Genomic DNA, 57671 nt, shown 5'->3' on the forward strand with positions numbered 1-57671 from the left:
GGCAAAAAGCCCCACCTCGCTTCTCAGGGTTCGTGTCAACATCTCAGCGCAGTGGTTGATTGGCAGATTTGTTCGTGTTTTACACTCCAAATCTGACCATTACGACTGATGCGAACAGAGTTCGCTTCATTTCCAACCTCCAACAGTCACTACTCTGACTGTTGGAGCTATGCGGGGGTGGGAGTAAAATAGTCCAGTGGACTATTTTAGCCCGAGCCAACTGCTTGGAAGTGAGGGGAACTCTTTTTATTTTGGTCGAGTTCTTTCCCGCTCCCTCTTCTATTTTATCTATAATTCCACACCAAAGACTTCTAATTGCTTTAATTCGGCAGCAGTCAACCTGCGGTATTCTCCAAGCGCTAATTTTGGATCTAAGCGAAGAGGCCCCATGGTCAATCGTTGCAAGTCTGTCACCGTCTTTCCACATGCCTGCACCATGCGTTTGACCTGATGAAATTTCCCTTCTCGGATAGTAATGTCAACCAGTGAGGTCTGTTTAACCTCATCCATCTCCAAGATAGTCAACTGGGCTGGCTGACAGGTAAAGTCTTTCAGCTCAATTCCTGCCACAAATCGTTCGACATCCTCTTGAGTCATGATCCCGTCAACCTGTGCATGGTAGCGTTTGTCCACATGTTTTTTCGGAGAAAGCATAGCATGAGCTAGCTGGCCATTGTTGGTCAAAAGGAGCAAGCCATGGGTATCGATGTCCAAGCGTCCAACAGGAAAAACTTCCTTCTGACGAGCTGTATCGTCTAGCAAGTCCAAAACAGTCCGATGGCGGTCATCCTCGGTGGCTGATATGACACCCTTGGGCTTGTTTAACAGATAGTAAACAAAGGTTTCATGACTAAGGACCTGACCTGCTACAGCAATCTGGTCTTGTTTTTCGTTAATTTGCTGTTTGGGTGAGGTTTCTACTTGGCCGTTGACTGTGACTTGCTTGTTTTTCAGGAGTTTCTTGACTTCTGTCCGACTGCCAATACCGCAATCCACTAAAAATTTATCTAATCGCATACGACTTTCTTTTCCATTTTGATATATTCTGCTTGCTTTTCTATTTCTGTAAAACCAAGAGCATGAAAGAGTTTTTGGGCAACTTGATGAGAGCTAGCAACTGTCAGTTTGATACTAGCTGGCTGAACATGCTCTACTACATAGTCTTCAATAGTCTGGTAGAAAGCTCTGCCATTTCCCTGACCTGTCAAAGAAGGTTTCATCCCCAAACGAATGTCAACTGTCTCGCCATCTTGGTCCATGCAGAAATAGCCCATGAGGGCAGCATTGCGGATGACTGCAAAAAAGCGGCCCCCACGCGCCTCTGGTGAAATCATCTCAGCATAAGTCTCGGGGTTTGCACTAATCGTATAGGCATCCAAAGGTAGTTGAAAGCGCCATTGGTTAGCAATTTCCAATGCCAGATCCTGGGGCAGGGGCATGATGTAAAAGTAATCCATTCTTCGGAAATTTTTTGCCAAATTTTTAATCCGACGGTTTTGGGTGGCGTAACTATCTGTCTGATAAACATAATCCGCATAGCCCAACTGATAGGAGGGAATCATGTCCTTAAAAATCAACTGAACATCCTCGGGAAAACGTAGTATCAATTCATTTAAGCGGTTATTTTCTAACATAAGAATATTATACCAAAAGAGGCTGGGCTCAAGTCCAGCAGCTACTACTCAGAGTTCGAGTCAACATCTCAGCGCAGTGGTTGATTGGCAGATTTGTTCGTGTATTACACTCCAAATCTGACCTAATCAACTGTGCGGGGGTGAGAAGACGAACTCTTTTTAGACCAGTCGAGTTCTTTCTCACTCCCACTTCTTCAGTTGTTTATAAATCAAGCCTGCGCTTATCAAGGCACAGCCGATGGCGTAAATCCCAAAGGCACCTGTTGGGGTTGGGTTTAGTTTTTCCAGATAAGTTGGCAAGATAGCAGATGTCGCACCGCCGATATTGCAGCCCATAAGGACGATTGTCATGACCGCATTGAGCAAGGCCTTGGGTGCCCGGTCTGTTACCTGACTAAAGACAATGGTTAGAATGATGCTGTAGAAAAATCCTGACACCATGCCACCGAGTCCCAGCACCCAGAGATTATCCGCAAAGGCAATGCCGACAACCGCGAGTCCAAAGACCACGTAGGAAACCGCTAAAAGCCAGCCCTTCAAACGACCAACCAGGCTACTAAAGACCGTCCCTGCCACAATCCCCATAACCTGCATAAGACTGAGAATGAGACTGGCTTGCTGAGCAGAACCGATGCCCTTGGCTAAAACAATCTGAGGAATACGAATGGTCAGAAAGGTATTGACGTTGATAACAAAGAAGGCTAGAAAAGCTAGGTAAATCCCCATCATCCACATGGTCTTGTCCAGTTTGACCTTGGGCGCGTTCTCCTCAACCTTTACCTCCATACGAGCCAGCAATTCTTCCTTGGGCACAAAGAGGACAAAAAGAGCCAAGATGACCAAGGCAAAAAGGTAGACCAAGAAGGCAGGTTGCCAACCAAACTGGGTCAACCAACCGACAAGGAGGGTAAGCCCTGCACTTCCCAAAACCTCAGCTGAACCACGCAAGCCCATCATCTGCACCCGCTCTTGACCAGTGAAAAAATTACCGATGATATTAATAGCACGCGCATTGATTAAGCCAATCCCCAAACCAAGCAAGATGCGAGCCAATAAAATCAGAGGATAAGCAGTTAGAAACACGGGCAAAGCTCCGCCGATAGCCATAAGCAAAAGCCCTGCAATGATAATGTTTCGTTCAGACAAGAAACGGACAACTAGACCATTTGCCAATAGAGCAACCATAATAGCAAAAGAGGTCACCGTAATTAAGTTTTCCACCTGGGCCGCTGCAATTCCCTGCTGGGCAAAATGCTCAATCATCTGTGGAATAGCTGGCGAGACAGCAAATGTCGAAACCAGCATGGTGGATAGGGCCAACAAACTGGCTTTTTCTAAAATTCTTTTCATTTTTCTCCCTTTCAACGTTCGTCTTTTACTAGTATAACAGATTTGAAAGCGAATGGATAGAAAAGTCCGACTTTTATTCTCTCCCATTTCATGCTATACTTATCTTAACTATATTCAAAGGAGAGAATCATGTCTGTTATTGAACGATTGACAAAAGCTGCCCATTTGATTGACATGGATGACATCATCCGTGAAGGGCATCCAACCCTACGCCAGGTCGCTGAAGAAGTTGCATTTCCTCTATCTAATCAGGAAATTATTTTAGGCGAAAAAATGATGCAATTCCTCAAACATTCGCAGGATCCTGTCATGGCTGAAAAAATGAAACTCCGTGGCGGAGTTGGTCTAGCAGCACCTCAGATTGACGTTTCCAAACGCATCATTGCTGTCTTAGTCCCAAATCCAGAAGATGAGGAAGGCAATCCACCTGCCCAAGCCTACTCCCTCCAAGAGGTCATGTACAACCCTAAAATCGTGGCACATTCTGTCCAAGAAGCGGCTATGGAAGGGGGCGAGGGTTGCTTATCCGTTGACCGCGAAGTCCAAGGTTACGTAGTCCGCCATGCGCGCGTGACTGTTGATTACATGGATAAAAACGGAGAAAAGCACCGTATCAAACTCAAAGGCTTTAATGCCATCGTGGTCCAACACGAAATCGACCACCTCAACGGTGTCATGTTCTACGACCGCATTGACCCAGAACACCCATTTGCCGTTAAAGAAGGCATGTTGGTAATTGAATAAACACAAGAAACTGACTGAAAAATTTTCAGCCAGTTTTTCTTTTTTTATGAAAATAGCAGAGCTAACTGCCTAAAAATTTCCTGCCCATCCAAGACTAGATCTTGAAAGAGGAGGTAGTCCAGCAGAGCCAGCAAACCAATTAACAGGATAAAAACGACCAAACGATTGGAAAATCGAACTTGCAAAAGATGGTTGAGACTGACTAGAATAATTTCCAAGACAAGCAAGCCAAACACCATCCACAAGAGATAAGGAGCATTGGGTAGGAACCAAGCCCAGAGTTCTTGTCCCCTCAGGAGTTCAAGAAAAATACCCCTCTCCGAATGCGAAAGCAAGATAAGGCCATCTTCCAGATAACCGATTCCTCCGACCAGACTATTGACTAGGAAAAGACTAGCTAGAAAGAGCAGCGTAAAACCTAGTGCTTGGCCCAGTCCCAGCAACCATTTGGTAAATAGAACCTGACGCAAATCCACAGGCTGGGTCTGATAGAGACGCCAGTTTTTTCCAGCAACTTCCACCGCCTTGCCCCGACTGCCAATCCAAACCGCCAGCAAGAGCACCACCAAATAGGTCGGACCATCAAAAAGAGAGCGCAGGCTGCCGATACCCGACAAATCTCTGGAGCGGTCCCAAGATGGATCGTCTACTGGAACCAAGGCATCATTTGTGTCAAAACGATTTTCCAAGCTGGTCAAAATGACATCCTTGCCTCGCTTAGTTGCTGGCACCCCAGCCTCCATCAGCTGCTTCCAGTAATACTGACTGACCTGATTGCGGGTCTGGTAACGGCGAAGATTATCCACCGTCTGGCTGGCCCCAATATCACCATTGGCAAACGCCTTCTCCTCTCTAGCCCATAGATAGACCTGCTCTGCCTCCAGCATAGCAAGGTGACTGGCTGGCAAAGCATTAGGATTGTCCTGATAAACCTGCCATTGCTTGACATAGAGGTCCTTATAGATATGGTATTCCTGCAGAAGCTCAACTCTTCGCTCCAACTCTTCCTGATAGCTCGCGTCCTCTTTGACCAACTGCCTCAGACGGTTGATTTCCGACTGCAAACTCTCCACATAGACCCCATCCTGCTCATAGGACTGGGCAACCAACTCCATCGAAACCCTCTCCTCCTGGGCAACCTCTTGCTTTTCTAGTCCCGTCAGTAGGGAAAATAGCAGAGCTAAGAGCAAGTTTCCTAAGACGAGCCCTTTCCAAGAATTGAGCCGACTAAGGATGAGTATTTCAAAAGACCAAGCCTTGTCCAAAGGACCGGTTTCCCATTCTTTCTGATGACCAACTGACAAGACCAGCCTTTTCTTTTCTGTCAGCACATAATAAGCAAAGAAAAGCCCAATGGTCAGCAGGAGGAAAACATCCACCTGTAAAAAGACCTGTGAAAATCCAGCTGTGTCTAAAAAACTCGGAAAGGCTAACAAAGGCAGAACTTGACCTGACCAACCAGCTACTGCACCAGCCTGATAGGAAAGAACCAAAGCCAACAGTAATCCAATCACCACAAAAGTCAGCCGACTGGCTAACAAGTGGTCCAAAAATCCAAAAAGTAGGCGAACAGCTAGAAGCAAGACCAGCCAAAAACCAAGCAAGATAAGCCCGTAAAGCCAAGAGCCTATCAACTGACTCTGACCCAAAATCTCAACAGGGGCTTGAAAACTAGATACAGCCAACTGACCTGTCAGCCCATCATAGACCATGATAAAAAGCAAGCCCAGCCCAACTGCAAAGAGTAGCGATAGCATGGAGGCAACCAAACGCCTCATCCCCTGCAAACTCAGACTATCCCATTGCCGCAACTGCCAAACTTGATGAGCGAGTGTCTTTTCCGACAGCTGATTAGCAAGTAGAAAACCAAGCACCAAAAATACAGGAAGAAAACCAAACAAACTTTCTAAGTAGGCTTGAACAATACGCCCTGTTGACCAAGCCTTGTTTTCAGGACCATCAGGCAATTGATACTCCAACAGCCAGTCATTCCATCTGGCCAAACGCTCCACTTCCGTTTGTGTCAAGGAATTCCGAGTTTGAAAAAGCTGTCGATTGCGACTGATAAAATAGTCCAAATCCTGATACATGAGTTTGCGGTAGTTGGGGATAGCTTCAAACTTTCCCTCATCTAAGGCCTGACCGACACTTTCTATATCGGATTTCAAGCCCAGCATCCGCGGTGCTTCTTCTGACCCCTCCTCAATTTTTATCTCTGCCAAGACACTAGCCAATTCACTCAGTTCTTTTTTATAGGTTTCCACATAGGTCGCTTGGTGGACTTGGCGCTGAGAAATAGGAAGGTAGGCCAGACCTAGAAAACCCAGCAAGAGCAGGCAGTAGAGAGGCGACCAGAGGATTTTCTTGATTTCAAAGTTCAGCCTCATGTCCCCTCACCACCTTCCTCCACGTAGAGATCACGGTAGAGGGACTCCATATAGTCGCTGGCTTTTGTAAGGCCAGCCACCTGCTGGATTGGAATACGATCCAGACAGTCTAGTAAATCTCGCTCAGGCAAGAAGATTTCCACCAGACCCTGCTCTGCCTTTTTCCACAAGAGTTGAGGATAATCCCGTAAAAATTCCTGAACCTGCTTGGAGTTTTCCACAGCAAGATGGTAATCATAATCAGCCGTCAACTCCACTTCTGTGGCAATCAACTTGCTGGCCTTGAGGAAATAAACCTGATTAGTCAGCTTCTCAATCTCCGACAGATGGTGTGAAGAAAGCAAAATGGCAACCCCTTCTGCTTGTAGGTTTAGAAGAAATTCCCGCTGTTGAATGATATTGGTCGGATCCAAGCCGATATGGGGTTCATCCAGCAACAAGAGCTTGGGCTTGGGAAGGACAGCCATGGCAAAGAGCAATTTCTGCTTCATGCCCATGGAATAGCCAGCCACCCGCTTTTTGACATAGTAGCCCATCCCCAATTCCTCCACCAGCCCATCCACTTCCTTTTTCCCCAGCTTGTGGGTGGCAGCCACATAGGTCAGATGGTCATAACCCGTCAACTGTGGATAAAGGGCTTGGGCATCCAACATGACAGACATATCTTGAAAAATCGCTCGGTCACTATTGGGACGACCATTGATGGTTACCGACCCACGGTCAGCGGTTTCTGTGTTGCTGATGATATTCAACAGGGTGGATTTTCCCACACCATTGGGACCGACTAGGGCAACCAAGTCCCCCGCTTGCAGCTCAAAGGACACATAAGACAAGACCTGGTGGGCACCGTATCGCTTGCAGACATCAACTACTTTTAGCATAGAAACTCCTTCCTTGGAGAAATGGCAGAGCGGAACAACAGCCTTTCATCAGCTTAGTTAGCTAGACTACTTCTTGAGAGCCTTGTATAGCAGATAAAGCCCCATAAGAAAACCTAGACTAGCAGCAGGTTTTAAAAATAGCACATGAATAAATGAATGTAGCCAGAGCCAAATCTCTCTATCTACAATCTGAATCGGGTCCATATGAAATAATAGGACACTACACGAAAGAACAATAACTGCACTTAAAAATAAGGTATTTTTATCAAGCTGTTTCATTAGGTTACTCCTTTTCATAACTGACTAATTCCAATTCAACTCTACACTCTAGTTAGTCACTCAATATAATAATAACATTTTTTGTTTATACAAACAAGTAAAAATAAGTATTGCTGTGGCAAAAAGAGAAGACTGTAACAATCTTCTCTATCTAAGTATTGGATTTTCAATTCTTACATAATACTAAATTCCATTTACAAGTCTTCCATGCGAACAACTACATCTGCTTTTTCCCAAACAGCAGGATTATGTGTAGCGATAATAATGATTTTATCCTCTGTTTTGAGTGAGGTCAAGAGTTCTATAACTTCTTGAGAATTGACAGGATCTAAGGAAGCCGTCGGTTCGTCTGCCAAGATTAAAGGAGGATTTTTTAGAAAAATTTTCGCCAAGGCAACTCGTTGAGCTTCGCCACCTGACAGTTCATATATTTTCTGATCTAGGCTTAGATGTGAGAGGTTTACCTTCTCTAAAACTTCCAATTTGCGAACTAGCTTATCCTTTTTGGATAGCTTTTGTCCAATAAATCCTAATTCTAAATTCTGGCCAATTGATTCATTTTCAATTAGACCAAAATGTTGAAATAAATAACCTAAGTAATCACGATAAAAAATATGCTCGTTGATCTTTTTGATATCTTTTCCACCATATTCAACCACTCCATCCTCGTAAGGGATTAGCTTGGCAATGATATTCAGTAGTGTTGACTTCCCACTCCCGCTTTTGCCAATAAGAGCGTAAATTTTTCCGTCCTCAAAGGTCAAGTTGATTTTCTCCAATATCATTCTATTGGAAAATTGCTTCTGTAAATTTCTAATTTCAATCATACTATCCTCCTTGTAAGACTGTATAGGCTATCTTACTTTCTTTTCTTTCTTGTAGAAACAAAATCAGGAATAAATTGCTGAGGAAAATTGCTCCGGTCCCTGCACTCAATCCCAGCTCATTCGTTACGAAAAGTAAACCCAGCATTCCTACCCCAAGCACTAAGAGTTGGGTAATTAGATAGATAAAATGAAGTTCTATGAATGTCATACCAGCTAGACGACGAATAAAAATTTCTCTACGAAATTGTTCAAAATAAACCAAATTCATTGTATTAAATAACAGTATGGAGGTTGCAATGCCAATTAAAGCTCCCAACAAAAGAAAGAGAAACTGATTCCGAATAGTATTCAAGTTTTCATAGTAAGTAGCCTTACTATTTAGCAAATAGGAAACCCACTGATAAACCCCCTGCTCTTTCAGTAGCTGGATACTCTGCGGATAATCTACCAAGAAAAGAGATTGAAGGGAAGTCCCCCACAGTATTTGCGATGCTGGTGTATCCCCGGTTGATTCTGGCGTTACGACTACAATAATCGGGTCTATCAGATGTTGTTCTAGTATATAGGGTACTGTATTGTAAAGAAATCTACTCTGATTACTCTCTACATAGCTTGTATAAGGTTTAAACTCAAACAATTGCGGACTATCTATACCAAGCCCCTCACGACCAAATGAATTCAAGTAGTCTACATAAAGTTGAACCAGTGTTTCTTCTTGTCCTTTCAATTTATCAGGAATAATCAACCCAAACTCCCCTTGTTGTAAGGAGGACATTTTACTCTTAAATTCTTCTGAAACCTGTATATTCTGAAGTTCTAAATAGTTGGGAGTAACAAAGATTGTATGACCAGAAGGAGCGTAATCAAATTTGTTGATTCCATCCGATTCATCCCCTTGTAAATATCTGTTCAAATTATTCTTAACAAATAAGGCACCATGGTCTTGTATAGCCGCCTTGGTAAACTGATACCAACGACTATTTTGCTCTTCTTTACTCATTTCTCCATTAAAAGCAGCGCCATAACTGTAAGAAGCTTGGTAGTAGTCCTTATTCCTATCCCATCCTTCAACACCTTTCTCTACCATTTGCAATTCATGAAACTGCACTATCGTTCGATTAACTGTCCAGCCAACCACCAATATCGAAGCTAATTGACCTAACAACATGAGAGCCAACAAGCGTTTTAACGGAAGTTTCCCTTTTAAAACTTCAATCATGGAAGTTGCTTTCAAACCCACCAGATATATGAACGTTAGAAAGACAGAGAAAATCAGTAAACTCAACAAGTAGAGAAAAAGTCCTGCCAACAAGAGACTGAAGGTTAAACTCTGAAATAAATTTAAGATGAGAAGTGTAAGGCTACCTAGTAAAAGGTTAACTACATAAACCCCTACAAAGAAGAGAATATCATCCACTATAGGTGAGAATAAAATTTCTAAATAAGACTTTCCAGCTACCCGCCTTATGCCTGCACTTCTCAAATCCTTGATACGGTAAATTAATGTTAAACAAATAAACGTCAAGAAACAGAGAGACATGTTTATACGAAACTGTTCACTAAATAGGAGAGAGTAAAGCAAATAGGGCAGAGAGTACGCCGACATAATTACAGTTCTATAACCCAACTTCTTCAACGTTTGTGAAAGTTCTTCCCCTGTTAGATTACCAGAAGTGATGATATAGCTATTGACCAAATCGCTAGCTTGGGCACTCTCAATAGAAGCCTGTTCCAAATCTGAGGGTAATTTTCCTTTCCCATAGCAGTCATAGACAAACTTAACTTTCCCACTTTTTTGAGGCTCGACAATCCTTCGGGCAATGACACTGTTTGTACGGATAGCTAAATTACTTAAGGAAGTTGTAAATTCCTCTCGATTCGCCACTTTAACCGCTTCTTCTGTCCCAATTAAATCTACCGCTTCATAACTGAGAAATTGAAGCTGTTGATTTTCATTTTGAATATTTACAATCATAAATCCCGTTAACAGTAGTGTTGACAAAAATACGAACCACTTTCTCATCTTACACCTCCTTAAATGTTTATCTATATTTATTCAGGTTTCTACCATAAATATAATTACAGTATTTTGCGTATTGATATTAGATAAAATGAGAGGATTTGAGCTCCTCTCATTGTTAAATTACCAACTTAATCATAGTCATAGTAGAAAGCTGCTTTCTCATCCTTTCCGATTTTAATAGTTGCATAGGATGTTTTAGTAGCTTCCGCTTCCCCTTTTGAAGAATCAGCATCTTTACGACTAATTACAGAGGAATAATGATATTTTTTTCCATGGTAGTAGTTTGAATATGCCTCTCCACTTCTATAACCATAAGCCCAAACGCCTCCATCAGGATATTGTGTCCAAGCCGCTACTGTTGGAATCACTGTAAACATTGTCAAAATAGCACCGAGTAAAGCGAATGATTTTTTCATAATAGTCCCTTCTTTGCTATTTCTACCAATTTAAGTACATAGTTACCCCACCAGATGAGTTGCCGGCTGGGTTTCGTAGATATCTTCTTCCGGCAGACCAAAAGTGCGAATGATCGAGATAAGTAAGACCAATATAACGATTGTCAAGTATGCAACCTTCTTTTCCATCCTTCCCTTCCTCCTCTCTGATGGGATTTTTCTTGTATACCTCAATTCCTACCAAGAATATCGTTTCCGTTCTTCCTTTTCTCCTTTCTACCTGATAGAAATCTCTGTATATTTTCTATTATTATGATATACTATTTTTATAAAGTTAATTCGTTTTGTTGCAAATAATCACATTTTCCAAGGAGTAGGTTATGCGGTGGGATTACGGAAGTGTTTATAAGAGCATTCGGGAAAGTAAGCATTTGAGTCAGGAGCAGATTTGTGGGGATTATCTCAATCGGACGACCTTGGTTCGTTTCGAGAAAAATCAAACCATTCCTAGCTATGAGCTCATGCGTTTCTTACTCAAACAGGTGGATATGACCTTCGAGGAGTTTGAATACCTCTGTAACTACTATCAACCCAGCCAACGCCAACAACTGCTCTATGATATAGATAATCTCAGAAATCCGACCACGAAGACCATGGAGGATTTGATAAAGCGTTGCCAGGACCATTTGAAAAAAGAACCAGATGATGGTCCTATCCGTCGAAAATGTCAACTTTTAGAAACTGTAGTAGCAATTCGAAACAGCACCTCTTTCAATCAACTTTCCGAAGAAGCTGAAACCCTTTCTAAGCTCCTCTGGTCAGAATTGGAACGATATGACAACTGGTACCACAATGATATTATCTTAGTAGGCACTCTTCTGTCTAAAATTTCTTCACTTGATAGCCTTGAAGAAACTGCCAATCTTCTTCTTAAACGATTGGAAAAATACAAGGATTACAAGAGAATTCAGCCCACCATACTGTCACATTATCGATCACTTTCTTATTTTTTCTTGGAACAAAGACAGTACAACAAGTCTACTTTTTTTGCCACCAAACTCATGGACCTAGCCAAGCAAGAAAAACGCTATGACCAACTATCCCGTGCCTATGTCTATCTAGGCATAGCCCAAAACAAGCAGGAACTGATTGACAAAGGACTACAAATCTTGGAACTGACAGACGAGAAAAGGATAGTCGACAACCTCCAATTTCTTATCAAACAGCACCAAACTGACTGAATCTACGGTCAGTTTTTTATGTACGAAAAAACGACCCTTTCGGATCGTTCCTATTTATAGTTTATAGTCTTCAGTTTGCTTTTAGTACTAGGCAACGAGCTGCAGACAGTACTGGAGTACGGCAAAGCGAGTTAACGACGTAATAAAAGATAAACTGAATGACTATATCTTAATAGTATTCCCCTTGTCTGTAATCCCAAGAGTTGAAGTGGTCTGACAAGTGCATCATGATTTTATCGATGTCCAGACCCTTACGGATGACAACTGGGCATGGGCTGATAGAACGGCTATCTGCACCTTGTTCTGGAATCAGTTTACCATCTTTGTCTACCATAGACACCATAACCCCTTGCTCATAGCGGGTTTCGATGGTCTTGTCTGGCTGGATAGATGCCACATAGTCGTCCGCCTCGATAATCAAGTCTACTTTAGACGCGATACGCTCACCGATACCTTCTACCTTACCACGATTTCCCTTACCTGACGGGTTAGCAGATGAAGCGTAGACCATACGGCCTTCTTTTTCCCACATTTCCTTAGCAATTTGCTCGCCAGCTACACCAAACTTGATAACAAAGCATGAAGTCCCACGAACGTCGGTCATCAACTCTTCACGACCATCGCCATAAGCCTGCAACTTGGCGTAAGCCTCTGGTTTCCAAGGCAGGATACAACCCAACAAAATGTCCTCATCCCAATGTTTTTGGTAGAAAGCATCAATCTCAGGAGTCAACTGAGCCAACTCACGCAGCTCCTCCATGCTACCACAAAGAACCACGCCCGGCTTATTACGCTTGCGCTCCTTAGCGTCAAACTTCCGCTCCAAACCAGCCTTGTCCGATGTCATGATGATGTAGCCAACCTTAGTCGGGCAAACAATCACGCCCCCCTCACCCTTGATAATGTCAAGACCTTCTTGTGAAAGTGCGCCATCCCAGTGAATTTGTTTCGTCATAATCATTTCCTCTTTTCTTTTGTTCCATAGCAGAGCTAACTGCTTGTTTTCTTCATATTTCGTAGGAGTCTTTCAGTTTACTTTTAGTACTAGCTCTAACTGTCTGGGAGACAGTTAGAGCTTGGAGATAAAACGAACATTGTTCGTGTCAACGAGCTGCAGACAGCTTCAACAGTCAGAGTAGTGACTGTTGAAGTTTTAAAATCATGCTTACGATAGTAAGTAACGCTTGCAAAGTACGGCAAAGCGAGTTCAAATAATGATGAAATTATTTGAAGTTGGAAATAGAGAAACGGAGTTTCCTCGTTCGTCGCAGTAATAAAAGATAAAATGGAAGACTCTAGTTTTGCCAGTAGCTTGGACGGTCCCCCTCATACTCAGCAATCAAATCCTGATACTGTAATGTAATACCAATATCATCCAAGCCATTGAGCAACTTGTGTTTCCAGTCCTGTTCGATGTCAAATGGGAATTCCCCAAAAGGCGTCCGTATCAACTGGTTTGCCAAGTCAACCGTGATTTCTTGGTCAGGAGCCAGCTGAGCCAGTTGGTCCCTGACTTCTTTAGGCTGGATAATGGGCAAAATCCCATTGTTCAAGTCATTGTTGTAATGGATATCCCCGAAGGAGCCTGCAATGATGACCTTGAATCCGTAATCTGCCAGAGCCCAAGCAGCGTGTTCCCTAGAAGAACCTGCTCCGAAGTTATCCCCAGATATGAGGATACTAGCCCCTTGATACTCAGGCTGATTGAGAATGAAATCAGGATTATCCGTGTAGTTATCGTCTAAGTATCGCCAAGCATAGAACAGATATTTGCCAAAGCCCTTTTTGTCAATCAGCTTGAGAAACTGCTTGGGTAGGAGCTGGTCGGTATCAATATTATCATTCATGAGCGGAACGGTTGTTCCTGTCCATGTGGTAAATTGGTGCATTAAACTCCCTCCTTGAGAATGTCTAGCTGTCTAGTGTCGACAAATCGTCCATAAAGCGCAGCTGCGGCAGCCATAGCAGGACTGCACAAGTGGGTCTTGGCTCCAAAGCCCTGTCGGTCTTCAAAGTTTCGATTACTTGTAGAGGCACAATGCACACCTGCAGGCACCTTGTCTGGATTCATACCCAGACACATGGAACAGCCTGGATCTCGCCACTCAAAGCCTGCCTCCATAAAAATCTTGTCTAGACCAAGCTTTTCTGCAGCCCGCTTGACAGGGCGACTGCCTGGTACGACAATAGCCGTGACCTGCTCTGCTATTTTCCGCCCCTTAACAATCCTAGCTGCCAGCTGCAAATCGCTGAGGCGCGCATTGGTACAAGAGCCTAGGAAGACATAGCCAACGGGAATGTCCGCAACCTTTTGCCCAGGAGCCAAGTCCATGTAAGCGTAGGCCCGCTCGTCGTTGTGATCACGGATGGCTGGGAAGGTTTCATCAAAGCTAACCCCCATAGCAGGCGTCGTTCCCCAAGTGACCATCGGTGCCAAGTCTGACACATCAAGGACTAGGTGCTTGTCATAAACCGTGTCCGCATCCGAGTAGAGCTCCTTCCAGTCTGCCACCGCCGCCTCAAAATCTGCTGGAGCACACTCCCGACCACGCAGGTAGTCAAAAGTGGTCTGGTCTGGAGCCATAATGCCCATCTTTGAGCCAAACTCAATGGACATATTGCAAATAGTCATCCGCTCCTCCATGCTGAGTCGGTCGATGACGGGACCAGCAAATTCCACCACATGACCCAAACCACAATCCACGCCGTAGCGGGCAATCAGAGCCAGGATAAAGTCCTTGGCATAGACACCTGCTTGGGCCTGACCGACAAACTCCACTAGGAGTCGCTTAGGTTTAACCTGCCAGATTGTTTGGGTAGCGAGAACGTGCTCCACTTCGGAAGTGCCAATCCCAAAGGCAATGGCTCCAAATGCTCCGTGAGTCGCCGTATGACTATCTCCGCAGACGATGAACTTTCCTGGCTGGGTCCGACCTGTTTCTGGTCCAACCATATGGACAATCCCCTGATATTCCGAACCATGGGCTGCATGGGGAATGCCGAAATCTTCTATATTCTTCGCCAAGGCGTCCATCTGAGCCTTGGAAATGACATCACGGATATTGTGAATATCGACTGTTGGTACGTTGTGGTCAAAAGTCGCAAAGGTCAAGTCTGGCCGCCGAACAGGTCGCCCTGTATCCCTCAATCCTTGAAAGGCCTGGGGACTGGTCACCTCATGGACATAATGTTGGTCAACATAGAGGAGCTGGGGCTGACCTTCCTGCCCTGTAATCACATGGCGATCCCAGAGCTTATCGAAAATGGATTTGCCACTCATGGTGACCTCCTTTCAAGCTGTTCAATAATAGCCGCTGTTATTTCTTTGGTAGAGGCGCTACCACCTAGGTCTTTAGTGAAAATTCCCTGTGCAAAGACCGCTTCAACTGCCTGGCGAATGGCTTGACCTGCTTGGACCAAATCAAAACTTTCTTCTAGCATCATGGCAACAGATAGAATCATACTGACAGGGTTGGCAATGCCCTGACCTGCAATATCCGGTGCCGAACCATGGATAGGTTCGTAGAGACTAGGACCTGCCACCGCGTGACTGGCAGAAGGCAGAACCCCTAGCGTTCCTGTTAATACGCTGGCCTCATCTGATAAAATATCTCCGAAGAGATTTTCCGTCACCAAGACGTCAAATCGACTAGGATTGGTAATCAAGAGCATGGCTGCACTGTCCACCAACTGGTGCTCCAAGGTCACATCTGGGTAGTCCTTAGCCACCTCATCCGCTACCTTACGCCATAATTTTGACGTCGCCAGTACATTTTGTTTATCAATGCTGGTGACTTTTTTTCGTCTTTTTTGGGCTAGGTCAAAGGCAGAGCGGACAACCCGTTCAATCTCTTCTGCCTGATAGGTATTGCTATCGCTGGCTTGGTCTGTTTCCAGAATATGCTCTCCAAAATAAATCCCACCTGTCAACTCCCGTACCATGACCAAATCCACACCATCCAGCCTGTCGGCCTTCAGAGGAGAATAGTCTTTCAGGCTATCAAAAATTTTCACCGGACGGATATTGGCAAAGAGACCCAATTCCTTCCGAAGTTGAAGCAGACCTTGTTCTGGTCGGACAGCCGCATCATCGTATTGAGGGCTACCGATAGCTGCTAACAAAATCGCATCCGCCTGACGGCAGGCTTGTAAGGTAGCATCTGGTAGAGGATGGCCAGCCGCATCAATCCCAGCACCACCAAAAGCTCTCTCCTCAATCTCATAATCAAATCCTACTTGCCCAGCCACAGCCTCGAGAACTGCTAGACCAGCCTCCATGATTTCAGGACCGATTCCATCACCAGCCAAGGCTACAATTTTTTTCGTCATACTTCCTCCTAGATGTGTGGCAAGTCTTTCTCTGATAGTTTCTTATCTATCTGTCCACTATTTTCTTTTTGCACCATGACATTAGCATGGATATAGGCAATGGCAGAAGCCTTCACCACATCAAAGTCAATACCAGAGGCATTAAAGATTGTTTCCGTTGCCTTGTTTTCTACGGCGACAAGCACACGCGCCTGGGCATCAATTCCATCGGTGATGGCATCAATATGATACCGTTCCAAGCTAATCTCTTGGTGGAAGAATTGGTCAATGGCATTAAAGACAGCCTCAACAGAACCCTTGCCTGACTCTGCAACAACCACTTCTTCCTCATCCTGATTGATGAAGATGACCTGAGCCTGAATACTTCCGTCAGACTGACTATCCAAACGCAAATCTTTAAATTGGAAACCATCACGGTTGCTGATTTCTGTCCCAGCTACCAAGGCTCGAATATCTGCGTCCGTAATTTTTTCCTTCTTGTCTGCCAGTTTTTTGAAACGAGCAAACAAGCTAGCAACGTCTCCTTCTTCAAAATACAGGTCTAGTTCTTTCAGCTTTTCTACAAAGGCGTGACGTCCAGAAAGTTTACCCAGTGGCAGAGAATTTTTCTTGACCCCTACCAACTCAGGTGTAATGATTTCATAGGTCAATGGATTTTTCAAAACACCATCCTGATGGATACCAGATTCATGTGAGAAGGCATTGCCACCGACCACCGCCTTATTGCGTGGAATGGCAATTCCAGAGAAGCGAGAGACTAATTCCGAAGTATTAAGGGTTTCCTTCAGAACAATCGGACTAGTCACATCATAGAAATCTTTCCGAATCTCAAGAGCAACAGCTACTTCTTCAAGGGCCGCATTCCCTGCTCGCTCACCGATACCGTTGATGGTCCCCTCGACACGACCTGCACCGTTTTTAATAGCTGAAAGGGTATTGGCAACTGCCATACCTAGGTCATTGTGGCAATGCGGACTGAAAATAATCTCACGGTCCGATTTGACGTTTGTTGTCAAGTAACGGAAAATTTCTCCGTAATGCTGAGGAGTTGTAAAGCCGACTGTATCTGGAATGTTGATGTAGGTCGCACCAGCATCTACCGCTGTCTGCACAACTTCTAGCAAGTAAGCCAACTCCGTCCGTGTCGCATCCTCTGGCGAGAACTCCACCACCTCAAAACGCTCACGGGCATAGCTGACATGTTCAGTGATTTGCGCCAAAATTTCTTCTTTGGTCTTTTGAAGTTTAAATTCACGGTGAATGGGGCTGGTCGCAATGAAAACATGAATCTGCGGATGCTTAGCATCTTTCAGAGCCTCATAACAAGCATCAATGTCTGACTTGACTGACCGAGCCAAACCTGTCACAGCCGTCTTGGTCATAGCCGCCGCAATCTGACGAACCGCTTCAAAAGAATCAGGACTAGCCGCTGGGAAACCCGCTTCAATAGCAGAAATCCCCCATTTCTCTAACTGCTTGGCGATGGTCACTTTTTCCTTGATAGAAAAATTCACACCCGGTGTCTGTTCACCATCCCGTAAAGTCGTATCTAAAAATTCAATCACACGCATAAGAATACCTTTCTAAACAATTCAAACTTCAATACTATCGTCTTTTAGTTTGCTTTTAGTACTAGGCAACGAACCGCAGGCATAACTGGAGTTAGGCAAGGCGAGTTAACGAAGTAATAAAAGTAAACGAAATGACGATAAAAAAGAAAACACCTCGAGGATTACCACCTGCGAGATGTTGTCAACAGCGCCCGCTTGGTAAGCCAAACAGGACTAATGCTACCTAGCGCACTAGCCCGACCGTCGCAACAACAAAGCAAAAAATTTTGTAGTGACAGGTTTCATTTGACTTTTTCCTTTCTGTGTTTTACTTGTTTTCCATGATAACGCACTTTTTTTCACTTGTCAACAAAAAAATGGAAATTTTCTGAAAAATCCGAACAATAGAGCAATTTATGCAAATTCCTCCACAAATAAAACCAAACCTCATCCGAAGTTTGGTTTTACAGTTCATTTTAATTCCGTCTAGAACTTGAAAAAATAGCCACTAGCAATACTGCTCCAAAGACTGACGGTACCAGAGCCATACCAGCAAATTGTGGTCCCCAGTCACCAAAGAGCAACTGTCCAATCCACGAACCAGCAAGCCCAAGGATAATATTTCCTAGACAGCCACGACGGTCATCTGATGAGGTCAAAGCCCCAGCAATCAGGCCAATAATGGCTCCCGCGATAATACTTGCTAACATAGTACTTCCTTTCTATTGACAAAAAGACTGGTCGCCCAGTCTTATAGCATCATTTTTAGATTGCCCACTCGCCGTCACGGAAGATTGGTACACGGGTACCGTCTTCTCGGATACCGTCAATGTTCATCTTGTTAGAACCAATCATGAAGTCCACATGGACATCAGAACGGTTAAGGCCTGCTTCTTTGAGCTCTTCTTGGCTCATTTCTGTACCACCTTCGATAGAGAAGGCATAGGCTTGACCAATCGCCAAGTGGTTCGAGGCATTTTCATCAAAAAGAGTATTGAAGAAGGTCACACCTGATTGAGAGATTGGGCTCTTGTCTGGCACAAGGGCAACCTCACCGAGACCGCGTGCACCAGCATTGTCAAAGACTAATTTCTTCATGACTTCGTCGCCTTTTTCTGCCGTCACGTCCACGATTTCACCATCTTTGAAGGTTACTTTGATGCCTTCGATGATGTTGCCGTTGTAGCTGAGTGGTTTTGTAGACGTTACATAACCGTCTGCCACACGGTAGTCAGGTGCTGTGAAGACCTCTTCTGTTGGCATGTTGGCAATAAAGTGTTCACCTTGGGCATTGACCGAACCAGCCGCTTCCCACAAGTGATTCTTCGGCATACCAAGAACGAGGTCAGTCCCTGGTGCTGTGTAGTGCAATTTGACAAACTGCTCGTCGTTGAGGACCTTAGCCTTAGCCACCAAACGTGCTTCGTGCTCTTCCCAAGCCTTGATTGGATCTTCCTCGTAGATACGGCAAGTCTTGAAGATCTGATCCCAAAGGAGGTCCACTGCCTCTTCATCAGACGCTGCATTTGGGAAGACTTTTTTAGCCCATTCCAAACCAGAGGCTGCACCGAGTGTCCAGCTGATTTTGTTAGCTTGGGATGCTTGCCGCATTGGGTTCAAAGCCTGGCTGAGAGCACGTGCGTTGCGAGACAATTTCTCTGGATCAACGCCATCATAAGCACCTGGATCTTCTGACAAGACAACCAAACGGCTGGCCTTGCGCTCCAAGAGGTAGTTCATTTCAGTGATACGTTGTGGATGAACTTGTTCCAAGAGTTCCACATCAACATTGACCAAACGCTCACGCGCAATCACATCGTCCAACCAATTGACCAATACTTCCTTAGCACCGTAAGCGTAAGCTTCTTTGACAATCAAACGAGCCAACTCAGCCTGTTCTACACCGATTGTCAACTGCACCGTGTGACCAGGTTGCACATTGATACCTGTTGAAACTAAGAGTTTAGCATATTTAGCGAGATTTTCTTTAAAATTTGGTAATACCATTTTTTTCTCCTTTGTACTTTGAAATACCCTATTATTGTATCATATTTTAAGCTAGACAGATAAAAAAACTTCCTGCTGATACAGGAAGTTGAAAAGGTTAGCTCTGGAAGATAGTTGAAGGTTGGAGATGAAACGAACGAAGTTCGTGTCAGCAAGCCGAAGGTAGAACTCCGCTCCTCTCTTGTTTTAAGGGAGCTTTACACTCATCACATCAAGCCAACAACGTCTGATCCCAATTTTCGCAGAGTAAAGTTTTCAGTTTGTATTTAGTACTAGGCAACGAGCCGCAGACATAACTGGAGTTAGGCAAGGCGAGTTAACGACGTAATAAAGCAAACTGTAAACTTTACTAGTTACCAAAAACTTTTACACGGTCCCCATCCGCCATATAGTCTTTATCCGCTGCTGGAGCTGCAATGCTTCCGAACGGTGCTTGGGCACGGAGTTTCCAGTTAGCTGGGATACCGTATTTTTCAGCCACTTGTGCATCTACCAATGGGTTGTAGTGTTGCACGTTCATGCCGATGTTTTTTTCAGCGAAGGCTAACCATACTGCATACAAGTTGATACCGTGAGCTTGCTCAGACCAGATTGGGAAGTTTTCAGCGTAAAGCGGGAAGCTCTCTTGCAAGCCTTTGACCACGTCTTGGTCTTCGAAGAACAAGATAGTACCTGCACCTGCTGCAAAGCTAGCCAAACGACCTTTTGTGCCTTCAAAAGCCTCTGCTGGCGTTACTTTTTCCAATTCGCTGTAGGCAATTTCGTTCCAGAAAGCTTCTGACTCCGCACCAAAAAGTACCACTGCACGGCTAGATTGTGAGTTGAAAGCTGATGGAGATTCTTTCATGGCTTTCTCAACAAGTGCTACTACTTCTTCATTTGATACTGGCAATTCTTTACCAAGTGCGTAGATTGAACGGCGAGTTTCTTGAAGTTTTGCAAAATTTGACATATAGTTTCCTCTTTTCTATTTGTTACTACTTAGTGGTTTTTATCACTATGTAGAGATTATACATCTTTCTAGGAAAACTGTCAAGAACTTTGACTTGTTTTTGAAATCATTTCTTCTCTATCAGTTCCAAGCATTAAGTTCGAATATTGCTAAAGTTTTACACCAAAATCCCACGCCAAACGCATGAAGAAAATTTCGTTTTCGGAAATCATATTTTCAATATTTACATCAGTTTTTTATTGAAAAAAGTGATATAATAGCTTTGAAAATGAGGGATTACCCCCGTTAAAGTGTAAGTTTTATGGAAATATTTTGAAAAAATGCATGTAACTAGAAAATAGTTGCATGCATTTTCTTCATGCGTACGGCGTGCCAAAATCCTAGTTTTACTTGTCAAATCTACTTAAAAATTGATATAATGTAATAGATTACCTTCTAGGAGATATTGTGTGAAAAAATCTGATTTACTCATTATAATCCCCGCTTATAATGAAGAAGAGTCCATTTTAACTGTTGTTGAAAATCTGGAAACAAACTTCCCTCAGTTTGACTATGTCATTGTCAACGATGGCTCTAAAGATAAAACCGGGGAGATTTGTCATCAAAAAGGGTACCCTATGCTTGATTTACCTGTCAATCTCGGATTAGCAGGTGCTTTTCAAACAGGTCTAAAATACGCCTATCAAGCAGGCTATCAAAAAGCAATCCAGTTTGATGCAGATGGGCAACATTTACCCGAGTATATACAGGAACTTGCAGACCAAATAGACCTCGGGTATGACCTGGTAATCGGTTCTCGTTTCGTCAACCAAAAGAAAAACTGGTCACTGAGAATGCTAGGGAATCGTCTAATTGCTGGGGCCATTCGTTTAACGACTGGTAAAGAAGTGACCGACCCTACCTCTGGCATGCGCATGTTTAATGCAACTCTCATCAAAGAATTTTCTCAAAACATCAATTATGGTCCTGAACCAGATACCGTCTCCTATCTGATTAGAAACGGCATCAAGGTAAAAGAAGTACAGGTAAACATGCAGGAGAGACAAGGCGGCCAAAGCTATCTGACCTTATCTCGGTCTATCCAATATATGTTACACATGTTTGCCTCTATTCTCATTATCCAAGGCATTAGAAAGCGAAACTAATCTATGACTCCAACCTTTCAAGTAAGTCTTATCCTCACGTCTCTCATCACTGCTGGTCTTATATTGCGACGAATTCAGAAATCACAAGTTCAGATTCAGGATTCCCTTTTCTGGCTCTTCTTTTCTGGATTACTCCTTTTCCTCAGTCTCTTCCCAAAAGTAGCGGAGACAGTGACAAATTTATTAGGAATTTCCCTTCCAGTTAACTTTGTCTTTCTATTTATCATCTTTTTGCTCATTATCCACCAATTCCAGCTAACTCTTCGCCTTTCTAAACTAGATAACAAGGTCAAGGAATTGGTTCAAATCCTTGCTATTGAACGATTAAAACACGATGAATAAGATACAAAAGAACATCTATTTTTGGAATCTACTAGGTAACTTAGTCGCAGCAGGCGTGTCTGTCTTTTATCTCTTAATTGTTTCACGATTTTCAACTGCTCAGACTGCTGACGATTTTAGCATGGCCTATGCCATTGGCAACCTTTGGGTTGTAATCGGGCTATTTCAGGTACGCAATTATCAAGGAACAGATGTCAAAGGAACTCATTCTTTTCCAGCTTACTTTTTAGCACGATGCTATTCGCTACTCTTTATGGTCGTTAGTATATTACCATTCCTACAGCTAACTTCTTATCAATCTAGCTATCTGCTAGTATTTCTACTATTGGCTTATCGGATTAGCGACGTTGTCTCTGACCTCTACCAAGGGCTCTTCCAACAGGAAGGGAGATTGGATATTGCCGGCCAAAATATGACCTTTCGTTATACTACAAGCATACTATTACTGGCTGGTTGCTTAGCTATCAGTCAAAATCTTGCTTTTTCCTTAGCAGGATTAGCCATCTGGAACGGACTGGTTGTCCTTCTACTTGATGTCAAGAAAGGTGCAAATTTCTCTACTCTTAGAGGAACCAACTTTCTCTCCCCTTTACTACACAAGGAAGCCTGGGGGATTTTAAAAGCCTGTCTTCCATTGTTTATCAACGGGTTCTTATTAACCTATATTTTTAACGAGCCAAAACAGGTTATTGAACAGGGCTTAGCCAATGGGAGCCTAACAGCCGGTATGCAACGTGATTTCAGCATTTTATTCATGCCTGTTTTTTTTATGAGTCTCTGCGTCTTGATTGTGCGCCCCTTAATTACCGAATTGGCAAAACTGTGGCACCAGAATAATACAATCGAGTTTGCCTCCATTTGCCGCAGACTCTTCCTCAGCCTTTTTTTAATCGGAAGTTTGGCTAGCTTAATGGCTTACTGGATTGGCGTGCCTGTCTTGAGCCTGCTTTACGGAGTAAAGCTCAGCTCATATGCTGCCACCTTGGCTATCTTAGTCTTCGCAGGTATTCTCTATTCACTATCTATTGTTTGCGAGAATATCCTGACAATCTTTCGAAAACAGCAGGTCATAGTACTGATTTATCTCTGCCTATTTGCTCTTAGTAAATGGCTTACTGGACCGTTGATTACTAGCTACCAGCTTTGGGGTGCTGCTATCAGTTTTCTCATCACAATGTTCGTCTATCTACTCTTGATGAGCCTCCTGACTTTTTATTACTACCACAAAGGAAAAAAACATGTCTAACTTACAAAACCAGCACAGTTTTATAATTTGTGCCTACGGAGATAGTCCCTATTTGGAGGACTGTATCCAATCGCTACTGGCACAAACTCTTCCGACAGATATTGCTCTTTATACATCTACACCTAGCCAACATATTCACAATATCTGCCAACAGTATGCTATTCCTATACATGTAGGAACAGGGGGAGGAATTGGTAAAGACTGGAATCAAGCTCTTTCTGTTGTTCAAACACCTTATGTCACCATCGCACATCAAGATGATTTGTACCAACCGACCTACACACAAGAGATTCTCACTAAATTACAAGCTCATCCTAATAGCCTAATCGCTTTCACAGATTATTTTGAAAAGAAAAACGGACTAGTTATCCACAGCAATACCAATTTACGTATCAAGAGATTCTTGCTCAAAGGACTAACACTTTTTCCAACTTCAAAAATCTGGCGTCATTTTTGGCTCGGTTTGGGCAATGCCATTTGTTGTCCAGCCGTAACTTACAATCGGACTAGATTAGCAGATTTTCGTTTCGATGAAACCATGCGGACCAATTTGGATTGGTATGCTTGGTATCAGATTAATCAGTACGATGGTGACTTTATTTTCGTTCCACAGGCTCTCATGTGTCACCGCATCCATGAAGAATCTGAGACGTCACATACCATCGCAGACAATACTCGAACCAAGGAAGATTTAATGCTCTTTGAACTTTTTTGGCCTAAACCGATCGCACGTATACTTAACCGCATTTATATCAAAGGACAAGATTCAAATTACTAGGAGGTTACTTTGTGCTTACGAAATTAAACCAAAACAAGTGGTATCTACTGGTCTGTCTTCTAGCTTGTTACATGGTCTATGCTCTCTACCTACGCAATTATCACGCGTCTTTTGCTATCTATCCAATAGCAATCTGTATGATGGTATTACTAACATTATTGCCTACAAAAAAAGAAATCGCTTCCTTCATTGCTCTATTAGTATCTGGAGGCGTTTTTGCTATTGTTACCCCTGTTCTTTACACTCCCGATGAGTATGTGCATTTATCTCGCTCCATGCATATCGCACAGGGAGATATTAATTTAGACAACAAACCTGAACACCTGGTTATTTCTGAAGATTATTTTGCTATTATCGACGATTATACCATGCCACCTCTTGCAGTCGATGCTTTTAATAAACCCTCGAGTAAAAAAGAGGTGCCCTTTAATGGCCTTGCTGATTTTCGTACTACTAACGCCTATTGGTTTATCGGATACCTCCCACAAGTGACCGGTATGCTTATCGGTCGAACATTGGGCCTAAGTGTTGGGGTAACTTACTATCTAGGAAGAATTTTCAACGCTATCTGTTATGCCGTTCTCGCTTACATAGCTATCAAACTCAGTGGTTCTTACAAACAGCTTATGATGCTTGTTACCCTTATGCCTATGAACCTCTCCCTTGCAGCCTCTTATAACCAAGATGGGATAGCTCTAGGTATTATCTATATTGCAATCGGCCTCTTTATTCACTACCTCACTCGGCAAAATAAGATAAATACAAAAGATATCCTTCTCTACACCTCACTCTGTTGCTTATTAGCAACTTTGAAATTACCATATATTCTCTTGATCGCTCTGCTATTTTTCATCCCCAAAGAACGTTTTGCTATTCCAAGACCCTATTTATCTCTTCTGGGTGCATCCGTGCTTGTCTTTGGAGTAGCTGCTGTTTGGTTTGCAGGCTACCAACAAATCACTTCAACTACAGTTCTAAAAGGAGTTGGCCTAAGCGGACAAATCCAATTTTTCTTTAAACATCCTTCACGGGCAATCCTAGCCTTATCAAAAGAGTTCTTATTATCACCACACAGACTTGTTTCTCTCTTTTATTTTGGTTTTCTCGATCTGCCTATGCGCGAAACACTCATTCCGATTTTTGTTTTCTATTTGACTGTTGTCGCAAGTAATTTAGGACGTGAAAAGACAAAATTAATCAGTCGTATCGGTAGTTTAGTGATTGCCTTCTCCATCATCTGTGGTATTATTCTCGTCATGTATCTGACTTGGACAAAAATAGGAAAAGGTAGTGTTGATGGGGTTCAAGGACGATACTACCTAGGAGTATTCCCTCTCTTCCTCTTAACCCTAACCTCTTGGCCCCTCCCAACATTCACCCCTCCTCGCCTCTCAAATGAATTCATCTTAAAAGGTAGTATTATCATAGCAACCATGGTCTTGCTATTTACTGTCTTATCGACCTATTAAGATAAGAAAAACACTCCTGTTGAACTCTAGTACAAAACTAGAAACAGGAGTGTTTTGTTATGGTTAAAATGTGCCTCAATAAACACTGAGTTCAACGGTTCGAATGCTTTTGCTTTTTTCTCTCATTTGAAGTTTTCTAGTTCTATAACTGGAAAACTTAACCAAACAGATATGGTTTAGCTTACATCACATTCTATAAGAGAATTAGAGTTCAACAGGAATCAAACAACTAGACTAGTGCAGAGAAACAATCACCTAAACAGTCTTTTTCTTCTTGCTTAAAACAAATCATCAAAGAGACTGAGCTGGTTATCCTCTGGCATTTTGCCGAGGATGCCCATCTCATCCATTTTTTCGACCAGTGTACCTGACAATCCACCACGTTTACGGAGCTCCGTCTTGGAGAGAAACTCTCCTTCAGCCCGTGCCGCCACAAGCTGCTTGGCAACGTTTTCTCCCAAACCATCCATGGCAACAAATGGCGGAATAAGAGTGTCGTCTTCAATTAAGAAGTCGGTCGCATGGGACTTGTAAAGGTCCAATTTCCCGAACTTGAAGCCACGTTCCAGCATCTCATTGACCAACTCTAAGGTGGTGTAAAGGTCCTGCTCAACGTTTGAGGCTTCATTGTTCTTCTTCTTGAGAGCAATTTCTTCCATCTTGGCCTTGACTCGATCCAAGCCACCTGACATGGTCGCCAAATCAAAGGCCTTGGCACGAATAGAGAAATAAGCACAGTAATAGTAGATTGGGTGGTGAACCTTGAAATAGGCTACCCGTAAAGCCATCATAACGTAAGCAGCCGCGTGGGCTTTGGGGAACATGTACTTGATCTTTCCACAGGATTCGATGTACCAGTCCGGCACCTTATTATCCTTCATAGCTTGAATGTAGCCATTTCGCTCTTCCTCGGAAATCTTGAGCCACATGCCCTTCCGCACCCGTTCCATGATGTTAAAGGCCATTTTAGGTGGCAGGCCTGCATGCATGAGGTAAACCATGATATCATCCCGACAGCCGATAACGGTTGATAGATCGGCAATTCCTGCCTTGATCAAGTCCTGGGCATTGCCCAACCATACGTCTGTACCGTGGGATAGACCAGACAGCTGCAAGAGTTCCGCAAAGGTGGTAGGCTTGGTTTCCTCCACCATCCCACGTACAAAGTTGGTTCCGAATTCAGGAATACCCAGCATACCTGTCGGTGTCCCAATCTGCTCTGGGGTAACGCCTAGAATTTCCGTGCCAGAAAAGAGAGCCATAACCCCCTTATCATCGGCAGGAATGGTCTGCGGATCGATTCCTGACAAGTCCTGCAACTTACGAACCATAGTCGGATCATCGTGTCCCAGAACATCGAGCTTCAAGACGTTTTCATCAATATCGTGGAAGTTAAAGTGGGTGGTCTGCCAGTTGGCCGTCACATCATCGGCAGGATATTGTACAGGCGTAAAGTCATAGACATCCATGTAGTCAGGGAATACGATAATTCCCCCTGGGTGCTGACCTGTCGTCCGTTTGACCCCAGCCGCACCAGCAGCCAAGCGTTCTACTTCTACATCACGGTAGAATTTGCCATAATCCCGCTCATAGCCTCGGACAAAACCATAAGCAGTCTTAGCAGCTACCGTACCTACCGTTCCTGCACGGAAGGCATTTTCTTCACCGAAAATATCCCGAACATCCAAATGGGCAGACGGTTGGTCATCCCCTGAGAAGTTCAAGTCAATATCGGGAACCTTGTCTCCATCGAAACCAAGGAAGGTTTCAAAGGGAATGTCCTGACCATCTTTTTTATACTTGGTGCCACATTCTTCACAATCTTTGTCTGGTAGGTCAAAACCGGAACCATAGGAACCATCTGTGATAAATTCACTGTGTTGACAATTTGGACAGACATAGTGAGGAGGCATAGGGTTTACTTCGGTAATCCCAATCATGGTCGCAACGAAACTGGAGCCTACAGACCCCCGTGAACCCACCAGGTAGCCCCGCTCATTGGAACGGTGCACCAACATCTGCGACGCCAGATAAATCACGGCGAATCCATTACCCAGAATGGACGTCAATTCCTTCTCAATCCGCAGGTCGATAATATCTGGCAGAGGATTACCATAAATTTCAAAGGCTTTCTGATAGGTCAATTCCGCAACCGTTTCCTCGGCCTTCTCAATATAAGGCGTATAGAGGTCGGTCTTAACCACCTGAACATCTTCAAACCGGTCCAGCATGGCATTGGGATTGGTAATGACAATCTCACGCGCCAGGCTTTCGCCCAAGAAGGCAAACTCGTCCAACATCTCGCTGGTCGTTCTAAAGTGGGCTTTTGGCAGTGGTGCTGGCTGAGCGTTCTCACCATTTCCGATGGTCCAGTTAATCGGTGCCCCTTGACCTAGAGCACGAACAATGATTTCCCGGTAAATCTCTTCTTCTGGGTCAATATAGTGGACATTTCCAGTCGCCAGAACAGGCAGACCTGCCCTACGTCCTACCTCAATCAACTGCTTAATAGTCTCTTCAATCTCTGCCATGTCCTTAAACTGCTCCTTGGCAATCATGGGAGCATAGAGGGCAGGTGGCATGACTTCGATAAAATCATAATAGGCTGCCGTTTTAACCGCTTCATCTATCCCTTTGGAGAGCAAGTCATCGAAGACCTCACCCTCTTGACAGGCTGTTCCCAATATTAAACCTTCACGATGGGCATTGAGAACGGTCCGTGGAATACGTGGAACTCCCTCAAAATACTTGGTATTGGAAAGAGAGACCAGTTTGAACATATTTTTCAAACCAACCTGATTAATCACATAGAGCGTGGCATGCTTGACACGAGCCTTCTTATAGGAATCCTCCGCAATCAGCTCCGTATTTAACTGGTTGAGATTGGTCAAATTGTGCTTCTCCAAGGCATCTTTTAGGAAGATGAAGAGCAGGCGCCCTGTCGCCTCCGCATCGTAGTTGGCCATGTGGTGGTGTTCAAGAGCAACACCAAACCGCTTGGTGAGAGGACCTAAACCATGACGCTTAAAGTCGGGGTAAAGGTTACGAGCAAATTCCAAGGTATCAATGACAGGCTGGCTAATAATAGGTAAGCCTGCTCGTTCATAGTTGACATTCATAAAGCCAACGTCAAAGGTCGCGTTGTGGGCAACCATGACGGAATCCTGACAGAAGTCCTGAAACTCCCGCAAAACTTGCTCCAAAGGCTTGGAACCACGCACATGCTCATCTGTAATCCCTGTCAGTTCAGTCGTAAATTTACTGAGCGGGTGACCTGGGTCAATAAATTCATCAAATTCTGCAATGATATTGCCCTTGTGCATCTTGGATGCTGCAATCTGAATCAGGGCATTGTTGACCGCAGAAAGACCGGTCGTTTCCACGTCAAAGACCACATAGGTCGCATCGGATAAGACCATATCCGCTTCGTTGTAGACAATGGGAACCGAGTCCTCAACAATATTGGCTTCCATACCAAAGAGGGGCTTAATCCCAGCCTTACGAGCAGCATGATAGCCATGGGGGAAGGACTGAACATTGCCGTGGTCAGTAATGGCCACCGCCTTGTGTCCCCAAGCCGCCGCACGCGCCACCAAGTCCTCAACGGCAGGCAGGGCATCCATGGTGGACATGTTGGTATGGGCATGAAACTCGACCCGCTTCTCCCCTTCAGGCATAAGGTCCTTACGAATTTCCTTCTTGACCTCTTGGACCTCCTGTACGTTCATAGTCAAATCACGAGTGAAATTATTGGTTTCCACATTTCCACGCACCCGCAACCAGTTGCCCTTTTTGACCATATCAAACTTCTGGGCTTCTTCCTCATTTTTAGCCCACTTCTGCAAGGTAAAGGACGAAGTATAGTCAGTCATCTTAAAGTTGATAATGACCCGCCCCGTCTTGGTCGTCTTCTGCTCGACCTCAAAGACCAGACCCTCAAAGACAATCCGATTCTCCTCGCTATCCACCTCAATCATAGGCGTGATTTCAGCTTTTTCTATATTGACCTTGGCCGGACGATTTTTCTTATATTCTGGGACAAATGGCTGAGTTGCCTCTGGTGGTGGCGCCATTTGAGCCAGTTGTTCAAGGGCCGCCAAGTTTTCTTCATTAGCCTGCTGGTAAATTTCTTCATTTTGCGCATGGAAAGCCGCAGCCTGCTGCTGCGTCATCTCCTGGCAAACTTCAATGTCCACCGCAAGATTGCCAAAACCAAATCGCTTGTATTGCTCCACAAGATTTGGCAGATGATTCTTCCGAAAATGGACGGTGTCAATGGTTTCAGGTCCCTTTATCCACAAAATACCATCTCTATAAGCCACCTCTAATGGCTGAAAAAGAGCCTTGAAACCTGCACTCTGGCACAAATCTTCCGTAAAAGCTTCTGGATAATATGCTTCTACCAAACCAGCTTCAAAAGCCTCCGCATCGCTGACAATAGAAAATTGAATCTTATTGCCCACCTTTTCAAACTCCGTCGCCAAACGAGCCTTGAAGAGTTGATAGTCCATGAGCGGCAAGGGGGTTTCAAAACGGAAGGTAAATTCCCAAAGTTTGCTGACCTTGTGCAAGACTACTTTCTCAATCGTTGCAGTCGAAAAAGCCCCTGATTGTCGTGCATCAAGAGGCATTCCGATTTGTTGTAGCAAGAGTTGAAACTTATCTGACATACTTATTTCCTTTGTAGTTCGTTAGAAACATTTTACCATAAATGAGGTATTTTTTCCTGAGTCAGGAAGAAAAAACTCTCAGGTTCATTTCCTGAGAGATCTGATTTCTATAGAAATTGGTAGCCTACCAAGCCGCAGCTTCTGTCGGTGCTTCTAAAAAGTCCAGCCATTTTTGATCCTCGACACGACAGAGGGTGACAGAAATTCCTCCCATATCTAGACTAGTCATAAACTTACCTGTTTTTATATAGGAAAGCTGTAAACCTTCTAGTTCTAGAAATTGGCAAATGTCGTTCAAAAAGATTCCTTGCTCAACCTCGGACATAGATCCAAGATTATTGACCAAAAGAATATAGTCTTCCCCCTCTTTCCAGCGGAATTTTAATTTTAATTTGTTCACAATTTCGTTGGCTAACTGCTCAGAGGATTCAAAACGAACGGTCCGATAGCCTTCTTCTCCATGGATACCGATGCCGTAAGATATTTGTCCCTCCTCCAAATCAAACAAAGGCAGGGCAGCATTGGGCAAATAGGCCGACTTGGTTGCAAAACCGATGGTCGCAATTTCTGTTGCCAAAGACAGTCCCAGCTGTTCCAATTCATCCAGGCTATAGCCAGTAAGGGCAGCAGCTCCTAATATCTTATGAAGTAGAATGGTCCCTGCAAGCCCCCTATGCCGCATACGGAAATTATTCTTAGTATCGACCGAAATATCGTCATGAGATACGATGTACTTGACTGCAATTCCCTCCTGCCGAGCCGATTCGATGGCTTTTCTAAAAGAGACAAGGTCTGCCTCAAAGTTTTTTACAATCAGAAAAACTCCCTTGCCCTTATCTACTGCACGAATGGCTGCCAAGACTTCGTCGGCAGTTGGTGGAGTAAAAATCTCTCCATAGACTGCTGCAGTCAGCATTCCTTTACCGACGAAGCCAACATGGGCTGGTTCATGACCAGAACCACCGCCAGAAACAATCGGAATCTGTTCCCCATTTTGTCTTCTTTGCAGAACAATCGGAAGCCCCTTCACTTTCTTCACTTTAGGATTGGTTCGACAGAAACCATCCAAATAATCTTCAATAATTGTTGCCTGTCTATTTCTAATAAACACCATATATTAACTCCTACAAAATCAAAAACGACTCGCGAACAAGAGCCACCATTTGCTTCCAATAACTGTGAATCTGACAAGGCGACTGCGTCAGTCCTTCCTTTATCAGTCCAATCCAAGCATTAGCATGATAGAGAATCAAAAAATGCTTATCCTGTTGGGAAATCATTTTCCCCTCCTGAAGCTGGTATTCGTTGATAATTTTCTCCATCAAAACCATAAAGTAGCCTTCTAAATAGCTGACAAAATCATTTTGCCCCTTAATCTCAAAGAGTTGCCTATAGAAAGATTGGTTACTCTCGATGTAGTACAAAAGCTCATCCAGAAGCTTGATTCCACTAATATAGGTCAGATTGTCAGTTACCTGCTCCTGCAATTCTGTTTCAAATATCCAGTCCAGTAACTCATACTTGTCTAAAAAATGGTTGTAAAAGGTTTGACGACGAATCCCTGCTTCCTGCATGATGTCGACAACTGAGATTTTATCAAAGGATTTTTGGGATAGCTGTTTTTTAAAAGCCTTTGCAATCCTTTTCTTTGTAATCAACGAGGTTGGCATATGTCACTTCCTTTCGCTTCCTCTTTATTATACCCTATCATGCTTTTCTTTGGAACAAAAGGGACACTTTGGACAATCTGTCCCTTCCTTTTTTCTTTCGGACAATGTAAAATGAAAGCGCAAACAAAAACAAAGGAGTTTTCTCATGAAAAAAATTATCAATCAACCCGAACATGTCGTTGATGAAATGTTAAAAGGACTTGTCTTTATGCACCAAGATCTTGTCGATCGTATCGATGGTTTTGATGTGATTATCCGCAAGGCTGAAAAAACTGGTAAAGTCGGCATCATCTCAGGAGGTGGCTCTGGTCACGAACCTTCTCATGCAGGCTTTGTCGGCAAGGGCATGCTGTCTGCCGCTGTGTGTGGCGCAGTATTTACCTCACCAACACCAGACCAAATCTTGGAAGCCATCAAGGCTGCTGACGAGGGTGCAGGCGTCTTTATGGTCATCAAAAACTACTCTGGCGACATCATGAACTTTGAGATGGCGCAAGAATTGGCGGAAATGGAAGGAATCGAAGTGGCTAGTGTCATCGTGGATGATGATATCGCTGTGGAAAATAGCCTCTATACCCAAGGCCGTCGCGGGGTAGCAGGTACCATCCTTGTCCACAAGATTCTCGGTCACGCTGCAACAACTGGCAAATCCCTAGCAGAAATCAAGGAACTGGCTGACCGTCTCGTCCCACAAATCAAGACTATCGGCTTAGCCCTATCAGGCGCTACTGTACCAGAAGTGGGCAAACCAGGCTTCGTCCTTGAAGAAGATGAATTTGAATACGGTGTCGGTATCCACGGCGAACCTGGCTATAAGAAAGAAAAACTCCAACCATCTGCTAAATTGGCAGAAGAATTGGTTGAGAAATTGGCAGAAGGCTTCGATATTCAAGATGGCGAGCACTATGGTGTCCTTATCAACGGTCTCGGTGCAACTCCTCTCATGGAACAATATGTCTTTGCCAACGACGTTGCTCAATTGCTGGCTAAAAAAGGTGTGGTCGTTGACTACAAGAAAATCGGTAACTACATGACATCAATTGATATGGCCGGACTATCATTGACCTTAATCAAACTAGAAGACCCAAGCTGGATTGATGCTTTGCAGGCCCCTGTTGAAGTGGTAGCTTGGTAGGAGAAAAACTATGGATGTAAAACAAGCATTGCTTTGGATGGAGACATTCAACAAGAAAATTCAAGAAAACAAAGATTATTTAAGTGAACTAGATTCTCCAATCGGAGATGGAGATCATGGGGGCAACATGGCGCGCGGTATGGCTGCGGTCATGCAGGAGCTATCTGAAAAAGACTTTGAGACTGCTGACCAAGTCTTTAAAGTGGTTGCCATGCAATTACTCAGCAAGGTTGGCGGTGCTTCCGGTCCTCTCTACGGCTCTGCCTTTATGGGGATTACTAAAGCCAGTCAAGCTGGCGGTGATTTGGCAGACATGCTTCAAGCAGGTTTGGACATGATCCAAAAACGTGGCAAGGCTGAATTAGGCGAGAAAACCATGGTAGACGTTTGGATTCCTATTATTTCTGCCCTAAGAGAAAGCCAGCTGACAACGGAAATTATCCATAAAGCCGTTCAAGGAACAAAGGATATTGCTGCAACCAAGGGACGCGCGTCCTATGTTGGAGAAAGGTCTATTGGACACATTGATCCAGGCTCTTTCTCATCTGGACTTCTCTTTGAAGCCATGTTGGAGGCAGGACTATGACAAAGGTTGGTATCTTACTCGTATCCCATTCAAAAAATTTGGCCCAGGGAATCATTGACCTAGTATCTGAAGTCGCAAAAGATATTCCCATCACCTACTGTGGCGGACTAGAAGATGGTAGCATCGGTACTAGCTTTGAAATCGTACAAGAGCGAGTTGAAGCAAACCCTGCTGATACCCTCCTTGCCTTTTTCGACCTAGGTAGCGCCCGAATGAACATGGAACTTGCTGCCGATTTTACAGACAAACAAATTCTTATCCAGACCGTACCAGTCGTCGAAGGTTGCTATACTGCCGCAGCTCTCTTACAGGCTGGAGCTGACTTGGAGACTATTCTTGAGCAATTAAAAGAACTGACAATCAATAAATAGGAGGTCATTATGAATCTGATTGGAGAATTACTTGGAACTTTCATACTAGTATTACTTGGAAACGGTGTGGTTGCATCCTGCATCCTCTCTAAAACCAAGGCTGAAAATAGCGGCTGGCTGACCATCGTACTAGGATGGGGCATCGCTGTAACAATTGCCGTCTACGTATCAGGAATTTTTGGACCTGCCCACCTGAATCCAGCTGTCACTATCGCAATGGCATCTATCGGCTCCCTACAATGGGCTCAAGTCCCAGGCTTCCTACTTGCCCAATTTGCTGGAGCAATGTTGGCATCCATCGTCCTCTATCTCCATTTCTACCCACATTGGCAGGAAACAAAAGATAGCGGAACAATCCTTGCTACCTTCTCTACTGGACCAGCTCTTCGTCACACAGCTTCAAACTTGCTCGGCGAGGCTCTTGGCACAGCTGTCTTAGTCATGGGAATCCTTGCAATTGGTCCTAACAATGTCAGCGCTGGTCTCGGCCCAATCATCGTGGGACTTATCGTATTTGCAATCGGCTTCTCACTAGGATCTACAACAGGCTACGCAGTCAATCCAGCTCGTGACCTTGGTCCTCGTATCATGCATGCCATCCTTCCAATTCCAAACAAGGGAGATTCTGATTGGTCCTATAGCTGGATCCCAGTTGCTGGCCCAATTCTTGGAGGAATCGCAGGAGCTATCCTCTATAACCTCCTACTAAATATGTTATAAAAAAATAGGCTTGGGTGACTAGAACCAAGCCTATTTTATCAACAAAGACTTGGCTATCATCAACCAAGTCTTTTTCTGTTATTCATTTTCTTTTGTAAGGATTTGAAGGGTTTCAAGGAGTTGGTCCACATGGACTTCCACAGTATCACCTGTGCCCTTGATTTTCACTTCAACAATGCCGTCAGCTGCTTTCTTACCGACAGTCACACGGATTGGCAAGCCAATCAAGTCACTGTCAGAAAACTTAACGCCGACACGCTCATTACGGTCGTCAGTTAATACTTCATAGCCTGCACCAACCAAACTTGCTTCGATAGACTGAGTCAATTCCATTGCCGCTTCATCTTTGACATTAACTGGAATCAAATGCACATCAAACGGTGCCAATTCTTTAGGAAAGTTGATCCCCCAAGCGTAACGGTATTCGCCTTTTGGTGTCTTGTTAACAAAGAGGCGAGCGTGTTGTTCAAGAACTGCTGACAAGAGTCGGCTAACACCGATTCCGTAGCATCCCATGATAATCGGCATAGAACGACCATTCTCATCCAAGATGTTGGCATTCATGCTATCTGAATAGCGTGTACCGAGTTTGAAGATGTGACCAATCTCGATACCACGGGCAAAGTTGAGAACCCCGTGTCCATCTGGAGAAGGCTCGCCTTCCTTGACTTCGCGAATATCCACATACTCAGTCACTTGGAAATCACGTCCTGCATTGGCACCTGTGTAGTGAAAACCGTCTTCGTTGGCACCAACTACAGCGTTCTTCACATCTTGAACCTTGCGGTCTGCAATAATCTTGATGTTTTCTGGCAAGCCGATTGGTCCAAGGGAACCAAAACCTGCACCGAAGATTTTTTCCGCATCCGCTGGGCCTGCTACATCGAAGAAATCTGCTCCAAGGTGGTTTTTCAACTTGACATCGTTAACTTGATCATTGCCAACAAGGAGGGCAACAACTGGCTCACCGTCTGCCATAAAGAGCATGGTTTTGATAGTTTGCTCTTCCGCGACATTCAAGAAGGCAGCAACTTCGTCGATGGTTTTGGCATCTGGCGTCGCTACTTTAACCAAATCTTCTTCGACGACAACTGCTGTACTTGGTTTGTACTCACTCGTTGCCATCTCTAAGTTGGCAGCGTAGCCAGATTCGCTAGAGTAGGCGATGGTGTCTTCACCAGACACAGACCATGCCAAGAGTTCTTCCTTGATTGCTTCAAGAACATCCTCTGGGATTTCATCAAAAGAAGCAACCGACTTGTCCAAGACAACCCAACGGTCCAGATCAGTACGGTCTGGTGTAATAGCCATAAACTCCTGGCTGTCCTTACCGCCCATGGCACCTCCGTCACCGATAATGGCCTTGAACTCCAATCCTGCACGAGTGAAGATTGCCTCGTAAGCCGCCTTGTAGTCATCGTAGGTCTGGTCCAGACTCTCATAGCTAGCGTGGAAGCTGTAGCCATCTTTCATGATGAACTCGCGACCACGGAGGAGACCATTACGAGGACGTTTTTCGTCGCGGTATTTTGGCTGGATTTGGTAAATATTGAGTGGCAACTGCTTGTAAGATTGCACCGCATCACGCGCCAATAGTGTCACCGTTTCTTCGTGGGTTGGACCCAAGATAAAGTCAGAACCCTCACGGTTTTTGAGCTTGTAGAGGTCATCACCGTAGGTTTCGTAACGACCTGACTCACGCCAAATGTCCGCTGACAAGAGAGCTGGTGCCAAAAATTCAATAGCATCAATCTTATCAAACTCCTCACGCATGATATTTTTTGCTTTTTCAATCACACGGTTAGCCAAAGGCAAATAGCTGTAAATACCAGCAGAAATCTGACGGACATAGCCCGCACGCAACATCAAAGCGTGGCTAATCACCGACGCATCCGAAGGCATCTCCCGCAAAGTAGGGATAATCAATTTAGACTGTTTCATGTTGATGATACAGAGAGCGACCAAAAAGCGACCGAATTTTAGGAAACGACCTGAAATCCTGATTTCAGAAGTCGTTTATCTAAATTCCGAGCTTTTCGCTCGAGTTCAAATCTGAAAACTCTCTGTTCCTTTCTTTTTCCTATTTTTCAGAACATCCTGCGTTTAGCACGCAGTCAATTCCTTTCGTAGTTTACTTGATTAGAAATCACAGAAGTCACTTTTCAAAACCCTCGCTGACGCTCGAGTTCAAATCTGAAAACTCTCTGTTCCTTTCTTTTTCGTATTTTTTCAGAATATCCTGCGTTTAGCACGCAGTCAATTCCTTTCATCTTTTGTTTATCAGGAATGCACAGGTTTCAGCCCGTGTTCAGTTCCTTTCGTATTTTTCAGAACATCCTGCGCATCACACGCATTCAATTCCTTTTGGAGTTTTTATTTAGAAGAATACACGCATAATATCATTCCAGGTCACGACCAGCATGAGGACAACCATGATTGCAACGCCTGCCAGCGTGATATAGGATTCTGTTTCTGGTTTAAGTGGTTTTCTGCGAATACCTTCTAGAATGTTCATGACAATCTTCCCACCATCCAAGGCTGGAATAGGGATAAGATTGAAAATACCGATATTGATTGATAGCATAGCCATCAGGTTAAAGACTGAAACCCAACCATTTGCAGCAGCCTGATTGCTGACAGAATAAATGGCAACAGGTCCACCCAATTGCTTAACATCAAAATTGGCAATCAAGTTTTTCAAGGCAGTCACAACAATAACTGCTGTCGCACCCGCTTGCTGGAAGCCCCCAATAATCTTATCAACGAAACCAGTTTTCAAAATCGGTGAAATACCAATTCGATAGGCCCCATCTACTTGTTCAGCAGTAACGGAGACATGACGGGTTTTCCCATCATGCTCAACAACCAAATCAAAGCTTGGGGCTGTTGTTGCATCTGTCGCTGCTTTGCTAATAATCGTTGCAACTTCTGTGTAGCTATCTGTCGTGTTCCCATTGACCGAAAGAATCTTGTCCCCTGTGACAACACCTGCAGCCTGCAAAGCACCACCTTCAGTAATACTTACTGCATTGCTTGATGGGTTGGCAACCCCGCCTTGCATGAAGAACAAAAGAATAAATATTAGAATTCCTAAAATAAAGTTATTCATGGGACCCGCAAAGTTGGTCATCAACCGTCCCCAGACTGTCGCATTTTGATACTGAACATCAAGTGGAGCAATCCGAACTTCTGTCCCATCTTCCTCTACAATCGTGGCATCGTGATCAACCTTATAGGTCTTGCTTTCTTCCAAGACCAAGCCTGTGATTTCCAATTTTTCCTCGAAGTCAAAACTGGTTACATTCATTGGCAAACTGAGACTATCCAGTTGCTTACCAGACAAATTAATCCGCGTCACAACACCAGCTTCATTCAGGCTGAGGCTGGCAGGACTACCTGTCTTAATCTCTGTTTTATCTTCACCCCATCCAGCCATTCGAACATAGCCACCTAGGGGAAGGATACGGATGGTGTAAAGTGTCCCATCCTTACCTGTATGAGCGAAAATTTTGGGACCCATCCCAATCGCAAATTCCCTCACAAGGATACCAGCTTTCTTGGCAAAGTAGAAATGACCAAATTCATGGACAACCACAATCACACCAAATATAAATATAAATGCTAAAATTCCCTTCATAGTACCTCCTTAAAATAATCCAAAGAAGTGCATGATTGGAAAGACAAAAATCATACCGTCAAAACGATCCAGGATACCACCGTGTCCTGGAATAATTTTTCCAGAATCCTTCACACCAAAATGGCGTTTAATAGCACTTTCTACTAAATCTCCGAATTGTGAGAATATCGAGAAAATCACAACTAACAACAACATCATGCCAAATGAATAGCCCGCCAACAAGGACTTATCGACAATCAAGAAAATGATAGCAACTACCACCGCAGAAAGAATACCGCCTACAAAGCCTTCAACCGTTTTATTCGGTGAAACCTTCGGCAATAATTTTCTCCGACCAATCTGACGACCGATTAAGTAGGCACCAATGTCTGTTGCCCAGACTAAACAGAGGGCAAAGAAGACTTTATTGAGCCCAGCCATACGAGCCAGTATCAAACTATGAAAGCCGATACCAACATAGAAACTTGATGCAATTGGAAAGACCACATCTGAATAGTTGTAATGACCGATATTAAAAACCGTCGAACCAAGCAGTAAAAATACTACAATGGCGTAGGCTGTGTAATTTCCATCCGTCGGTAAAAATGTCAGATAATTCTGGAGCGGAAGAGCCAAGACTAAACTGGCCAACATAGCTAAGACACCCTCGATAGAATTTGGTGCTAGGCGATGCATTTTAATCAATTCAGCCGTGGCAATGATGGCTAACAGGCCTACAAAAAATTGAAATGCCATCCCACCAGCCAACAAAAAGGGAATGAAAATAGCTAGAGCAATGCCGCCAAATATCACTCGTTTCTGTAAATCGTTTGTCATACCTTCTCCTTATACACCGCCAAAACGTCTGTGGCGACGGTTGTATTCTTTAATCGCTAATTTAAGTGCTTCTCCATCAAAATCAGGCCAAGCAATATCTGTAAAGTACAGCTCGCTGTAGGCTGTTTGCCACGGCAGGAAGTTGCTAAGACGAAGTTCACCACTTGTACGGATAACTAGATCGGGATCGCGTAACGTTGGTGATAAGGTTCCTGTATAGAGGTAATCCGCTATTAATTTCTCGTCAATATCTCCAGGATTAAACTTGGCATCCAAGACATCTTGCGCAATAGCCTTGACTGCGCGAGTCACCTCATCACGACCGCCATAGTTAAGAGCGAAATTGAGAATCAAACCAGTGTTACTCTTTGTCTTTTGTTCGGCTTTATAAAGCGCATTGAGAGTCGGGACAGGAAGTTTTGAATGGTCACCAATCATCTGAATTTTGACATTATTGGCATGGAGTTCAGGAACATACTTATCATAAAACTCCACAGGTAGATTCATGATAAACTTCACTTCTTTTTCCGGTCGAGACCAGTTTTCTGTAGAAAAGGCATAGACAGTTAACACCTTTACTCCCAAATCAGAAGCCGTCTTGGTAACCTTTTGCAGTGCATCCATACCAGCCTTATGCCCCATAATACGTGGCTGCATCCGCTTTTTCGCCCAACGGCCATTGCCATCCATAATCACAGCGATATGCTTAGGGACTTCAATTGCTGTTTCAATGCTTTCTTTCTTTTTAAAATTAAATTTAAACATGGTATTTTCCTTATTGTATAATCGTTTCATTATACCATATTTTTACCTAGGATAGCAAAAATCAGGCAGGGCTAAAACAAGAGAAAACCAAGGTTTCCCTCGGTTTTTCATCCTTATTCTTCAATTGCAGCTTCTGGAGTTGCTTCTGTCGTTTCAACTGCCACTTCTTCAACAACTGCCGATGTAGTATCTGAACTTGCTACACGATTACGAATAGCACCACGTTCAAATGTCAAGTAAACACCATCAACATCGAGAACAACCTTTTTATCATCGATTTCATCGACAATACCAAATAGCCCACCAATGGTCACAATTTCATCACCTTTTTTAATTTGGCTCAGAGCTTCTTGGCGTTGCTTTTGTTGTTTACGTTGCGAATAGAACATAAAACCAATCATGGCAACCATGACAAGCGGCAAAAATAAACCTTCCATTAGGACACCTCATTCATTTTAATAGTTTTGATTATACTAAAATTTTCCACCGTTAGCAAAGAGAAGACCCAATCTCGCAGCCTTTTCAACCAAAAATCAGTAAGAGTAAGTATCAACTATACCTTGATATAGCTGTACGAAACCAATTATTGAAATAATCAGCAAAACCACTCCAATAACCAATAGAACACTCCTCCCTTTTTTGGAAACTTGATTAGGCAGTCCATATCCTAAGGCAAATCCTGACAGCGGAAAAATCCATAGTCCTGTGAATTGAAAAAGTAAAGGTAATAAAAGAGCAACCAGTAAACAGATATAGCGATGAGTTTTATTTTCCAAACGAGGAAGTGACCAACCAACTGAGAAGGTGACAAAACTGATAAAAGCCGTCATTACAAACAGGATTAGTCCAAAAGCCAGTAAAAATAGCATGCTCTTCTCCTATTCTCTAATGCATGTGAAAAAGTGGTCTATTAGTTACTCCATACACTCTCAAGGATGTTGGTCTGTTCACGACCTGGTCCAACTGAGAAGGTTGAGATACGAACGCCTACCAATTCGCTGATACGACGAACATAGTTGCGAGCCGCTTCTGGCAATTCATCCAGGCTACGTACACCTGTGATGTCTTCAGACCAACCTGGCATTTCTTCGTAGATTGGTTTACAACGTTTGAGTTGCTCCAAACTTGCAGGATAATGGTCAATCCGCTCACCATCCAAGTCATAAGCCACGCAGATTTTCAAGGTCTCAAGACCTGACAAGACGTCAATCGAGTTGAGGGACAAGTTGGTAATACCAGATACACGGCGGCTGTGACGCATAACAACCGAGTCAAACCAACCAACACGACGTGGACGACCTGTTGTCGTACCGTATTCTTTACCGATTTCGCGGATACGGTCTCCGATTTCATCGTGCAATTCAGTTGGGAATGGTCCATCACCAACACGGCTAGTATAGGCCTTACATACACCAACAACCTTGTCAATCTTGCTTGGGCCGACACCGCTACCGATGGTCACACCACCAGCAACTGGGTTTGAAGACGTAACGAATGGATAGGTCCCTTGGTCAATATCCAACATAACCCCTTGCGCACCTTCAAACAAGACACGTTTACCTTGGTCGAGGGCATCATTCAAGATAACAGAGGTGTCTGTTACATATTTCTTGATTTCCTGACCATAAGCGTAGTATTCTTCAAAGATTTCGTCAAACTCGATTGGCGTTGACTCGTACATTTTCTCAAACAAACGGTTTTTCTCAGCCAGGTTTGTTTTCAAGCGCTCTGCAAAAATATCCTTGTCCAAGAGGTCTGCGATACGGATACCAACACGTGCAGCCTTGTCCATGTAAGCTGGACCGATACCCTTGTTGGTTGTACCAATCTTGTTCTCACCTTTGGATTCTTCCTGCAATTGGTCCAATTTGATATGGTAAGGCAAGATGACGTGTGCGCGGTCTGAAATACGCAAATTATCTGTTGTCACACCTGAATCATGGAGGTAGTTGATTTCCTTCACCAAAGATTTTGGATTGACAACTACGCCATTTCCGATAACCGAAATCTTTTCTGGGAAGAAAATTCCAGACGGAATCAAGTGCAACTTATACTTGGTACCGTCGATAACGATAGTATGTCCTGCATTATCTCCACCTTGATAGCGCGCGATTACTTCAGCATTAGCAGACAAGAAGTCTGTAATTTTACCCTTACCTTCGTCGCCCCATTGGGTTCCTACAACAACTACTGATGTCATATTCACTCTTTCTCTGAACTGGCTGACCAGCCCAGCCTTTCTTCTACTTCTGGCAGGAATCTCACCTGCAAGTTTCGTTTTACAATCCATTCTACCAAAAAACGAACATTTTTTCAAGAAATTCCAATATCTTCGTTTATGTCGGATATTGTTTCTTGTTTCATTATTTTCAATCTCAAAATACGAACAAATGCTTGTCCAGAACATTTTTAAAGTTGTTTTTAACAGAAATTCCCGAAGCCTCCTCATCCTTTCCTTATTACCATCTTCATTTTTTCTTTCAAAACGTAGCAGAAATTTGTATTTGTTTTATAAACTAGATAAAATTGGTGTAAGACACTATCAGAAATTGGACGAATTGCTTATGTTACAGAAATTATCCTCAAACAGCCCCATCCTCCAAGCCACCTTTGGTTTGGAACGGGAATCCTTACGGATGAATAACAACAACCGCGTGGCTCAGACGCCCCACCCTGAAAAATTGGGCTCACGCAGTTTTCACCCCTATATCCAGACAGACTACAGCGAGCCTCAGCTAGAGTTGATTACGCCTGTGGCTCATTCGACCAAGGAAGCCCGCCGTTTTCTTGGAGCCATTACGGATGTCGCTGTTCGCTCTATGAACAAAAGCGAATATCTTTGGCCCCTGTCCATGCCGCCTGTTATCTCAGAAGATGAGATTCAGATTGCCCAGCTGGAGAGCAACTACGAGTACCAATACCGTGTCGGCTTGGCAGACCGCTATGGCAAGCTCCTCCAATCCATGTCTGGCATTCATTTTAATTTTGAACTAGGAAAGGACCTGACCCAGCAACTCTTTGCAGTCAGTGGGTATGACGACCTTACCAGCTTTAAAAACGCCCTCTATCTCAAGCTAGCTCAGAACTTCTTACGCTACCGTTGGCTCTTGACCTACCTCTACGGAGCTAGCAGCCTGGCTGAGAAGGGATTTTTGACCGATGAGATTGGTTGTGTGCGGTCCATTCGCAATTCCAACTACGGCTATGTCAACGCCCCCGATGTCCATATCTCCTTCTCTTCTTTGGAGCAATATGTAACCGACATCGAAGAGGCAGTGGCTAGCGGTCAGCTATCTGCTGAAAAGGAATTTTACTCCGCTGTCCGCCTCCGTGGTGCCAAGACCAGCCGAGACTTTTTGACCAAAGGTATCACTTACTTAGAGTTCCGCAACTTCGACCTCAACCCCTTTGAGCCACTGGCTATTAGCCAAGAAACGCTGGACACCACCCACCTTTTTGCCCTAGCACTGCTCTGGCTTGATGATATGGACCAAGTAGATGAAGAGTTGGCTCAGGCAGCAGACCTCAACAACCGCATCGCCCTCAGCCACCCCCACACTCCCCTACCAGCAGAGGCAGACGCTAGCCCTATCCTGACTGCCATGACAGAAATTGTCACCCACTTTGGACTGGACGACTACTACAGCCAGCTCATCGCTCAAGTGGAGGCGGCTCTTCAAGACCCTCGCTTGACCCTTTCTGGAAAAATAGCAGAGCAGGTTGAAAACGGGTCTTTGGAAAGATTTGGCCAGCAACAAGGACGTGCCTTCCATGACTATGCTTGGACAGCCCCTTACGCCCTCAAGGGCTATGAAAACATGGAACTCTCCACCCAGATGATTCTCTTTGATGCCATTCAGCTGGGCTTGAATGTGGAGATTTTAGACGAGGAAGACCAGTTTCTCAAACTCTGGCATGGTGACCATGTTGAGTACATCAAAAATGGGAACATGACCTCCAAGGACAACTACGTCATTCCTCTCGCCATGGCCAACAAGGTTGTAACCAAGAAGATTTTGGACCAGGCTGGTTTTCCAGTACCTGCGGGAGCGGAATTTGCTAACAAGGAAGATGCCCTGCGGTATTACGGGCAGGTAGCCAGCTCTGCTATTGTTGTCAAACCAAAATCCACCAACTTCGGCCTCGGCATTTCTATCTTTCAAGAACCAGCCAGCCTTGTGGACTATGAAAAAGCCCTGGACATCGCCTTTTCGGAAGATAGCCATGTGCTTGTGGAGGAATTCGTAGCGGGGACCGAGTACCGCTTCTTCGTCCTGGACGGCAAATGCGAGGCTGTCCTGCTCCGCGTCGCAGCCAATGTCGTGGGGGACGGTAGCTCAACCATCCGTGAATTGGTGGACCAAAAAAACCAAGATCCACTGCGAGGGCGTGACCACCGTTCACCGCTTGAAATCATTAACTTGGGCGACATCGAACTGCTTATGTTGGAGCAACAGGGCTACACGCCTGATACAGTTTTGCCAGAGGGCGTTCAAGCATTTCTGCGTGGCAATTCTAATATCTCAACAGGTGGCGACTCCATCGATATGACCGACCAGATGGACGAGTCCTACAAGCAACTGGCCGCTGATATGGCGACTGCTATGGGAGCTTGGACTTGCGGTGTGGACTTGATTATCCCCGACCGCACCAAGCCAGCCAGTAAGGACGAGCCCAACTGCACCTGTATCGAGCTCAACTTCAACCCTGCCATGTACCTGCACACCTATACCTACGCAGGACCTGGGCAGAGCATTACACCGAAAATCTTGCGGAAGTTGTTTAAGGAAATATAATAACAAAGAGGCTGGGTAAAAAGTCCAGCCTCACTTCTCAGAGTTCGTGTCAACATCTCAGCGCAGTGGTTGATTGGCAGATTTGTTCGTATTTCATACTCCAAATCTGACCTAATCAACTGTGCGGGGGTGAGAAGACGAACTCTTTTTTGACCAATTGAGTTCTTTCTCACTCCCATTTTTTATATCTGTAAAAAACCTTCCCGTGGTTCTACCTTGAGCACCTGACAGACCTCGTACAAGTCTTTATCGCTCAAACCAGGGTATTGTTTGATAGACATGGTTTGCAGGTGGATTTTTGCAGCCTTGTCAACCGTTTCAATCAAGCCAAAACAATCTTGAAAATCTTTTCCAGTCGCTAAAATACCATGATAGGCCCAGACAACAATGCGGCAATGCTCCAGCTTTTCTACACTATGCTGAGCGATTGCCAGCGTTCCCGGCAATTCCCACGGTAAAATGCCAACGCCGTCTGGGAATACAACTATGCTCTCCGTCAACACTCTCCACAAAGGCAAGGTATATTCTTTATCATCCGGTGGAGATACCAGTGAGTAGGCCGTGGCATTGGGAGCATGATTGTGGACAACCACGCGATGAGACGGATCAACGGATAGCCGTTTTGCATGGGCTAACAAGTGCATATATAACTCACTGGTCGGACGTTTTTCTTCTTCAAACCCCCATAACACTTGATAGCCTGCTTCTGTCACCCGAATGACACCTGTATCGCGTTCTACATGATCTCTCAAAGTCCTAAAATGACTACCTGATGCAGTAATCAAAACATACTGACCAATCATTTCTGGAGGAATATCGGACAGCTCGACTTCTTTTTTTACAGCATAGGTCTTCAGATACTCCCTGTCCTCTTCCGGTAAAATGTAACTGACATTTCCCCCGTTATATTCATCCCAACCATGCAACCACATATCATAGGTCAGCTGACACAGCTCCTGCATGGATTGCGAATCTTTAAATTCTTTCATGTCCTTACTCCTTTCCTTTTCACAAATAAAAGATAGGGGTTCCCCTATCTTTTATTCAAAACCTTCGTCTTGTTTTTCTTGATTCCAGATAGGTCTTCTATGAATCAAATCGTCTATATCTCCGATTCGATGACCTTTTGAATAATAGCCATCCAAGATACCAAGTTTTTGGAAAACGGTTTGCTTGTAAGCAATTTCTGCGTTCCATTCAACCGTATCAAGAATTTGGAGAGCCTTGTTCAAAGCCTCCTCACCATCTGCTCCCGGAGTCAAAATCAAGACCCCGTGACTATCCAAAAGATACTCTTTTGGCAACTTACCATCCGTTGATAACAATTCCTGCCGAACAATTTCTGCCAATTCTGGAGTGGTATTCGGTGCAAAATCCAACACCTTAATATACTCGACCTTTTGAGTTGATTCTGTCAGGTTGGGCATATCTAAATGACTGGTTGCCCAAAACATAGCATTGGGAGCGTGGGCATGGAAAACACATTTGATTTCAGGATTTGTCCGGTAACATGCAAAGTGCATATTGATTTCACGCGTCACTTTCCCTTCACCAGCCACCACTTCCTCGGTGTCATAATCTACAACCAAGACTTGCGAAGGACTGATTTTTCCATGATAAGCTTCTGACATCATAGACGGTGTCATAATGATGTATTCTTTACCGTTTTTATCTTGCGTTTTGAAGGAAAAATTCCCTCCAGCCGTATTGGTATTTTTACGATAATAGGTCAGATGCACGGCATCAGCCAATGCCTTCCTCTCTTCCGAAAATAGAATTTTTCCACTCGCCATATGCTTACTCGCCTTTCTTTTTCCCTTCCCTCAAGGCAGCATAAATCTTTTCTGCTGTTTCACGTTTTTCTTTCTGGCTATCGTCGTATTCTTTGAACAAGACATCATAGCCGTTTCGATAAACTAGAAAGCTAATTCCAATTGCTAGCAAGTTAAAGGCATATACTCCTGTGTTTAACCCTAGCAGAAAGAGAACAACTGCCACTAATAATAATGTTAGCCAATATGCTTTTTTAGTTTTCATAACGTTTTGACGGTACTTCTTGTGCTGTCATTGTCTTATACAACCAAACAAAGAGTGCTAGGAAGAGAACCGCCCCTCCAATACCGAGTATATTACCATTGAACGCTTCCGCAAACAAGATACGGAGTTCTGGTGCTTCAATAGTGGACCAAGTAATCAACTGACCTTTTTCTACCTCAACTGCACCAGTTGAATTTGCTAAGCCTGTCAAAATAGGAGCAAAATACGTTGCACTGTAAAGGTAGAGTGGAAGGTAGATGACACCGAGGATCATCATACGTGCCAAGTTACCACCTGTAAGCAAGAGGCCTCCTACTGCAATAGAGTAGTTCAATACCCCTGCGATTGGCAATACGGTATTTCCTGGCAAGATGAGAGAGTAACCGATGAAGATTGGCACCATGAGGATAAGAGTTACCCATACTTCTGAACGCCCTGCCAACAATGGCCAGTCCATACCAATATAAACTTCACGGTCGTTGAAGCGTTTTTTCATAAACTCTGACATAGCATCAGCTAATGGAGAAAGGGACTGCATAAAGAGCTTACTTACCATTGGGAAGAGGGCCATGGCAGTAGCAACTTGAATACCCAAGTTCAATGAATTTGAAACGGTGTAGGCACCTGCAAAACCTAGGCAGACACCAATGATGAAGCCCATTACTGAGTTTTCAGAGAAGATACCGATTTTCTTACGAAGAGCATCTGTATCAGCTTTTTTATTCAAGAATGGTACTTTATCCATCAATTTGTTCACTGGCAACATGAAGACAGCAGATAGGTTCATACAGTGGGTAACCGTTACCATTGGAATACCTGTCAGGTCTTCAATGTGTTTTTGGAACATATCTCCCATTTTCAATTCTAAAATAACCTGAATAGCTGCCACCAAGAAGCCAGCCCATAAATGACCACTCACATAATATACCAAGTAACCAGTCAAGGCTTTCCCCCAAACGTTCCACATATCCACGTTCAAGGTCTTTGTCCAATTCAAACTAAGCATCAACACGTTGATAGCAATTTGAACAGCAAAGAAGGTGAAAGCAAAGGTCCAAGACCATACAATACTAGCTGCACCAGTCCATCCCAAGTCAAGTGCTGGAAGGGAGATGCCTGTATTCAAAGCTAAGGCTTCAGAAGCTGGTGATACGGCATTGGACATGAAACCAATAATCATCCCCATACCTGTGAAGGCTACCCCCAATGTAATGGCGGAGATGAAAGCTTTTTTAAATTTCATCCCTACCAACAAGCCCAGTACAAGAATAATGAGCGGAACAAAGATTGCGGATCCTAAATTCAATATCCATTGAATGATATCTTGAAAGACTCCCATTGTCATTCTCCTTTATAATGTATTTTGATTGATTCCTTATTTTTTAGTTGCCTCTACGATTTCTTCGTAAACGCTATCGACACCCATGCCTGTCAAGAATGGTACACCTGGAAAAACAGATACTCCAAGACGTTCTGCTTCTTCCAAAACCTCTGTTTCTGGCTTGGCGATATAGACGTAGATACTTGCCTGTGGCAATTCGTTTAAAATTGACTTATAATCAACTGCTTCTACTGGATAACTAATGTTGTCATCTTCAAAACGAGTTTTTATTTTCTCTGCAATGGTTGTACTGGTTGCAACACCACTACCGCACGCTACAATTAGTTTTCTTGCCATAAGGCTGTCTCCTTTATAAATAATGATTTAGTAATTGATACATATCCAAAGGCGTTTCCGCTTGAATAAATTGGTGAGTAAATGCTTCCTGCGAAAATATATCCATGAGTGCCGCCAACAGCCCAACCTGTCCTTTTGGATCCTTAATGCCTAGGAACAAGAAATACTGACAGGTCATCTCAGAATTATCTCCCATTTGCAACATATTTATCGGTTGGCTGTTTTTGACAACATAGATAAATGGTCGCTCGATAACATGAGGGTCTGTATGCGGTATTGCAATGTTAACATGACGTGTCTTGAGGCCTGTAGGAAATTCTCGCTCCCTTTCTAACAAAGCCTCAAGGTACTGATCTGTAACGTATCCTTTTTCTTTTAACTCCTTTCCAATTAATTGAAACAGGTCAGTATGCTCGGAAACATTACAATCCAATCGAATCAAATCAGCTTGCAACATATCTTTATACATTTTTTCACCTCTTTTTTGTTAACTTTTTGTTAATCTTTTGTTATAATATGATTATAAACCATTTATTTATCGTTGTCAACGCTTTCAGTTAAAATTTTGTGTCTTTTTGTTAATCATTTGTTACACAAAATGGTTTTTATCTCCCTTTGACTTATGATATGATAGAAAGAATAAGGGGAACTATCCTATATAGAAAGGAAACAATAGTATGAAAGCTAATCGGCAAAAGGAAATCTTAGACATCACCGACCGAGCCGAAATCATTTCTTATTCAGACCTCGCCCAAGAACTTGGTGTTTCTATCATGACCATTCGGCGAGATATCAATGAATTAGAAAAACAACAAAAAATCATCAAAGAGCACGGTGGTGTACGTAAAGTGGCCCGTGTCAAACCGACCTATGAAAAATTAACACTGAACACTAAGGAAAAAGAAGAAATCGCGGTAACTGCTAATGCGATGATTCGTCCTGATAGCGTCATCTATCTGGGAGCAGGGACGACCATTCTTTCCTTGGCCAAACACTTGCGAAACGACCACAAACACATTATCACCAATAGCCTGATTACGTTTAACTGGCTCATTGATCATCACTTTAAAAATGTCCATTTGACAGGAGGAGAATTCTACCCTAAAACAGCTGAATTCCATGGCCTACACGCAGAAAAACTCATTCAAAACTTTTCAATCGATTATGCTTTTTTGGCAACCAATGGTGTTTCTGAAAACAATATGACTACTTTTTCTCCCTCAGCTGGACGCTTGCAAACTGAAGTCATGAAACAAACAAAAGAAACCTACTTGGTCATCGACCACACCAAATTTGGAAAGAGTGATTCCTACATTTTTGGTAAGTTGGATCAATTAACCGCCATTATTACCGATAAAGGTGTCAGCTCTGCTACCAAGGAGCACTACGAAGCATATACACCGATTATTTCTTAGTTTAACTAGAAAGGATTTCCCCTATGGTTCTCATCGTTACCTTAAATCCCTCTGTTGACCTGCTTTATTTTGAACCGCAATTTACACTTGGCAAACACAATCGTTTCAACCCTTCTACCATTATGGCTGCGGGCAAAGGAATCAACTGTTCCCGTGCCCTTTCGCATCTGGGAATCAACGCAACTTCACTGGCTCTGGTAGGTGGAAAAACAGGTGACTTTTTCAAGCAACATTTGGAAGCGGAAACGTTCCACTCTCTCTATATTCCTGTAGAAGATGAAACCAGACACTCCATTACAATCATGCACAACCAAGGGACCCATACAGAAATTGTAGAAGCTGGTCCAAAAGTTAGCTCAGAATTGAAAACGACCATTTTCAACCGAATCTTAGACATTGCCAAACAAGAAAAACCTTCCATTATCTCCCTTAACGGCTCTGTTCATTCTGATGACCCTTCTTTTTATGATGAACTCATCCAGTTACTCCGAGAGGACTTGGATTTTCCTATTACCATTGTGACTGATTTTTCACGTCAGGCCTTGTACAACGTTGTCCACAAAGCCCCCTACAAGCCTGACTTCATCAAGCCGAACATTCATGAGTTTTCCGAGTTGGTTGGTCAGGAATTGTCTTCAAAAGAAGAAGTTCTTACCCACCTACAGACCAACCCGTCACCTATTCCCTACACGCTGGTATCCTGCGGTGGTCAAGGTGCAATTGCTCAATTCAATGGCCAACTCTACGATGTAACTGCTCCTACGATTGACTTGGTAAATCCAACGGGATCTGGTGATGCTTCTGTCGCTGGAGCGATATACGCATTTGCTAACAAGCTAGACGATGAAAGCATTATTCGTTATGCTATCGCTAGCGGAACAGCCAATGCCATGGAAAACGGAGTGGGGGTAGCACCAAAAGAAATCGTGCAACGTTTACTAGATCAAGTCACCATTCGTCCCATTACACATGACAACTAACCTCGGAATAAGCCGAGGTTTTCTTTTTCAAAAAACCTCTCCCTTTCCCCATTTTCCCCACTTGTGCTATAATAATCCTTATGGATAAAATTATTAAGACACTATCAAAAAGCGGGCATTTCCGTGCCTTTGTGCTAGACAGCACAGAAACCGTAAAAACGGCTCAAGAAAAACACGACACTATGGCGTCGTCCACCGTTGCTCTAGGCCGCACCCTCATCGCCAATCAGATCTTGGCTGCCAATGAAAAAGGCGACACCAAGATCACCCTGAAAATCTTGGCCAGCGGTGCTGTTGGGGCTATCATCTCCGTTGCTAATACCAAAGGTCAGGTCAAGGGCTACATTCAAAATCCAGACTTGGACTACAAACGGACCTCAACTGGCGAAGTCATCGTTGGACCTCTTGTAGGCAATGGGCAATTCCTGGTTATCACAGACTACGGAACAGGTCATCCTTACAACTCCATGACGCCATTGATTTCTGGTGAAATCGGTGAAGACTTTGCCTACTTCCTAACAGACAGCCAGCAGACACCTTCTGCGGTGGGACTGAACGTGTTATTAGACGAAGAAGATAAAGTCAAGGTTGCTGGCGGATTCTTACTACAAGTTCTTCCAGGTGCGACTGAGGCTGAAATTGCCCGTTTCGAGAAACGCATCCAGGAAATGCCTGCCATTTCAAGCTTGCTGGCTTCTGAAAACCACATAGAAGCTCTGCTATCCGCCATTTATGGCGACGACGACTTCAAACGCCTGTCAGAAGAGGAAATCGGCTTTGTCTGCGACTGCTCTAAGGACCGCTTCCTCGATGCTCTAGCTAGCCTGCCAAAAGCGGACCTGCAAGAGATGAAAGAGGAGGACAAGGGCGTGGACATCACCTGTCAATTCTGCCAGACCCATTACCACTTTGACGAAAACGATTTGGAGGAACTCATCAATGGCTAATCTCAACACCCCTTTCATGATTGGTGATGTGGAAATCCCCAATCGCTGCGTGCTGGCCCCAATGGCTGGCGTGACCAACTCGGCCTTCCGCACCATTGCCAAGGAAATGGGAGCAGGTCTGGTCGTTATGGAAATGATTTCTGAAAAAGGCCTTCTCTACAACAACGAGAAGACCCTCCATATGCTCCATATCGACGACAACGAATACCCTATGTCCATCCAGCTTTTCGGTGGCGATGCCGAAGGACTAAAACGGGCTGCTGACTTCATCCAAACCAACACCAAGGCTAATATCGTAGATATTAACATGGGCTGCCCTGTTAACAAGGTCGTTAAAAACGAAGCTGGTGCCAAGTGGCTCAAGGACCCCGACAAGATTTACCACATCATCAAGGAAGTGACCTCAGTCCTCAATATTCCCTTGACTGTTAAAATGCGGACCGGTTGGAACAATACCGACCTGGCGGTCGAAAATGCCCTGGCCGCAGAAAGTGCCGGTGTGTCTGCCCTGGCCATGCACGGACGGACCCGCGAGCAGATGTACACAGGAACGGTTGACCTAGAAACCTTGACCAAGGTGGCTGGCAGCCTGACCAAGATTCCTTTCATCGCAAATGGTGACATCCACACTGTAGAAGATGCCCGCCAACGAATCGAGGAAGTCGGAGCTGATGCCGTCATGGTCGGACGGACTGCTATGGGAAATCCTTACATCTTCAACCAAATCAACCACTATCTTGAAACAGGAGAAGTCTTACCTGACCTTTCTTTTGAAGATAAACTTAGCGTCGCCTTCGATCACTTGACCCGCCTAACCAATCTCAAAGGCGAATCCATTGCCGTTCGCGAATTCCGTGGCCTTGCTCCCCACTATCTTCGTGGCTCAGCAGGTGCTGCCAAGATCCGTGGAGCCGTTGCCCGAGCAGAGACTATCGAGCAGGTCCAAGAACTCTTTGACCAAGCACGAGAAGCCTATCAAGAACGGATTGCTAAATAAGATAAACTGGCAGGTTAAAACTCGCTAACAATGAAACAGAAAAACGCATAAAGCCAAGATGATAACTTGATTTTATGCGTTTTTTCTGTATGAGCACATTATTCCTGCTCAGCAAAAAAGTCAACAAAGGCAGGAGCAATGTAATCCTGGTATTGTTGAGGATGTTCACGAATGAGGGTTGCTGAAATACCAAATTTTCTAGGACTGAAATGCGCTTGATAGCCTCGACTGTGCAGTTCCTGAGCGTATTCTTCCTCAGACACATAGAAAACTGGTACTTGATGTTCTGACAAGTCCAACAAAGCAAGCAAGCGGTCTAGCCAAAGGTCCCAACCATCTGGATAGGGAGGCAAGTCCGTTTCATCCAGGGCACGAACTTCGACAAAATCATCTTCCTTAAACTGCTCTTGAGCAAATTGAAATCGTTTGGTCAGGTCTAAACCTATCCTATCCCCACGATCCCTATCATAGCCTGAAACCACCACACAAACCTGACCACAGGCCAACTTTGCTCGCTCGATCAAATCCAAATGTCCCTTGTGCATGGGAGCAAAGGTTCCGAAAACAACAGCTATGGTTTGATTCATAGATTTCCTTTCTAATCGTTAAAGAGGCGAGCAAGCTCACCTCTCCAACTATTTCATGCGTTTTTCAAAACGGAAGAATAATTCTGCATCTGGAAAGGATAGCAACACAAGCACTCCTTATCCCTTTACCACATCAAACTTGAGCTCTTCACCCTTGACCCCAACCTTCAAGGTCGAACTAGTAGTCAAGTCACCACGGAGCAACATCTCTGCTAATGGATCTTCCAACTTGGTCTGCAAGAGTCTACGAAGAGGACGAGCCCCCATTTCTGGGTCATAACCTTGTTTAGCAAATAACTTAAGGGCTGACGGTTGCAGTTTAAGAGTAATTCCTTTCTCAGCTGTTACAGCCAACAAAGGTTTAATCATGACCTTGACAACATCCTGCATATGAGTTTCCGTTAGGCTATGGAAGACAACTTTCTCGTCAATACGGTTGATAAATTCTGGACGATAGGCTTTTTTCAATTCCTCAAAAATGCGTTTCTCCACTTCCTTGTGGTCCTTAGATAAATCAAGGGCACCAAAACCAACTGTCTTATCATCACGAAGGGCTGTTGCTCCAAGGTTTGACGTCATGATAATAATGGTATTTGAGAAATCAACCTTACGTCCCTTACTGTCCGTCAGAACACCATCATCCAAGACCTGCAAGAGAACATTGAAAATATCTGGATGAGCCTTTTCAACCTCATCAAAAAGAAGAACAGAATAAGGTTTGTTACGAACTTTTTCCGTCAATTCGCCACCTTCTTCATAGCCCACGTAGCCTGGAGGCGCTCCATTGAGACGGCTGGCCGCAAATTTCTCCATATACTCAGACATATCAAAACGGATAAGAGCAGATTCATCATCAAAGAGAACCTCTGCCAAGGCTTTAGCAAGCTCTGTCTTACCGACACCAGTTGGTCCCAAGAACATAAAGGAACCAATCGGTCTGCGACCTGTACGAATCCCTGACTGATTACGGCGAATAGCTCTGCTAACTGCAGAAATAGCTTCTTCCTGCCCAATCACACGCTTGTGCAATTCTGCTTCCAGATTCAGATACTTCTTAGTATCTGATTGGCTAAGCTTGGCTACTGGGATACCTGACAAGCGACTAAGTGTTTCTAAAACATCTTCTTCTGTTACTTCAAGGTCATAGTTTTGACTAGCCTCGGCATCTTCTTTCGTTTTAATCAACAGCTTGCTGACAGTCTTATATTTTTTATCCATCAAGGCCTTGTCTATGCTCGTCAGTCCTGTTTCCTCAGCCTGCCCTTTCACTCGATTTTGTACCGTTGCACTGGCTTCATCCAGCAGATCAATGGCTGAATCTGGCAGGTTTTTACTGGTCAAATACCGCTTAGCGTAGGTTACAGCAACCTCTACAGCCCTATCTCCAATACGGACCCTATGGTATTTCTCAAAAGTCCCTTTTAGACCAGACAAAATGGCAATGCTATCTTCCACAGTCGGCTCTTCAATGGTCACTTTGGCAAAACGACGAACCAGGGCTGCGTCTTTCTCAATATGCTTTTGGTACTCTGTCTGAGTCGTCGCTCCGACCGTACGGAGGGTGCCACGAGCAAGAGCTGGTTTGAGGATATTGGCTGCATCCAAGGTTGAATCAATCCCTGAGCCAGAACCCATAATGGTATGCAACTCATCGATGAAAAGGATGACCTGACCATCTTCCTCGATGTCGTTGATGATATTATTCATCCGCTCTTCGAAATCACCACGGAAACGAGTTCCAGCGATAACGTTCATCAAGTCAAATTCCAAAACCCGCATCTTAGCCAAGCTGACAGGGACATCACCTGCAGCAACACGTTGAGCAAGACCCAAAGCAAGCGCAGTTTTTCCGACACCAGCATCACCAACTAGAACTGGGTTATTCTTAGTTTTACGTGATAGAATTTGGATCATCCGTGCAATCTCAGCGTCTCGACCGATGACAGGTTCAATCTTCCCTTCACGCGCCAAAGCTGTCAAATCACGAGTGTAGTCTTCTAATCCACCACTTTGAGGCGCTGGGGGCATTCCCATCATCTGTCCCATATTGGCAGGTTTGGCTTTGCCACCCTTCATCACACTGCGGATAGCTTTAAGGTCCTCTTTGGTAAATCCCGCACGTGCCTCCAAGTTTTTACGCAAATCCAAGAAACGAAACTTATCATCTGAGTCTTCAAAACAAAAACCTACCTTGTCCAAAATCTGACTAGCTGTTGACCGCTTGTCCAACAACATAGCCATAAACAAATGTTCCGTTCCCAGCTCCTTAGCCTTGACGACTTCTGCAATTTTCTTGGCAAAACTAGCCGTTTCATCCAAACGTTTAGAAGATGGTAAAATACGAAAACTATCCAACTCTTCACGATAGACCTTGTCGGTCACAACAAAAGTTGCATGTTCATAGTCAGAAATTGAAATAGGATATTCTGCCAAAACAGCGCCAGCGACTGTATCATGGTTGATAACGAAAGACAAGAGAACATGCCAGGTTTCCAAGTAATCACAGGCATAACGTTGAGCCACTAACTGGGCATCTTCAAAAACCCGCTGTAAACCAGTTGAAATTTTCATGAATTATTCCTCTTTCCTATCTAAACGTCGTAGTATTTGACGCATCATGCGTGCTCGAATGGTACTTGCATCTTTTCCTAATATTTCATCAGATCCTGTGGACAAAAAGAGATTGCCTTCTCGTTCTGTCATCAATCCTTCATCAAAAAGGAGCTGTAAAATATCCGCATAAACCGTCGCAGACAACTGCTCGCCCATATTGTTTAACAAATCATGGACCAGTTCGTGCTTATCCGAAAAGGTAATCCGCCCAATTCGGATATAACCACCACCACCACGCTTACTCTCAACAATATAGCCACGGCTGGCTGTAAAACGGGTTTTAATGACGTAGTTAATCTGACTTGGCACCACTTCAAACCGACTGGCCAATTCACTTCGACGCAACTCAGCTACACTGACTTGGTCCAAGATGGCTTTGATATGCTCTTCTATATAATCCGATGTATTCTTCATCGCCATAGTATCGCCTCTTTCTTTGACTATCTTTGACCATTATACCTTAAAATGACGAATTTTGAAAGCAAAAGCCTAGCAACTAGCGTAGCAGAATTTTGAAATCTGCTCTGCTTTATCCTATAATAAAAGAAAAAAACAGAAAGGACTAGGGCTTCCGTATTTAGTTGAACTGAATACGGGCTACGGACTGGACCAAAAAGATAAACGAGAACTAGTCGTCGTTCTGTTTCCTATTTTGTCTGTTTCCGCTTAACGCCCTTTATATCTTATACCATGAACTTTCAAGATTACATTCAAGACTTTACAAGTGTGACTGTGGAGCAGGCACAGAACCTTCTAGCCGCCAAAGAGGGGGCTGTTCTCTTCATCGGACGAGCAACCTGTCCTTACTGCAACCGCTTTGCACCAAAACTCCACAACGTCTACCAAGACAAGCAAGTGACCGTTCACTTCCTTGACTCCAGCCAAATCAGTTCAGAACTCCAGGCCCTCCGTGACCACTACCAAGTACCTACTGTACCTGGTCTCCTCGTCGCAAAAGCAAGCGGCGTCCAAGTCCGCTGCGATTCCAGCATGACCGAAGAAGAAATTGCGGCTTTTATTCAAGGCTAATGCTATACATTTCCTACCAAGCCAACACCTTCCACATATCTCATCACGGAAGACCAGTCGGCAACATCCATACCTATAGCAACCCCTACCACCAAGCCAATATCTATCTGCGACTAGATTTGGTTAATTTCGATTGCACCATAGCAGAGCAGCTCTTCCAGTCCCTACAGACTTCCTTAGGCGGAAAACCTCTTCAAGTTATGCTCTCCTCTGCAGAGCAGGAAAGAATCCATTTCCTTACCGCAGCTGGCTTTGTCTGCAAGCGGAAATGTTATGAGTTCGAAGTGACCAAGCAAGACTATCTCAGTCAAACAGGCACTTCCAACTTAAGCACAGTCCGCAAAGGCACCGCACCTTATCAAATAGCCTGTCAGCAACTTTTTGACCACTATCAAGCAGTTCATCAAGACATCAACCCGTGGACTGCCAGTCAAGAAGAATTCGAGAAGGACTTACCTGACCTGGTTTATACAGACTCAGAAAATTGTGCCTTCATAGAAAACAATGAAATTGCCTACGTTTGTGGAAAAGATAAACAAAGCTTTGGTTCCTTCATCCAAGCAGTTATTTGCCAACTATTTGAACAGTATGAGCAAATTAGCTTTGAGGCTGATGACTGCGATTCCATTGCTATGCGTCTAGC

General features: G+C 44.1%; 55 protein-coding genes (1 of these 55 running past the window's edge). 18 read left to right on the forward strand and 37 right to left on the reverse strand.

All coding sequences use genetic code 11. The features are described from left to right. Nucleotides 1-288: 288 nt before the first annotated feature. The 3 genes from F9856_RS00845 to F9856_RS00860 form a co-directional block, all read right to left on the reverse strand. Nucleotides 289-1017, reverse strand: a complete 729-nt coding sequence (locus tag F9856_RS00845; protein ID WP_202105423.1) for a pseudouridine synthase — start codon at nt 1015-1017, stop codon at nt 289-291. After that, complete coding sequence (locus tag F9856_RS00850; RefSeq protein ID WP_236659515.1) at nt 1008-1634, reverse strand: GNAT family N-acetyltransferase; 627 nt, start codon at nt 1632-1634, stop codon at nt 1008-1010. Before F9856_RS00850 ends, F9856_RS00845 begins: the two co-directional genes overlap by 10 nt. 180 nt (nt 1635-1814) lie before the next feature. After that, nucleotides 1815-2984, reverse strand: a complete 1170-nt coding sequence (locus F9856_RS00860; protein ID WP_202105424.1) for an MFS transporter — start codon at nt 2982-2984, stop codon at nt 1815-1817. Between the two features lie 129 nt (nt 2985-3113). Here F9856_RS00860 and def point away from each other — a divergent pair, with 129 nt between their 5' ends. Next, nucleotides 3114-3728: a peptide deformylase gene (gene def / locus F9856_RS00865; protein ID WP_202105425.1), complete on the forward strand. Its 615-nt coding sequence runs from the start codon at nt 3114-3116 to the stop codon at nt 3726-3728. Nucleotides 3729-3772: 44 nt separating this feature from the next. On the opposite strand, the gene F9856_RS00870 is transcribed toward def, so the two are convergent. The 7 genes from F9856_RS00870 to F9856_RS12265 form a co-directional block, all read right to left on the reverse strand. Continuing rightward, a complete protein-coding gene (locus F9856_RS00870) occupies nt 3773-6115 on the reverse strand; it encodes a hypothetical protein (protein ID WP_202105426.1) in 2343 nt (780 codons plus the stop codon). Continuing rightward, a complete protein-coding gene (locus F9856_RS00875; protein WP_052501957.1) occupies nt 6112-6996 on the reverse strand; it encodes an ABC transporter ATP-binding protein in 885 nt (294 codons plus the stop codon). The genes F9856_RS00870 and F9856_RS00875 overlap by 4 nt, the downstream gene beginning before the upstream one ends. Nucleotides 6997-7062: 66 nt before the next feature. Beyond that, entirely contained in the window at nt 7063-7275 is a 213-nt protein-coding gene (locus tag F9856_RS00880) for a hypothetical protein (protein WP_024379133.1), read from the reverse strand. Between the two features lie 194 nt (nt 7276-7469). After that, nucleotides 7470-8102, reverse strand: a complete 633-nt coding sequence (locus tag F9856_RS00885; RefSeq protein ID WP_202105427.1) for an ABC transporter ATP-binding protein — start codon at nt 8100-8102, stop codon at nt 7470-7472. A 1-nt stretch (nt 8103) separates the two neighbouring features. Continuing rightward, a complete protein-coding gene (locus F9856_RS00890; RefSeq protein ID WP_202105428.1) occupies nt 8104-10125 on the reverse strand; it encodes a DUF1430 domain-containing protein in 2022 nt (673 codons plus the stop codon). 128 nt (nt 10126-10253) lie between these two features. Continuing rightward, entirely contained in the window at nt 10254-10541 is a 288-nt protein-coding gene (locus tag F9856_RS00895; RefSeq protein ID WP_202105429.1) for a lactococcin 972 family bacteriocin, read from the reverse strand. 42 nt (nt 10542-10583) lie between these two features. Beyond that, on the reverse strand, nt 10584-10709 hold the full coding sequence (locus tag F9856_RS12265; RefSeq protein WP_268933437.1) for a hypothetical protein: 126 nt from the start codon (nt 10707-10709) through the stop codon (nt 10584-10586). Between the two features lie 191 nt (nt 10710-10900). Here F9856_RS12265 and F9856_RS00900 point away from each other — a divergent pair, with 191 nt between their 5' ends. Beyond that, the gene (locus F9856_RS00900; RefSeq protein WP_202105430.1) at nt 10901-11761 is read left to right on the forward strand and encodes a helix-turn-helix domain-containing protein; all 861 of its coding nucleotides are present in this window, start codon (nt 10901-10903) and stop codon (nt 11759-11761) included. A 169-nt stretch (nt 11762-11930) separates the two neighbouring features. On the opposite strand, the gene F9856_RS00905 is transcribed toward F9856_RS00900, so the two are convergent. The 8 genes from F9856_RS00905 to F9856_RS00940 all read right to left on the reverse strand — a co-directional run bounded on the left by F9856_RS00905 (nt 11931) and on the right by F9856_RS00940 (nt 20599). Further along, nucleotides 11931-12716 carry an L-threonylcarbamoyladenylate synthase gene (locus F9856_RS00905; protein ID WP_024391429.1) on the reverse strand — a complete coding sequence of 262 codons (786 nt, stop codon included), beginning with the start codon at nt 12714-12716 and terminating at the stop codon, nt 11931-11933. Between the two features lie 340 nt (nt 12717-13056). After that, nucleotides 13057-13650 carry a 3-isopropylmalate dehydratase small subunit gene (gene leuD / locus F9856_RS00910; protein ID WP_202105431.1) on the reverse strand — a complete coding sequence of 198 codons (594 nt, stop codon included), beginning with the start codon at nt 13648-13650 and terminating at the stop codon, nt 13057-13059. Beyond that, a complete protein-coding gene (gene leuC / locus F9856_RS00915) occupies nt 13650-15041 on the reverse strand; it encodes a 3-isopropylmalate dehydratase large subunit (protein WP_202105432.1) in 1392 nt (463 codons plus the stop codon). The genes leuD and leuC overlap by 1 nt, the downstream gene beginning before the upstream one ends. Beyond that, nucleotides 15038-16090: a 3-isopropylmalate dehydrogenase gene (leuB, locus tag F9856_RS00920; protein WP_202105433.1), complete on the reverse strand. Its 1053-nt coding sequence runs from the start codon at nt 16088-16090 to the stop codon at nt 15038-15040. The genes leuC and leuB overlap by 4 nt, the downstream gene beginning before the upstream one ends. Nucleotides 16091-16098: 8 nt before the next feature. Further along, nucleotides 16099-17661 carry a 2-isopropylmalate synthase gene (locus F9856_RS00925; protein WP_202105434.1) on the reverse strand — a complete coding sequence of 521 codons (1563 nt, stop codon included), beginning with the start codon at nt 17659-17661 and terminating at the stop codon, nt 16099-16101. A gap of 455 nt (nt 17662-18116) precedes the next feature. Further along, nucleotides 18117-18350, reverse strand: coding sequence for a GlsB/YeaQ/YmgE family stress response membrane protein (locus F9856_RS00930; protein ID WP_024377350.1), 234 nt, complete (start codon nt 18348-18350; stop codon nt 18117-18119). 55 nt (nt 18351-18405) lie between these two features. Next, entirely contained in the window at nt 18406-19647 is a 1242-nt protein-coding gene (locus F9856_RS00935; protein WP_014638682.1) for an aminopeptidase, read from the reverse strand. A 349-nt stretch (nt 19648-19996) separates the two neighbouring features. Beyond that, nucleotides 19997-20599 (reverse strand): nitroreductase family protein, encoded by a 603-nt coding sequence (locus F9856_RS00940; protein WP_202105435.1) that lies wholly within the window; start codon nt 20597-20599, stop codon nt 19997-19999. Nucleotides 20600-21048: 449 nt separating this feature from the next. Here F9856_RS00940 and F9856_RS00945 point away from each other — a divergent pair, with 449 nt between their 5' ends. From F9856_RS00945 to F9856_RS00965, 5 genes are read left to right on the forward strand one after another with little or no spacing between them, the layout of a single operon-like run. Next, nucleotides 21049-21744, forward strand: a complete 696-nt coding sequence (locus tag F9856_RS00945; protein WP_024398504.1) for a glycosyltransferase family 2 protein — start codon at nt 21049-21051, stop codon at nt 21742-21744. Between the two features lie 3 nt (nt 21745-21747). Then, the gene (locus tag F9856_RS00950; protein ID WP_202105436.1) at nt 21748-22086 is read left to right on the forward strand and encodes a DUF2304 domain-containing protein; all 339 of its coding nucleotides are present in this window, start codon (nt 21748-21750) and stop codon (nt 22084-22086) included. Further along, on the forward strand, nt 22079-23332 hold the full coding sequence (locus F9856_RS00955) for a lipopolysaccharide biosynthesis protein (protein WP_024398502.1): 1254 nt from the start codon (nt 22079-22081) through the stop codon (nt 23330-23332). Before F9856_RS00950 ends, F9856_RS00955 begins: the two co-directional genes overlap by 8 nt. Continuing rightward, nucleotides 23325-24110, forward strand: coding sequence for a glycosyltransferase family 2 protein (locus F9856_RS00960; protein ID WP_002939588.1), 786 nt, complete (start codon nt 23325-23327; stop codon nt 24108-24110). The genes F9856_RS00955 and F9856_RS00960 overlap by 8 nt, the downstream gene beginning before the upstream one ends. 11 nt (nt 24111-24121) lie before the next feature. After that, complete coding sequence (locus F9856_RS00965; protein ID WP_202105437.1) at nt 24122-25579, forward strand: DUF2142 domain-containing protein; 1458 nt, start codon at nt 24122-24124, stop codon at nt 25577-25579. 278 nt (nt 25580-25857) lie between these two features. On the opposite strand, the gene F9856_RS00970 is transcribed toward F9856_RS00965, so the two are convergent. The 3 genes from F9856_RS00970 to dhaS all read right to left on the reverse strand — a co-directional run bounded on the left by F9856_RS00970 (nt 25858) and on the right by dhaS (nt 31919). After that, nucleotides 25858-30249 carry a PolC-type DNA polymerase III gene (locus tag F9856_RS00970; protein WP_202105438.1) on the reverse strand — a complete coding sequence of 1464 codons (4392 nt, stop codon included), beginning with the start codon at nt 30247-30249 and terminating at the stop codon, nt 25858-25860. 124 nt (nt 30250-30373) lie between these two features. Beyond that, the gene (dhaQ, locus tag F9856_RS00975) at nt 30374-31363 is read right to left on the reverse strand and encodes a DhaKLM operon coactivator DhaQ (protein WP_202105439.1); all 990 of its coding nucleotides are present in this window, start codon (nt 31361-31363) and stop codon (nt 30374-30376) included. A gap of 10 nt (nt 31364-31373) precedes the next feature. After that, entirely contained in the window at nt 31374-31919 is a 546-nt protein-coding gene (gene dhaS / locus F9856_RS00980; RefSeq protein ID WP_024378834.1) for a dihydroxyacetone kinase transcriptional activator DhaS, read from the reverse strand. 145 nt (nt 31920-32064) lie between these two features. Between dhaS and dhaK the strand changes: the two genes are divergently transcribed. The 4 genes from dhaK to F9856_RS01000 are packed head-to-tail and all read left to right on the forward strand — an operon-like array spanning nt 32065 to nt 34731. Next, the gene (gene dhaK, locus F9856_RS00985; protein WP_012027841.1) at nt 32065-33054 is read left to right on the forward strand and encodes a dihydroxyacetone kinase subunit DhaK; all 990 of its coding nucleotides are present in this window, start codon (nt 32065-32067) and stop codon (nt 33052-33054) included. A 10-nt stretch (nt 33055-33064) separates the two neighbouring features. Further along, nucleotides 33065-33640, forward strand: coding sequence for a dihydroxyacetone kinase subunit DhaL (gene dhaL, locus F9856_RS00990; RefSeq protein WP_202105440.1), 576 nt, complete (start codon nt 33065-33067; stop codon nt 33638-33640). Beyond that, nucleotides 33637-34011, forward strand: coding sequence for a dihydroxyacetone kinase phosphoryl donor subunit DhaM (gene dhaM / locus F9856_RS00995; protein ID WP_002938758.1), 375 nt, complete (start codon nt 33637-33639; stop codon nt 34009-34011). Before dhaL ends, dhaM begins: the two co-directional genes overlap by 4 nt. Before the next feature lie 9 nt (nt 34012-34020). Beyond that, on the forward strand, nt 34021-34731 hold the full coding sequence (locus F9856_RS01000; RefSeq protein ID WP_202105441.1) for an MIP/aquaporin family protein: 711 nt from the start codon (nt 34021-34023) through the stop codon (nt 34729-34731). 78 nt (nt 34732-34809) lie between these two features. On the opposite strand, the gene F9856_RS01005 is transcribed toward F9856_RS01000, so the two are convergent. The 7 genes from F9856_RS01005 to F9856_RS01035 form a co-directional block, all read right to left on the reverse strand. Beyond that, the gene (locus F9856_RS01005) at nt 34810-36672 is read right to left on the reverse strand and encodes a proline--tRNA ligase (protein WP_044690241.1); all 1863 of its coding nucleotides are present in this window, start codon (nt 36670-36672) and stop codon (nt 34810-34812) included. 436 nt (nt 36673-37108) lie between these two features. Next, the gene (gene rseP, locus F9856_RS01010; protein WP_202105442.1) at nt 37109-38368 is read right to left on the reverse strand and encodes an RIP metalloprotease RseP; all 1260 of its coding nucleotides are present in this window, start codon (nt 38366-38368) and stop codon (nt 37109-37111) included. 9 nt (nt 38369-38377) lie between these two features. Next, nucleotides 38378-39184, reverse strand: a complete 807-nt coding sequence (locus tag F9856_RS01015) for a phosphatidate cytidylyltransferase (RefSeq protein WP_002940117.1) — start codon at nt 39182-39184, stop codon at nt 38378-38380. A gap of 9 nt (nt 39185-39193) precedes the next feature. Then, nucleotides 39194-39949 (reverse strand): isoprenyl transferase, encoded by a 756-nt coding sequence (locus tag F9856_RS01020; protein WP_013730586.1) that lies wholly within the window; start codon nt 39947-39949, stop codon nt 39194-39196. A gap of 113 nt (nt 39950-40062) precedes the next feature. Continuing rightward, entirely contained in the window at nt 40063-40386 is a 324-nt protein-coding gene (gene yajC / locus F9856_RS01025) for a preprotein translocase subunit YajC (protein ID WP_202105443.1), read from the reverse strand. Nucleotides 40387-40482: 96 nt separating this feature from the next. Further along, complete coding sequence (locus F9856_RS01030; protein ID WP_202105444.1) at nt 40483-40818, reverse strand: hypothetical protein; 336 nt, start codon at nt 40816-40818, stop codon at nt 40483-40485. 41 nt (nt 40819-40859) lie between these two features. Continuing rightward, nucleotides 40860-42149 (reverse strand): adenylosuccinate synthase, encoded by a 1290-nt coding sequence (locus F9856_RS01035; protein ID WP_202105445.1) that lies wholly within the window; start codon nt 42147-42149, stop codon nt 40860-40862. Nucleotides 42150-42513: 364 nt separating this feature from the next. Between F9856_RS01035 and gshAB the strand changes: the two genes are divergently transcribed. Next, nucleotides 42514-44745: a bifunctional glutamate--cysteine ligase GshA/glutathione synthetase GshB gene (gshAB, locus tag F9856_RS01040; protein WP_202105446.1), complete on the forward strand. Its 2232-nt coding sequence runs from the start codon at nt 42514-42516 to the stop codon at nt 44743-44745. A gap of 182 nt (nt 44746-44927) precedes the next feature. Here the strand turns inward: gshAB and rhaD are convergent, their stop codons facing one another. From rhaD to F9856_RS01070, 6 genes are read right to left on the reverse strand one after another with little or no spacing between them, the layout of a single operon-like run. Then, complete coding sequence (gene rhaD, locus F9856_RS01045) at nt 44928-45734, reverse strand: rhamnulose-1-phosphate aldolase (protein ID WP_170239027.1); 807 nt, start codon at nt 45732-45734, stop codon at nt 44928-44930. 51 nt (nt 45735-45785) lie between these two features. After that, entirely contained in the window at nt 45786-46538 is a 753-nt protein-coding gene (locus tag F9856_RS01050) for a class II aldolase/adducin family protein (protein ID WP_099778385.1), read from the reverse strand. Between the two features lie 4 nt (nt 46539-46542). After that, nucleotides 46543-46782 carry a hypothetical protein gene (locus tag F9856_RS01055; RefSeq protein WP_105112100.1) on the reverse strand — a complete coding sequence of 80 codons (240 nt, stop codon included), beginning with the start codon at nt 46780-46782 and terminating at the stop codon, nt 46543-46545. Next, entirely contained in the window at nt 46772-48121 is a 1350-nt protein-coding gene (locus F9856_RS01060) for a PTS galactitol transporter subunit IIC (protein WP_104929502.1), read from the reverse strand. The genes F9856_RS01055 and F9856_RS01060 overlap by 11 nt, the downstream gene beginning before the upstream one ends. A 36-nt stretch (nt 48122-48157) precedes the next feature. Next, nucleotides 48158-48460, reverse strand: a complete 303-nt coding sequence (locus tag F9856_RS01065) for a PTS sugar transporter subunit IIB (RefSeq protein ID WP_024377731.1) — start codon at nt 48458-48460, stop codon at nt 48158-48160. 13 nt (nt 48461-48473) lie between these two features. Continuing rightward, nucleotides 48474-48929 carry a PTS sugar transporter subunit IIA gene (locus F9856_RS01070; RefSeq protein WP_202105447.1) on the reverse strand — a complete coding sequence of 152 codons (456 nt, stop codon included), beginning with the start codon at nt 48927-48929 and terminating at the stop codon, nt 48474-48476. A 208-nt stretch (nt 48930-49137) separates the two neighbouring features. Here F9856_RS01070 and F9856_RS01075 point away from each other — a divergent pair, with 208 nt between their 5' ends. From F9856_RS01075 to dusB, 4 genes are all read left to right on the forward strand, one after another. Further along, nucleotides 49138-49875, forward strand: a complete 738-nt coding sequence (locus F9856_RS01075; protein WP_202105448.1) for a DeoR/GlpR family DNA-binding transcription regulator — start codon at nt 49138-49140, stop codon at nt 49873-49875. A 23-nt stretch (nt 49876-49898) separates the two neighbouring features. Next, entirely contained in the window at nt 49899-50855 is a 957-nt protein-coding gene (locus tag F9856_RS01080; protein WP_202105449.1) for a 1-phosphofructokinase family hexose kinase, read from the forward strand. 80 nt (nt 50856-50935) lie between these two features. Further along, nucleotides 50936-51802, forward strand: coding sequence for an Hsp33 family molecular chaperone HslO (gene hslO, locus F9856_RS01085; RefSeq protein WP_105133986.1), 867 nt, complete (start codon nt 50936-50938; stop codon nt 51800-51802). After that, nucleotides 51795-52799, forward strand: coding sequence for a tRNA dihydrouridine synthase DusB (gene dusB, locus F9856_RS01090; protein WP_202105450.1), 1005 nt, complete (start codon nt 51795-51797; stop codon nt 52797-52799). The genes hslO and dusB overlap by 8 nt, the downstream gene beginning before the upstream one ends. A 98-nt stretch (nt 52800-52897) precedes the next feature. Here dusB and F9856_RS01095 read toward each other — a convergent pair whose 3' ends face one another. The 3 genes from F9856_RS01095 to F9856_RS01105 all read right to left on the reverse strand — a co-directional run bounded on the left by F9856_RS01095 (nt 52898) and on the right by F9856_RS01105 (nt 56419). Next, the gene (locus F9856_RS01095) at nt 52898-53386 is read right to left on the reverse strand and encodes an adenylyltransferase/cytidyltransferase family protein (protein ID WP_029185626.1); all 489 of its coding nucleotides are present in this window, start codon (nt 53384-53386) and stop codon (nt 52898-52900) included. Between the two features lie 117 nt (nt 53387-53503). After that, a complete protein-coding gene (locus F9856_RS01100) occupies nt 53504-55957 on the reverse strand; it encodes an ATP-dependent Clp protease ATP-binding subunit (protein ID WP_202105451.1) in 2454 nt (817 codons plus the stop codon). Nucleotides 55958-55960: 3 nt separating this feature from the next. Continuing rightward, on the reverse strand, nt 55961-56419 hold the full coding sequence (locus F9856_RS01105; protein ID WP_002937810.1) for a CtsR family transcriptional regulator: 459 nt from the start codon (nt 56417-56419) through the stop codon (nt 55961-55963). Nucleotides 56420-56689: 270 nt separating this feature from the next. Between F9856_RS01105 and F9856_RS01110 the strand changes: the two genes are divergently transcribed. Both F9856_RS01110 and F9856_RS01115 read left to right on the forward strand, forming a co-directional pair. Further along, nucleotides 56690-57028: a thioredoxin domain-containing protein gene (locus F9856_RS01110; protein ID WP_099778394.1), complete on the forward strand. Its 339-nt coding sequence runs from the start codon at nt 56690-56692 to the stop codon at nt 57026-57028. Further along, nucleotides 57028-57671: the 5' portion of a GNAT family acetyltransferase gene (locus F9856_RS01115; RefSeq protein WP_202105452.1), read on the forward strand. Its footprint extends 58 nt past the window's final position; the window shows 644 of its 702 coding nt (coding positions 1-644); the start codon lies at nt 57028-57030; the stop codon falls past the right edge of the window. The genes F9856_RS01110 and F9856_RS01115 overlap by 1 nt, the downstream gene beginning before the upstream one ends.

The organism is Streptococcus suis, assembly GCF_016743335.1.
Classification (GTDB): Bacteria; Bacillota; Bacilli; order Lactobacillales; family Streptococcaceae; genus Streptococcus; species Streptococcus suis_Y.

Excerpts from the sequence above, each read along its gene's own strand:
- dhaK (WP_012027841.1), top strand. The coding sequence starts at position 32,065 with ATGAAAAAAATTATCAATCAACCCGAACATGTCGTTGATGAAATGTTA.
- dhaM (WP_002938758.1), top strand. The coding sequence starts at position 33,637 with ATGACAAAGGTTGGTATCTTACTCGTATCCCATTCAAAAAATTTGGCC.
- F9856_RS00905 (WP_024391429.1), bottom strand. The coding sequence starts at position 12,716 with ATGACGAAACAAATTCACTGGGATGGCGCACTTTCACAAGAAGGTCTT.
- F9856_RS01015 (WP_002940117.1), bottom strand. The coding sequence starts at position 39,184 with ATGACAAACGATTTACAGAAACGAGTGATATTTGGCGGCATTGCTCTA.
- F9856_RS00970 (WP_202105438.1), bottom strand. The coding sequence starts at position 30,249 with ATGTCAGATAAGTTTCAACTCTTGCTACAACAAATCGGAATGCCTCTT.
- F9856_RS01030 (WP_202105444.1), bottom strand. The coding sequence starts at position 40,818 with ATGCTATTTTTACTGGCTTTTGGACTAATCCTGTTTGTAATGACGGCT.
- F9856_RS00940 (WP_202105435.1), bottom strand. The coding sequence starts at position 20,599 with ATGTCAAATTTTGCAAAACTTCAAGAAACTCGCCGTTCAATCTACGCA.
- F9856_RS00880 (WP_024379133.1), bottom strand. The coding sequence starts at position 7,275 with ATGAAACAGCTTGATAAAAATACCTTATTTTTAAGTGCAGTTATTGTT.
- F9856_RS12265 (WP_268933437.1), bottom strand. The coding sequence starts at position 10,709 with ATGGAAAAGAAGGTTGCATACTTGACAATCGTTATATTGGTCTTACTT.
- F9856_RS01050 (WP_099778385.1), bottom strand. The coding sequence starts at position 46,538 with ATGGCGAGTGGAAAAATTCTATTTTCGGAAGAGAGGAAGGCATTGGCT.
- rhaD (WP_170239027.1), bottom strand. The coding sequence starts at position 45,734 with ATGAAAGAATTTAAAGATTCGCAATCCATGCAGGAGCTGTGTCAGCTG.
- rseP (WP_202105442.1), bottom strand. The coding sequence starts at position 38,368 with ATGAAGGGAATTTTAGCATTTATATTTATATTTGGTGTGATTGTGGTT.
- F9856_RS01075 (WP_202105448.1), top strand. The coding sequence starts at position 49,138 with ATGAAAGCTAATCGGCAAAAGGAAATCTTAGACATCACCGACCGAGCC.
- F9856_RS01060 (WP_104929502.1), bottom strand. The coding sequence starts at position 48,121 with ATGGGAGTCTTTCAAGATATCATTCAATGGATATTGAATTTAGGATCC.
- F9856_RS01105 (WP_002937810.1), bottom strand. The coding sequence starts at position 56,419 with ATGGCGATGAAGAATACATCGGATTATATAGAAGAGCATATCAAAGCC.
- F9856_RS00900 (WP_202105430.1), top strand. The coding sequence starts at position 10,901 with ATGCGGTGGGATTACGGAAGTGTTTATAAGAGCATTCGGGAAAGTAAG.
- F9856_RS01095 (WP_029185626.1), bottom strand. The coding sequence starts at position 53,386 with ATGAATCAAACCATAGCTGTTGTTTTCGGAACCTTTGCTCCCATGCAC.
- F9856_RS00950 (WP_202105436.1), top strand. The coding sequence starts at position 21,748 with ATGACTCCAACCTTTCAAGTAAGTCTTATCCTCACGTCTCTCATCACT.
- F9856_RS01000 (WP_202105441.1), top strand. The coding sequence starts at position 34,021 with ATGAATCTGATTGGAGAATTACTTGGAACTTTCATACTAGTATTACTT.
- dhaL (WP_202105440.1), top strand. The coding sequence starts at position 33,065 with ATGGATGTAAAACAAGCATTGCTTTGGATGGAGACATTCAACAAGAAA.
- F9856_RS00845 (WP_202105423.1), bottom strand. The coding sequence starts at position 1,017 with ATGCGATTAGATAAATTTTTAGTGGATTGCGGTATTGGCAGTCGGACA.
- F9856_RS01005 (WP_044690241.1), bottom strand. The coding sequence starts at position 36,672 with ATGAAACAGTCTAAATTGATTATCCCTACTTTGCGGGAGATGCCTTCG.
- F9856_RS00935 (WP_014638682.1), bottom strand. The coding sequence starts at position 19,647 with ATGGTATTACCAAATTTTAAAGAAAATCTCGCTAAATATGCTAAACTC.
- F9856_RS00955 (WP_024398502.1), top strand. The coding sequence starts at position 22,079 with ATGAATAAGATACAAAAGAACATCTATTTTTGGAATCTACTAGGTAAC.
- leuB (WP_202105433.1), bottom strand. The coding sequence starts at position 16,090 with ATGACGAAAAAAATTGTAGCCTTGGCTGGTGATGGAATCGGTCCTGAA.
- F9856_RS00875 (WP_052501957.1), bottom strand. The coding sequence starts at position 6,996 with ATGCTAAAAGTAGTTGATGTCTGCAAGCGATACGGTGCCCACCAGGTC.
- leuC (WP_202105432.1), bottom strand. The coding sequence starts at position 15,041 with ATGAGTGGCAAATCCATTTTCGATAAGCTCTGGGATCGCCATGTGATT.
- F9856_RS00925 (WP_202105434.1), bottom strand. The coding sequence starts at position 17,661 with ATGCGTGTGATTGAATTTTTAGATACGACTTTACGGGATGGTGAACAG.
- F9856_RS01020 (WP_013730586.1), bottom strand. The coding sequence starts at position 39,949 with ATGTTTAAATTTAATTTTAAAAAGAAAGAAAGCATTGAAACAGCAATT.
- F9856_RS01065 (WP_024377731.1), bottom strand. The coding sequence starts at position 48,460 with ATGGCAAGAAAACTAATTGTAGCGTGCGGTAGTGGTGTTGCAACCAGT.
- F9856_RS00850 (WP_236659515.1), bottom strand. The coding sequence starts at position 1,634 with ATGTTAGAAAATAACCGCTTAAATGAATTGATACTACGTTTTCCCGAG.
- F9856_RS01070 (WP_202105447.1), bottom strand. The coding sequence starts at position 48,929 with ATGTATAAAGATATGTTGCAAGCTGATTTGATTCGATTGGATTGTAAT.
- F9856_RS01080 (WP_202105449.1), top strand. The coding sequence starts at position 49,899 with ATGGTTCTCATCGTTACCTTAAATCCCTCTGTTGACCTGCTTTATTTT.
- F9856_RS01035 (WP_202105445.1), bottom strand. The coding sequence starts at position 42,149 with ATGACATCAGTAGTTGTTGTAGGAACCCAATGGGGCGACGAAGGTAAG.
- F9856_RS00870 (WP_202105426.1), bottom strand. The coding sequence starts at position 6,115 with ATGAGGCTGAACTTTGAAATCAAGAAAATCCTCTGGTCGCCTCTCTAC.
- F9856_RS00930 (WP_024377350.1), bottom strand. The coding sequence starts at position 18,350 with ATGTTAGCAAGTATTATCGCGGGAGCCATTATTGGCCTGATTGCTGGG.
- dhaS (WP_024378834.1), bottom strand. The coding sequence starts at position 31,919 with ATGCCAACCTCGTTGATTACAAAGAAAAGGATTGCAAAGGCTTTTAAA.
- F9856_RS00885 (WP_202105427.1), bottom strand. The coding sequence starts at position 8,102 with ATGATTGAAATTAGAAATTTACAGAAGCAATTTTCCAATAGAATGATA.
- F9856_RS01110 (WP_099778394.1), top strand. The coding sequence starts at position 56,690 with ATGAACTTTCAAGATTACATTCAAGACTTTACAAGTGTGACTGTGGAG.
- dusB (WP_202105450.1), top strand. The coding sequence starts at position 51,795 with ATGGCTAATCTCAACACCCCTTTCATGATTGGTGATGTGGAAATCCCC.
- leuD (WP_202105431.1), bottom strand. The coding sequence starts at position 13,650 with ATGCACCAATTTACCACATGGACAGGAACAACCGTTCCGCTCATGAAT.
- gshAB (WP_202105446.1), top strand. The coding sequence starts at position 42,514 with ATGTTACAGAAATTATCCTCAAACAGCCCCATCCTCCAAGCCACCTTT.
- hslO (WP_105133986.1), top strand. The coding sequence starts at position 50,936 with ATGGATAAAATTATTAAGACACTATCAAAAAGCGGGCATTTCCGTGCC.
- F9856_RS01055 (WP_105112100.1), bottom strand. The coding sequence starts at position 46,782 with ATGAAAACTAAAAAAGCATATTGGCTAACATTATTATTAGTGGCAGTT.
- dhaQ (WP_202105439.1), bottom strand. The coding sequence starts at position 31,363 with ATGGTGTTTATTAGAAATAGACAGGCAACAATTATTGAAGATTATTTG.
- yajC (WP_202105443.1), bottom strand. The coding sequence starts at position 40,386 with ATGGAAGGTTTATTTTTGCCGCTTGTCATGGTTGCCATGATTGGTTTT.
- F9856_RS00860 (WP_202105424.1), bottom strand. The coding sequence starts at position 2,984 with ATGAAAAGAATTTTAGAAAAAGCCAGTTTGTTGGCCCTATCCACCATG.
- F9856_RS00895 (WP_202105429.1), bottom strand. The coding sequence starts at position 10,541 with ATGAAAAAATCATTCGCTTTACTCGGTGCTATTTTGACAATGTTTACA.
- F9856_RS01100 (WP_202105451.1), bottom strand. The coding sequence starts at position 55,957 with ATGAAAATTTCAACTGGTTTACAGCGGGTTTTTGAAGATGCCCAGTTA.
- F9856_RS00960 (WP_002939588.1), top strand. The coding sequence starts at position 23,325 with ATGTCTAACTTACAAAACCAGCACAGTTTTATAATTTGTGCCTACGGA.
- F9856_RS00890 (WP_202105428.1), bottom strand. The coding sequence starts at position 10,125 with ATGAGAAAGTGGTTCGTATTTTTGTCAACACTACTGTTAACGGGATTT.
- def (WP_202105425.1), top strand. The coding sequence starts at position 3,114 with ATGTCTGTTATTGAACGATTGACAAAAGCTGCCCATTTGATTGACATG.